This is a genomic window from Syntrophotalea sp. (assembly GCF_050253115.1).
In the GTDB taxonomy this organism is placed as follows: Bacteria; Desulfobacterota; Desulfuromonadia; order Desulfuromonadales; family Syntrophotaleaceae; genus Syntrophotalea; species Syntrophotalea acetylenica.
This window is the reverse complement of sequence record NZ_JBFWJQ010000008.1, coordinates 1-43,673: the sequence shown is the minus strand read 5'-3', so window position 1 is coordinate 43,673 and position 43,673 is coordinate 1. Positions and strand designations below refer to the sequence as shown.

43 protein-coding genes and 1 tRNA gene are annotated in these 43,673 nt (G+C 58.4%); 19 read left to right on the top strand and 25 right to left on the bottom strand.

The features are described from left to right. Positions 1-197: DnaJ C-terminal domain-containing protein (locus AB7E65_RS01925; protein ID WP_428745170.1), on the top strand; the 197-nt coding region annotated here is incomplete at its 5' end. Between the two features lie 21 nt (positions 198-218). Here the strand turns inward: AB7E65_RS01925 and hemH are convergent. The 4 genes from hemH to AB7E65_RS01905 form a co-directional block, all read right to left on the bottom strand. Next, positions 219-1,268, bottom strand: a complete 1,050-nt coding sequence (hemH, locus tag AB7E65_RS01920; RefSeq protein WP_428745169.1) for a ferrochelatase — start codon at positions 1,266-1,268, stop codon at positions 219-221. An 11-nt stretch (positions 1,269-1,279) separates the two neighbouring features. After that, the gene (gene hemE, locus AB7E65_RS01915; RefSeq protein WP_072285948.1) at positions 1,280-2,308 is read right to left on the bottom strand and encodes a uroporphyrinogen decarboxylase; all 1,029 of its coding nucleotides are present in this window, start codon (positions 2,306-2,308) and stop codon (positions 1,280-1,282) included. After that, positions 2,292-3,395, bottom strand: coding sequence for a radical SAM protein (locus AB7E65_RS01910; RefSeq protein WP_407703132.1), 1,104 nt, complete (start codon positions 3,393-3,395; stop codon positions 2,292-2,294). The genes hemE and AB7E65_RS01910 overlap by 17 nt, the downstream gene beginning before the upstream one ends. A gap of 156 nt (positions 3,396-3,551) precedes the next feature. Continuing rightward, the gene (locus AB7E65_RS01905; RefSeq protein WP_320361398.1) at positions 3,552-4,661 is read right to left on the bottom strand and encodes a nitronate monooxygenase family protein; all 1,110 of its coding nucleotides are present in this window, start codon (positions 4,659-4,661) and stop codon (positions 3,552-3,554) included. Between the two features lie 165 nt (positions 4,662-4,826). Here AB7E65_RS01905 and AB7E65_RS01900 point away from each other — a divergent pair, with 165 nt between their 5' ends. Both AB7E65_RS01900 and AB7E65_RS01895 read left to right on the top strand, forming a co-directional pair. Then, entirely contained in the window at positions 4,827-5,789 is a 963-nt protein-coding gene (locus tag AB7E65_RS01900) for a sensor histidine kinase (protein ID WP_072285951.1), read from the top strand. Continuing rightward, positions 5,786-6,508, top strand: coding sequence for a response regulator transcription factor (locus AB7E65_RS01895; RefSeq protein WP_072285952.1), 723 nt, complete (start codon positions 5,786-5,788; stop codon positions 6,506-6,508). The genes AB7E65_RS01900 and AB7E65_RS01895 overlap by 4 nt, the downstream gene beginning before the upstream one ends. A 56-nt stretch (positions 6,509-6,564) precedes the next feature. Here the strand turns inward: AB7E65_RS01895 and AB7E65_RS01890 are convergent, their stop codons facing one another. The 3 genes from AB7E65_RS01890 to priA form a co-directional block, all read right to left on the bottom strand. Then, positions 6,565-7,230, bottom strand: coding sequence for an NAD(P)/FAD-dependent oxidoreductase (locus tag AB7E65_RS01890; protein WP_072285953.1), 666 nt, complete (start codon positions 7,228-7,230; stop codon positions 6,565-6,567). Positions 7,231-7,289: 59 nt separating this feature from the next. Then, a complete protein-coding gene (locus tag AB7E65_RS01885; protein ID WP_072285954.1) occupies positions 7,290-7,655 on the bottom strand; it encodes a response regulator in 366 nt (121 codons plus the stop codon). A 201-nt stretch (positions 7,656-7,856) separates the two neighbouring features. Continuing rightward, a complete protein-coding gene (gene priA, locus AB7E65_RS01880) occupies positions 7,857-10,052 on the bottom strand; it encodes a replication restart helicase PriA (protein WP_428745168.1) in 2,196 nt (731 codons plus the stop codon). A gap of 152 nt (positions 10,053-10,204) precedes the next feature. On the opposite strand from priA, the gene AB7E65_RS01875 reads away from it, so the two are divergent. Next, positions 10,205-11,128 carry a metallophosphoesterase gene (locus tag AB7E65_RS01875; RefSeq protein ID WP_072285956.1) on the top strand — a complete coding sequence of 308 codons (924 nt, stop codon included), beginning with the start codon at positions 10,205-10,207 and terminating at the stop codon, positions 11,126-11,128. On the opposite strand, the gene aroF is transcribed toward AB7E65_RS01875, so the two are convergent. Further along, positions 11,031-12,071, bottom strand: a complete 1,041-nt coding sequence (aroF, locus tag AB7E65_RS01870; protein WP_320361400.1) for a 3-deoxy-7-phosphoheptulonate synthase — start codon at positions 12,069-12,071, stop codon at positions 11,031-11,033. The two genes, AB7E65_RS01875 and aroF, sit on opposite strands and share 98 nt — an antisense overlap. Before the next feature lie 426 nt (positions 12,072-12,497). Here aroF and trmB point away from each other — a divergent pair, with 426 nt between their 5' ends. From trmB to AB7E65_RS01850, 4 genes are all read left to right on the top strand, one after another. After that, positions 12,498-13,196 (top strand): tRNA (guanosine(46)-N7)-methyltransferase TrmB, encoded by a 699-nt coding sequence (gene trmB, locus AB7E65_RS01865; protein WP_072285957.1) that lies wholly within the window; start codon positions 12,498-12,500, stop codon positions 13,194-13,196. Continuing rightward, positions 13,189-14,400, top strand: a complete 1,212-nt coding sequence (gene truD / locus AB7E65_RS01860; protein WP_072285958.1) for a tRNA pseudouridine(13) synthase TruD — start codon at positions 13,189-13,191, stop codon at positions 14,398-14,400. Before trmB ends, truD begins: the two co-directional genes overlap by 8 nt. A gap of 292 nt (positions 14,401-14,692) precedes the next feature. Further along, positions 14,693-15,481, top strand: a complete 789-nt coding sequence (locus tag AB7E65_RS01855; RefSeq protein ID WP_072285959.1) for an IclR family transcriptional regulator — start codon at positions 14,693-14,695, stop codon at positions 15,479-15,481. 133 nt (positions 15,482-15,614) lie between these two features. After that, complete coding sequence (locus tag AB7E65_RS01850) at positions 15,615-16,421, top strand: alpha/beta hydrolase (RefSeq protein WP_428745167.1); 807 nt, start codon at positions 15,615-15,617, stop codon at positions 16,419-16,421. Here the strand turns inward: AB7E65_RS01850 and coaE are convergent. After that, the gene (gene coaE, locus AB7E65_RS01845; RefSeq protein WP_428745166.1) at positions 16,360-16,992 is read right to left on the bottom strand and encodes a dephospho-CoA kinase; all 633 of its coding nucleotides are present in this window, start codon (positions 16,990-16,992) and stop codon (positions 16,360-16,362) included. The genes AB7E65_RS01850 and coaE overlap by 62 nt on opposite strands. Positions 16,993-17,133: 141 nt before the next feature. Here coaE and AB7E65_RS01840 point away from each other — a divergent pair, with 141 nt between their 5' ends. Together AB7E65_RS01840 and AB7E65_RS01835 are read left to right on the top strand one after the other, a co-directional pair. Continuing rightward, a complete protein-coding gene (locus AB7E65_RS01840; RefSeq protein WP_428745165.1) occupies positions 17,134-18,771 on the top strand; it encodes a HEAT repeat domain-containing protein in 1,638 nt (545 codons plus the stop codon). Beyond that, positions 18,761-20,092, top strand: coding sequence for an HD-GYP domain-containing protein (locus AB7E65_RS01835; RefSeq protein ID WP_428745164.1), 1,332 nt, complete (start codon positions 18,761-18,763; stop codon positions 20,090-20,092). The genes AB7E65_RS01840 and AB7E65_RS01835 overlap by 11 nt, the downstream gene beginning before the upstream one ends. A gap of 29 nt (positions 20,093-20,121) precedes the next feature. On the opposite strand, the gene AB7E65_RS01830 is transcribed toward AB7E65_RS01835, so the two are convergent. Next, positions 20,122-20,718: a HEAT repeat domain-containing protein gene (locus AB7E65_RS01830; RefSeq protein WP_428745163.1), complete on the bottom strand. Its 597-nt coding sequence runs from the start codon at positions 20,716-20,718 to the stop codon at positions 20,122-20,124. A 455-nt stretch (positions 20,719-21,173) separates the two neighbouring features. On the opposite strand from AB7E65_RS01830, the gene AB7E65_RS01825 reads away from it, so the two are divergent. The 9 genes from AB7E65_RS01825 to AB7E65_RS01785 all read left to right on the top strand — a co-directional run bounded on the left by AB7E65_RS01825 (position 21,174) and on the right by AB7E65_RS01785 (position 29,120). Beyond that, entirely contained in the window at positions 21,174-22,031 is an 858-nt protein-coding gene (locus AB7E65_RS01825; RefSeq protein WP_072285965.1) for a sulfide/dihydroorotate dehydrogenase-like FAD/NAD-binding protein, read from the top strand. A gap of 6 nt (positions 22,032-22,037) precedes the next feature. After that, positions 22,038-23,450 (top strand): NADPH-dependent glutamate synthase, encoded by a 1,413-nt coding sequence (gene gltA, locus AB7E65_RS01820; RefSeq protein WP_072285966.1) that lies wholly within the window; start codon positions 22,038-22,040, stop codon positions 23,448-23,450. Positions 23,451-23,559: 109 nt separating this feature from the next. Next, positions 23,560-24,894, top strand: a complete 1,335-nt coding sequence (locus tag AB7E65_RS01815) for a sigma-54 interaction domain-containing protein (protein ID WP_072285967.1) — start codon at positions 23,560-23,562, stop codon at positions 24,892-24,894. A 220-nt stretch (positions 24,895-25,114) separates the two neighbouring features. Next, on the top strand, positions 25,115-25,564 hold the full coding sequence (locus AB7E65_RS01810; RefSeq protein WP_428745162.1) for a NifB/NifX family molybdenum-iron cluster-binding protein: 450 nt from the start codon (positions 25,115-25,117) through the stop codon (positions 25,562-25,564). After that, positions 25,561-25,920: a NifB/NifX family molybdenum-iron cluster-binding protein gene (locus AB7E65_RS01805; protein ID WP_072285969.1), complete on the top strand. Its 360-nt coding sequence runs from the start codon at positions 25,561-25,563 to the stop codon at positions 25,918-25,920. Before AB7E65_RS01810 ends, AB7E65_RS01805 begins: the two co-directional genes overlap by 4 nt. Positions 25,921-26,014: 94 nt before the next feature. Continuing rightward, positions 26,015-26,899 (top strand): P-loop NTPase, encoded by an 885-nt coding sequence (locus AB7E65_RS01800; protein ID WP_235605458.1) that lies wholly within the window; start codon positions 26,015-26,017, stop codon positions 26,897-26,899. Next, positions 26,896-27,774 carry an ATP-binding protein gene (locus AB7E65_RS01795; protein WP_428745161.1) on the top strand — a complete coding sequence of 293 codons (879 nt, stop codon included), beginning with the start codon at positions 26,896-26,898 and terminating at the stop codon, positions 27,772-27,774. Before AB7E65_RS01800 ends, AB7E65_RS01795 begins: the two co-directional genes overlap by 4 nt. 51 nt (positions 27,775-27,825) lie before the next feature. Beyond that, a complete protein-coding gene (locus tag AB7E65_RS01790) occupies positions 27,826-28,164 on the top strand; it encodes a NifB/NifX family molybdenum-iron cluster-binding protein (protein ID WP_072285971.1) in 339 nt (112 codons plus the stop codon). 98 nt (positions 28,165-28,262) lie between these two features. After that, a complete protein-coding gene (locus tag AB7E65_RS01785) occupies positions 28,263-29,120 on the top strand; it encodes an Mrp/NBP35 family ATP-binding protein (protein ID WP_083558464.1) in 858 nt (285 codons plus the stop codon). A gap of 251 nt (positions 29,121-29,371) precedes the next feature. Here the strand turns inward: AB7E65_RS01785 and AB7E65_RS01780 are convergent. The 15 genes from AB7E65_RS01780 to AB7E65_RS01710 all read right to left on the bottom strand — a co-directional run. Further along, positions 29,372-29,448: transfer RNA gene (locus AB7E65_RS01780), tRNA-Met, on the bottom strand. A 65-nt stretch (positions 29,449-29,513) separates the two neighbouring features. Beyond that, on the bottom strand, positions 29,514-30,260 hold the full coding sequence (locus AB7E65_RS01775) for an SPOR domain-containing protein (RefSeq protein ID WP_320360840.1): 747 nt from the start codon (positions 30,258-30,260) through the stop codon (positions 29,514-29,516). A 15-nt stretch (positions 30,261-30,275) separates the two neighbouring features. Next, positions 30,276-31,940 carry an arginine--tRNA ligase gene (gene argS / locus AB7E65_RS01770; protein WP_072285973.1) on the bottom strand — a complete coding sequence of 555 codons (1,665 nt, stop codon included), beginning with the start codon at positions 31,938-31,940 and terminating at the stop codon, positions 30,276-30,278. A gap of 231 nt (positions 31,941-32,171) precedes the next feature. Further along, positions 32,172-32,528, bottom strand: coding sequence for an FtsB family cell division protein (locus AB7E65_RS01765; protein ID WP_072285974.1), 357 nt, complete (start codon positions 32,526-32,528; stop codon positions 32,172-32,174). Between the two features lie 85 nt (positions 32,529-32,613). After that, positions 32,614-32,919, bottom strand: a complete 306-nt coding sequence (locus AB7E65_RS01760) for a ComEA family DNA-binding protein (protein ID WP_072285975.1) — start codon at positions 32,917-32,919, stop codon at positions 32,614-32,616. Between the two features lie 147 nt (positions 32,920-33,066). Beyond that, positions 33,067-35,166 (bottom strand): LPS-assembly protein LptD, encoded by a 2,100-nt coding sequence (locus AB7E65_RS01755; RefSeq protein WP_072285976.1) that lies wholly within the window; start codon positions 35,164-35,166, stop codon positions 33,067-33,069. Further along, positions 35,163-36,431 carry a bifunctional folylpolyglutamate synthase/dihydrofolate synthase gene (locus AB7E65_RS01750; protein ID WP_428745160.1) on the bottom strand — a complete coding sequence of 423 codons (1,269 nt, stop codon included), beginning with the start codon at positions 36,429-36,431 and terminating at the stop codon, positions 35,163-35,165. Before AB7E65_RS01750 ends, AB7E65_RS01755 begins: the two co-directional genes overlap by 4 nt. A gap of 3 nt (positions 36,432-36,434) precedes the next feature. Continuing rightward, complete coding sequence (gene accD / locus AB7E65_RS01745; protein WP_320360836.1) at positions 36,435-37,283, bottom strand: acetyl-CoA carboxylase, carboxyltransferase subunit beta; 849 nt, start codon at positions 37,281-37,283, stop codon at positions 36,435-36,437. Positions 37,284-37,458: 175 nt separating this feature from the next. After that, positions 37,459-38,133 (bottom strand): uracil-DNA glycosylase, encoded by a 675-nt coding sequence (locus AB7E65_RS01740; RefSeq protein WP_320360835.1) that lies wholly within the window; start codon positions 38,131-38,133, stop codon positions 37,459-37,461. Then, positions 38,130-39,425 carry a DEAD/DEAH box helicase gene (locus AB7E65_RS01735; protein ID WP_320360834.1) on the bottom strand — a complete coding sequence of 432 codons (1,296 nt, stop codon included), beginning with the start codon at positions 39,423-39,425 and terminating at the stop codon, positions 38,130-38,132. The genes AB7E65_RS01740 and AB7E65_RS01735 overlap by 4 nt, the downstream gene beginning before the upstream one ends. 178 nt (positions 39,426-39,603) lie before the next feature. After that, the gene (locus AB7E65_RS01730) at positions 39,604-40,245 is read right to left on the bottom strand and encodes a phosphoribosylanthranilate isomerase (protein ID WP_072285981.1); all 642 of its coding nucleotides are present in this window, start codon (positions 40,243-40,245) and stop codon (positions 39,604-39,606) included. Positions 40,246-40,335: 90 nt separating this feature from the next. Further along, entirely contained in the window at positions 40,336-41,127 is a 792-nt protein-coding gene (gene trpC / locus AB7E65_RS01725) for an indole-3-glycerol phosphate synthase TrpC (RefSeq protein ID WP_072285982.1), read from the bottom strand. Then, positions 41,124-42,182, bottom strand: a complete 1,059-nt coding sequence (trpD, locus tag AB7E65_RS01720; RefSeq protein ID WP_428745159.1) for an anthranilate phosphoribosyltransferase — start codon at positions 42,180-42,182, stop codon at positions 41,124-41,126. Before trpD ends, trpC begins: the two co-directional genes overlap by 4 nt. 24 nt (positions 42,183-42,206) lie before the next feature. Beyond that, on the bottom strand, positions 42,207-42,773 hold the full coding sequence (locus AB7E65_RS01715; RefSeq protein ID WP_072285984.1) for an anthranilate synthase component II: 567 nt from the start codon (positions 42,771-42,773) through the stop codon (positions 42,207-42,209). 1 nt (position 42,774) lies between these two features. After that, on the bottom strand, positions 42,775-43,673 hold an 899-nt coding region (locus AB7E65_RS01710), incomplete at its 5' end, for an anthranilate synthase component I family protein (protein WP_428745158.1).

Genomic DNA, 43,673 nt, shown 5'->3' with positions numbered 1-43,673 from the left:
TGGAAGGGGAAAAACGGGTAAAGGTGCCGGCCGGCATGGCCAGTGGCGGCAAAATCCGCCTGAAAGGCTACGGCGTGCCGACCCACGGCCGCAAAAAGGCCGGTGACCTGTTCGCCGTCATAGAAATCGCCATACCCCGCAAACCGACGGCGGAGCAGCGGCAACTCCTGCAAAAACTGGCCGAAGCCGGCCTGTGATCCACGAACGCGCCTGGCGAATCAAGGCGCATTCCGGCAGGGAGCTCCGATGGCCGTCGGCCGCTTGTGCCAGGAAGCGGGTACGCTGGATGCCACCAGCGCCGCCATGGCGCGCATAAAGCCGGCATCATCATTGAACGCAGCAATGCGTTCAAACCGCTCCAGGCCCTTTCCCAGGGCATACTTCTTGTAGCCATGGTCAATTTCATACAGGGTTTCGACGTGGTCGGACACGAAGGAAATCGGCACGATCAGCACCTGCCGGCACCCTTCGACCGCCAGGGCATCGAGGGTTTCGGCAACGCTCGGCCCGATCCATCGCACCGGTCCGCTACGGCTCTGGAAAGCCAGCCTGGAGGAACACTCCGGCAGCCGCTCCAGAACCCCCCGCATGGTGGCCCGCACCTGGTTCAGATAAGGATCCCCCCGCAGAATCAGGCTTTCCGGAACCGAATGGGCGCTGAACACCAGCACCACCTGGCGGCGCCGGTCGGCCTCAAATCGGCGTAATCCTTCCCGTACGGCATCGGCAAGGGCATCGAGATACGGCGGCCAATCGAACCATTCGGGAATCAGGCGATAATCAAGATCGGGGCAGAAACGCACGGCGTTGCGGCAGAAATCGTTAATGCTGCTGCCGCTTGTGGCCGTGGTGAAGTGAGGGTAAAGAGGCACAACCGCGGCACGCCGCACCCCCTCTTGCCGTAGCCGGTTGAGAACCTGCGGCGCGCGCGGCCCCCAGTAGCGCATGATGACCTCCGGCTGCCAGCCTTCGCCGAGCAGCCCGGCGATACCACGGGCCTGGTATTCCGTCCAGTGCCGCAAAGGTGAAGCCCCGCCGATCGCCTGATAGGCGCGCCGCGCCCGGGGCGCGCGCAGTCTCGCCAACAGCCGGGCAAAGGGACGCTGCAGCAGAGCCCCGCCAGGCAGTCGGATCAGTTCCCGGTCGGAGAAAAGATTCCGCAGAAACGGCTCCACGGCCAGAAGGGAATCCGGCCCTCCCATATTGAGCAGCACCAGGGCGGTCTTTTCGGCCATCCCGGCCTCGGTCCGCCATAGGGGGCGATTCATGCCAACCTCCCTCAACGCTGACTGAGGCGATGGACGCAATCGACAAGAAATGCAGCGTTTGCGGGCGGCACTTCGGGCACAATCCCATGGCCGAGATTGAAAACATGCCCGGGCCGGCCGCCATTTTCATCCAGAATGCGCCGTACTTCAGACTCGATGACGGCTTGCGTCCCCAGCAATACCGCGGGATCGAGATTTCCCTGCACCGCCACACCGTCACCGAGAATTTCCCGGGCCTGTCCCAGACCGATTCCCCAGTCAAGACCGACGACATGTCCACCGGCCGAGGCGACAAGATCGAGCATGGTGCCGGCGCCTTTGACAAAATGGATCAGAGGCACTTCCAGATCCTCGAGCGCGGACAGAAGCCGACGGCTGTAAGGCAGAACGTAACGTCGGTAATCGGTCGGAGCCAGAATCCCCCCCCAACTATCGAAAATCTGCAGGGCCTGGGCACCGGCGCTGACCTGGGCCCGCAGATAAACGATGCTGGCATCGGTTATTTTATCCATCAACCGCGCATAGATTTCGGGCATCCGGAACATGAGGCTTTTCAGAGCCAGAAAATGGCGGCTGCCGCAGCCTTCAACCATGTAGCAGGCCAGGGTAAAAGGAGCGCCGCCAAATCCGATCAGAGGCACGCGTCCCTCCAGTTCCCGTCGCAGCAAGCGGATGGTCTCCAGTACAAATGGCACATCTTGCTCCGGTTGCAGCAGGCGCAGGGATTCCACATCGGACGCCGTGCGCACCGGCGGATTCAACACGGGAGCCGGCTGGTAATGCAGATGCTGCCCCATGGCTTCCACCGGAATCAGAATATCGGAAAACAGGATGGCGGCATCGACACCCAGGGCGTCGACGGGTTGCAGCGTGACCTCGGCGGCCAGTTCCGGGGTCTTGCACAGGTCGAGAAACGCAACCCGCTCCCGGATCGTTCGATACTGGGGAAGATAACGCCCGGCCTGCCGCATCAGCCACACGGGAGTGCGGCTTACCGGTTTGCCGTAGCAGGCCCGTATGAAATCATGATTTTCTGCCATCGACCTGATCCTTCGGAATATTGCGCGCGCCCGGCTGATAACTGCAGAAGGGCTCCTCCGCAAGGTAATCGCCATAGACGGCATCGGCCCGCGCGCGGCAACCGCCGCAGACCCTCAAGTATTCGCAATTGCCGCATTTGCCGCGGTAAAGGCTGAAATCCCGCAACTGCCGCAGGATCGGCGCATCGAACCACAACCGGCGGAAAGGTGTATTTTTGATGTTGCCCGCCGAACGTGGAAAATAGGAGCAGGGTTTAACCTCGCCGAAGGCATCGATGAAGCAGATGCTCTGTCCGGCCAGACATCCCTTCCCGCCGCCGGTGGAAAACGACAGGCTGCGCCGCTCCAGAGAGCGCCCCTCGGCCTGCGCCAGTTGCGGTGCGATGCGGTAATAGTGGGGCGCGCAGGTCGGACGCATCAGAATATCCTTTTCGTCCCGTTCCTGGCGGTAGTGCCAGGCCAGTATCTCTTCGTAGTCTGGCCCGCTGATCAGTTCCTCCATGATGGACTCTCCCCGTCCGGTCGGAACGATCATGAACAGATACCAGGCCTGCGCCCCGAGCTTTTTGGCCAACTGGAAAGTGGCGGCGATATCGCTTTGGTTGCGCTTCGTAAAAGAGGAGTTTACCAGAAACGGTATGCCATTGCGGCGCAAAATGCCGGCGGCTTGCACCACCGCATCGAAAGCCCCGGGACAGCGCCGGAAATCGTCATGCACGGCGGCACTGGAACCGTCAAGAGACAAAGAAACCATGCGAATCCCCGTGGCCAGCATGTCCCTGCAGACACTGTCGGTTATCAGGGTGCCGTTGGTCGCCATGCACATGCGCAGGCCCTGGGCGGTTCCGTAGTCGGCAATCTCGAAAATATCCTTGCGCAACAGCGGTTCGCCACCGGACAAAACCATCACCGGGCGCGACACGGTGCAGATGTCATCGATCAGTGCAAACGCCTCCCGGGTCGAAAAATTGCCCTCGGAAGCGTGCGAATCGGAGGAGCAACGGCAGTGAATGCATTGCAGATTGCAACGCCGGGTTGTTTCCCAGGCAATCCACTTGGGCAGAAATTCTGTTACGAGATCACTCACTGGCATCCTCACCGGAAAAAAGGGGCCTGATCGCGCAATAGTACATCACAACCGGGGGGCGCGACAAGCGCTGCCGCCAGACTGGCACAAGGACCTATAAAAAAACGGGGTCCGCCATGGCTCGCCCCGTCGTTTTCGATTTGTATTTTCCGGCAATCAGGCATTGACCGCCAGGCTCTGTTTTTGCTGATGAGACAGCATAAACAGTTCGTCGAAAATGGCCTGCACCGTGGTAATGCGGTCGGCCTTCCAGGCGTTGGTTCCGCAAAACACCAGACCGGTGTCGACATCGCCGCGCTGAGCCCTGTCGAGAGCGCCGATAATACAGAAGCGTTCCCCGGTTTCCTTGAAAGTGCATTTTTTCAAACAGGCACAAGCACAATCGCAGCCGGCGTCGAGATCCCGCTGGCGGATGCGGTCGATATTGCCGACCAGCGCCCGCCCCGGCAGGCCGGCAGGACTCATAACCAGACCGATGTCCTCGGGGCGGCAGTCAAGATAGGCCTGTTTGAACGCCGGATCGGCATCGCACTCTTCGGTGCACACAAAGCGGCTGGCCATCTGTACCGCATCGGCCCCCTGCGCGAGAGCCTGCAGTATATCCTGCCGGTCCCAGATGCCTCCGGCGGCGATAACGGGCACATGACGCTGATGTACCTGCTGAAAGTAGGCCTTGACCTGGCGGACCGTTTCATACTGATCATAGCAACCGGTGCCGATATTTTCCGGCTTTTCCCCCAGATGTCCTCCGGCCGTATCGGGATCTTCGACCACAACCGCATCGGGAAGGCGATGGTGATTCTGCAGCCATTTGCGTGTGATAAGCTGAGCGGCACGCACCGAAGAGACAATCGGAATCAGCGCCACATCGGGATAATCAGCGGTCAAGGCCGGCAGGCTCATGGGCAGTCCGGCACCGCTGACAATATATTTGGCGCCGGCTTCGCAGGCGGCCCGAACCATAGCATCATAATTGGTCACGGCTACCATGCAGTTGACGCCAATGACGCCGTCAGGGGCAATCGCGTAGGCCTTGCGGATCTCATCCTTGAAGGCCTGTATATCGGCAGCGAAAAAATTGCGGCCGGTGTAGTAGGGACTGTTGACGCCGATTCCGGCGGCCGCAATCGTGCCGAAACCACCGCAGCGGGCGACGTGTCCGGCCAACCGCCCACCGGATATCCTCACCCCCATGCCGCCCAGAATCAGGGGAAACGGGGTGGAATATCGGCCGATGACCAGTTTTTTTACGGCGGTGTCTTTCATGATCGCATCTCCGGGTAAAAATCTCTCATATACTGTAACGTCCGTCATGGTACCAGAAAGTCGCGCCGCCAAATGTAATAGTTGTGTAAAACCCCGCACCGGCACAGGTGTTTCCACCCGCCTTTTCTCTTGTCCGGGACGGCCTGCGATGGTAAACAGGATGGCATGAAAACTTGGCGACGCATTTTCAATCCCCTCATGGCGCTGATCGGCATCCAGCTGGCCTGGGTGCTGGTGGTTGTTTCGTGGGTGACCTGGTTTTTGCAGAACCATCGCAAATTGCGCTCCCTGGCGGAAAAATACCACCCGGAGCTGCTGCTGGGTCGCTACGACTGGCTGCTGCTTGTCGAAGGGCTCGTGCTGCTGGTGGCGATTCTGGCCGGGGTCTATGTCATCTTTATCTACTGGCGCCGGCAGGTCTCGCTCTATCGTGCGCAAAAACAGTTCATATCCCAGGTCAGTCATGAACTGAAATCACCGCTGGCATCGCTGCAGCTGCACCTGGAAACCATCCGCATGCGGCAACCGGATCCGGACCGCCTGCAGGCGTTTCTCGACACCATGCTGGAGGATACGGTACGGCTCAACAATATGGTGGACAACATGCTGACCGCCAACCGCCTGGAACAACGCTGGCCGCGCCTCGACCTGCGTCTCGGCAACCTGTCTGCAGCCATCGAACAGTATCTTGAAGGGCAGTCGGCCACCCTGCCCGCCGACTGCCTGCTGGAAACAGCCATTGAACCGGAGCTGTTCTGCTATTTTGAACCTCTGGCAATTGAAACCATCCTGCGCAACCTGCTGGAAAACGCCATCCTCTACGCCAATGGCAAACCCCGCATCCGTGTCGAGCTGCACAAAACCGGGAACCGCTGCCACCTGACCGTAGCGGACCATGGGCGCGGCATCGACCCCAAGGAGCAGAAAAAGGTATTTCGGATGTTTTATCGAGGTTGGCACGATGGCGAAACCATTCGCGGTTCGGGGCTCGGCCTGTTCATCGTGCGCACCCTGGTATGGCGGCACCGGGGCAAGGTCTGGCTGGAAAGCAAGGGCAGGGACCAGGGCACCACCGTGCATATCCTGCTGCCCCGCAGCCTCCCCCCGGCGGGGGCGGGCACGCTATGAAAGAACCGTATATTCTGCTCGTGGAGGATGAACTCCACATCGCACGCGGACTTGTTTTCAATCTGGAACAGGAAGGCTACCGGGTTATACACGTCACCTCCGGGGAACAGGCCCTGGAACAGGCCCCGTGGCACCGCTGTCTGATGGTCATACTTGATTTGATGCTGCCGGGAATCGGCGGACTGGACGTCTGCCGCCGGATTCGCGACCTGGACCCCCGGCTGCCGGTTTTGATTCTGACCGCCATGGGCAAGGAGCAGAACCGCATCGCCGGTCTTGAAGCCGGGGCGGACGATTATCTGACCAAACCTTTCAGCCTGACCGAGTTTCTGCTGCGGGTGCGCGGCATGGTCAACCGCTCGAGGTGGTATCGCGACATCTCCGGGGACGCTCAGGGTTTCCGCTTCGGCGACAATTGTGTCTACCTGCACCAGCGGCGCGCCACCACCGCGCAGGGCAATCTGGATCTCACCGATCTGGAAGTGCGCATGCTGCGGATCTTTTTAGAAAATGAAGGTAAAATACTGTCACGCGAAGAGCTGCTGGCGTCGGTCTGGGGTCTGTCTCCGGACACCGAGACCCGCACCCTGGACAATTTCATTGTGCGGCTGCGCAAATACTTCGAAGCCACGCCCGGCCATCCGCGGCATTTTCTCACGATACGCGGCCGGGGCTATAAATTCTGCCGCAACGGCACCGCTGTATCCGGCGACGCATAAAAAAACGGGAGAGCTTTAAACTCTCCCGCGATCGATCCCGTCAACGCACGGCTGCATTATTCGCCAAGAACTTCCTTCCGGAACGCATCCAGCCCCATTTCCTGCACGAACTTGCCGATACGGCCCTTGCGGTTCTGGGACTTGAACCAGGCAACGACCTTGCCGACAATTTCGATAACCTCCTCGTCGGTAGGCACATGTTCCACGAGTTTCTGGGACAGCCGCGGCAAACCGCCGCCATTTCCGCCGACCATTACATTCCAGCCCTTGGGTGTGCCAATAAGCCCGACATCTTTGATGCAGGCTTCGCCGCAATCGTTGGCGCAACCGGAAACACCGATTTTGAATTTCCAGGGCAACTCCATGCCATGGTAGGCATTGTCCAGTTCCAGGCCGACACCGACCGAGTCCTGCTGACCACGCTTGCAGAAGGTGGTGCCCGGACAGATTTTCACGGAACGCACACACATGCCGATGGCCGCGCCCGGTTTTTCGCCAACAGCTTCCCAAACCGCGTCAAGCTGGTCTTCGGCAAGACCGACGATGGCAATGCGCTGGGCGCTGGTCAGTTTCAGGGCCTTGGCGTTGAACTGCTCGGCCACATCCGCGATTTTGCGCAGCGTGGCGGGCGAAGTGATGCCCCCGGGGATATGCGGAGCAACGGCGAAGGTTTCCTGGTCGCGCTGGACAATGGCGCCCTTTTCCAGCAGATCTTTTTTCATGATGGAATCTCCTCTTCATATAATGTGCATTGTGGAAACGGCAAAAAACCTGATCTTCTTCAGACGATAAGCCGATCAACCTGAGCCTGGAGTTCATCGAGATGAAACGGCTTGGACAAAAACCCCGCCACCTGCATTTCCTCCGCCCTGCTGCGTTCGGCTTTCTGGTCCTTGGCCGTCAGCACCAGGACCGGACATTTTTTCAAAAGGACATCGGCCCGCAGGCTGCGAATCGTTTCAAAACCGTCCATGCCCCCTGGCATCATGATATCCATGATAACGAGATCGGGCGATGTGCGTCGGGCTATCTCCAAGGCATGCTCACCGCTCTCGGCAAGCAACACCTCCCGGTCCGCGGTTTCCAGCGTGATCCTGAGCAATTGCCGGATGGTCGGCTGATCATCGACTACCAGAATTTTTTTCACGTCGCCACCCGTTGCATCGCTCCGATTGACTTGCCGTCGCCGCCTTGTCGCCCGGGCCATAATAAAGCAACTGCAATCGTGGGGCAAGACTCTCTTAACCTGAAACACCTAACCTTCCCCCTGCCCTTGTGTCCCTGAAGGGGTACCAGGCATGCCTTGCGCCAGAGACATGGGCCCGGATGTCACTGGTTTTTGCGATGCTCAGAGCATATCCAGCGGATCGACATCGACGGTCAGGATCACCGCGCGCGGCAGAGTGCGCCGCAGCCTGGCCAAATGCGCCAGAAGGTGCCGCAGAGGCGGGCGCAGAGGCGCCTTGAGCAGTATCTGATACCGGTTTTTACCGCGCAACCGCGCCAGCGGACAAGGAGCAGGACCGAGAATTTCAACCCCCAGGCCAATGGCCGCGTCCGCAAGCCCCTCTGCCAGACTTTCCGCGATCGACTCGACCTGCTGACGATCCGTGCCGGAAAAGACACAATGGGCAAGAAAACCGAAGGGCGGATACCCCAACTCCTGCCGCAGGCGCAGTTCCTCCCGGGCAAAGGCCAGATAATCGTGCCGAGCACAACAGGCCAGGGAAAAATGCTCCGGGGCATAGGTCTGCACATAGACGCGCCCGGGACGTTCGCCCCGGCCCGCCCGGCCCGCCACCTGGGTCAACAGCGTGAAGGTGCGTTCCGCGGCGCGAAAATCCGGCAGATTGAGAAGGTTATCGGTCTGCGCCACCCCCACCAGGGTTACGCCAGGGAAATCAAGCCCCTTGGCCACCATCTGGGTGCCGACCAGAACATCGATGGAGCGGTTTTCCATGGCTGTCACCAGGGACTGATGCGCCCCCTTGCGCCCGGTCGTGTCCCGATCCATGCGGGCAATCCGCGCCGTCGGCAGCAAATCGCGCAGCTCCTGCTCGAGACGTTCGGTGCCGGCCCCCTCCGGCAACAAAGCCGCCCCATGGCAGGTGGGACACTGTTCCGGCGGCGGCTGGCGATAATCGCAGTAGTTGCATCGCAGCACTTTCTGGGACAGGTAAAATGTCAGGGTAATGTCGCAATGGGGACAGCGCAAGGCATTGCCGCAATCGGCGCACAGAAGATACGGCGCAAAACCGCGCCGGTTCAAAAGCAGCAGAGACTGCTCACCGCGCTCCAGGTTGGCCAGCAGCGCCTGTTTGAGTGGTTGCGCAAGAATCCCCTCGGGGCGTTCCCGGCCCAGGTCGATCAATTCCACATCCGGGAGCGGCCGGTCAAGAACACGCTCCGGAAGCGACAGGTAGGCAAGCTTGCCCTGGCGGGCACGGTAAAAGGTGGTCAGTGCCGGCGTCGCGCTGCCCAGCAGCACCAACGCCCCCTCCATCTGCCCTCGCATCAAGGCCAGATCCCGGGCATGATACCGAAAACCGTCTCCCTGTTTGTAGCTCGATTCGTGCTCTTCATCGACTACGATCATTCCCAGTCGCCCGAGAGGCGCAAACACCGCCGAACGGGCGCCGATGACGATATCGACGTCACCGCGGGCCACGCTGCGCCAGGCATCGAATCGCTCCCCGGCGGAAAGTCCGGAGTGCAGCACCGCCAGGCAGACACGATCGCCGGCGAACCGGGATCGAAACCGGCTGACCAACTGCGGCGTAAGGGCAATTTCGGGTACCAGCACCAGAGCCTGGCGTCCTGCCTGCAGGACCTTTTCAATGGACCGCAGATAAATCTCGGTCTTGCCGCTGCCCGTCACCCCGTGCAGCAACATCGGCGCGAATCCCCCGGCATGCATCGCCTGTTCAACCTCCGCGAATACCTGCTTCTGGGCTTCGGTCATCGCCAGGCGGACATCGGCAACCGGCGGCAGGTCCGCAAAAGGGTCGCGCAAACGCTCCCGCTGCTCTTCCAGCACAAACCCTTGCCCGACGAGAGCCTTGAGGCTGGCGTGGCAGCCGGGGAACAACGCCAGCAGATCCGTGCGGGAGGCACAGGATACGCGGCGCAGATGCGCGAGCAAAGTACGCTGGCGGGGCCCGCGCGGTTCACCATCTTTTGGAGCAGGCTGATAATGGCTTTCCATCAGCACGCTGGCCTCGTTCCCCGTGGAGAGGCCGACAGGCAAGGCGGTGCGGATCACTTCTCCCAGAGGATACTGGTAATAATCCGCCGCCCGGCGAAGCAGCTCGACCATACCCGACGGAAACAAAGGTTCCTCACCAAGCACCTCAAGCAGCGGCTTCAGGCGATCCGTCTCACCCGACCTTATGGCAATGACATAGCCGATGGCGGTGCGCCGCCCCAGGGGAACTTTCACCCGCATGCCGATGCGCAACGAATCGGCCAGGGCCTTCTCGACCAGATAGGAAAGGGGTTTGTCCAAGGGGGCCGCTACCGCCACCTCTGCAACCAGTCCGCGCATCGGTTACTGCTCCTGATTCTTGTGTGACACCCCCTGTCGGAAACTTGGTCAGCAGGGGATTGGGGAGGGTTGGTCAGGTTCCGCGATCATGCTATAGTAGAGCGTCGATTTCACAGGTAACGGCAGAGCTGCCGTCAGGAGTAAAAACAACCATGCCTCGCACCCGGCTTTCCATAAAACCCCTGTCCCGGAGGCGCTTTTTGATCAGCGGGGCGACCTTGCTCGGCGGCCTGCTGGCGGCGGACGTCACCTTGCGCCAGCCACAGGCCCTGCGCGTGGAACGATACGCCTTCCACACCGCAAAGATGCCTGCGAACAAGGAATTGCGCATTGTGCAGCTGTCCGATCTGCACCTGCACAAGCCGGAAAAGTATCACGAACGCATCGCCGCGACGGTCGCGTCTCTACGCCCCGACATCATCCTGCTGACCGGAGATTTTTTTGAACAGAGCCGCAACCTGGAAGGGGTGCTCACATTTTTGAGAACCCTGAGGGCACCCTCCGGAATTTTTGCGGTACAGGGCAACTGGGAGTACTGGGCCCGCCTCGAAGGGGAAAACCTGAGACGGCAATTCACCAGAGCGAACGTCACCCTGCTGATCAACCGGCGCCGGGACATTCAGATACGCGGAGTGGCTTTGTCCATCCTGGGCCTTGACTATCCTTCCTCCGCGGATCAGGTTTCCGGCCTGGTCCATGCCAGCAGCCCCGACCGCTTCAACATCATGCTGTCCCACGTCCCGGCCTTCGACCATCAGCGGCTCGACGGGCGCATCGACCTGATTCTGGCCGGACACACCCATGGTGGGCAAATTCGGCTGCCCTGGTTGCCACCGCTGTATCTGCCACGGTTTTCCGGCGCCTTCGTCGCCGGTTTCTACAAAGTGGGCCGGAATGGCACCCCCCTGTACGTCAATCGCGGTCTGGGCACCAGTGCCTTGCCGGTTCGCTGCCTGTGCCCTCCGGAGATCACCCTGTTCAGGCTGATGGCCCCGCTACCGACGAAGCCATCCCCGCCAGGCATTCCTGCAAAAACCTCAGCTCATGCATCAACCGGCAAAACCCCTCGCCTGTAAGGCTTTGCGCACCATCGCACAAAGCCTTTTCGGGAGCAGGATGGACTTCGACCATAAGGCCATTCGCACCAGCCACCAGCGCGGCCCGTGCCATGACCGGTACCAGAAAACGACGTCCGGTAGCGTGACTGGGATCGACAATGATCGGCAGGTGGCTCAGGGACTGCACCAGCGGGATCACCGACAGATCGAGGGTGTTGCGGGTGGCGGTTTCAAATGTGCGGATCCCGCGCTCGCACAAAACAACCTGGTCGTTGCCCTCGGCCACAATGTACTCGGCCGCCGACAGAAACTCCTCTACGGTTGCGCTCAGCCCGCGCTTGAGCAGCACCGGAAATCGCAATCTTCCGATTTCCTTGAGCAAATCGAAATTCTGCATGTTGCGGGCACCGATCTGGAGCATATCGACATGACGGCAGGCCATCTCAAGCTGCTCGATACGCATCACCTCGGTCACCGCCGGCAACCCCACCTCCCGCGCCGCGACATGCAAAAACTCCAGCCCTTGCGCGCCCAGTCCCTGAAAGGTGTGAGGCCCGGTACGCGGCTTGAAGGCTCCTCCCCGCAGGATATGCGCTCCGGCCCCCTTGACCTGCCGGGCGGCTTCCAAAATCTGTTCCTGGCTCTCAATCGAGCAGGGCCCCGCCATCACCACCGGCGGGAAACCGTCACCAAGGTTTACCGAACCAACCCTGACTACCGTCGGCGCGGGATGAAAATCCCTGGATACCAGTTTGTAGGGCTTGCTGACATGGATAATCTCCATCACGCCGGGCAAATCACGGATTGTGGCATCATCCACATAACCCCGGTTGCCAAGCACACCAATGGCGATACGCTGGCCACCGGGAATCGGCTGGGCCGTCAATCCGAGAGCGGCCACAGCCTGCGCTACGCAACGAACCTGCTCTTCGGTCGCGCTGTGATGCATGACGATAAGCATAAAAAAACCTCCACGCCGGGAACGTAATATAAACAGGATGCCGCCGGACCAGAGCCGCGCAACCTTTTCCGGAAGGGCACAAGGCCCGTCCATGCTCCGAGGCTCCAGCCGCACACAAGACTGGCATAGATCCGAGCTCCGGATGGATACAGCGCAGCTTTCATATGGGAAACGAGCCATTTATTTCTTGTGGCAAGGGAATCAAGGGATTGCGCGGAACCGCACAAGCAAACCTGCGGATTGACGCCGCCACGGCGGGAAAGGGCCGTTCCCGGATGAAAACAAGACTAGCTCCGAAAGCAGTGAAACACAACTTTTTTCAGCCACGCGGACGAAGGGCCGCCTGGCTGTGGGTTGCAAAAACTTCTTGCCTTGAATAAAGTCTGCTTATATTCTACGGGCTTTTCCAAACGATCAGGATTAAACATGACACAGCGCATGATCGAAATCACATCGCCCTGGTTTCTCGCGGAGGAGACACTCGCCATCCCGACCGATTTCAGTGCGGTGTTCGGCAACAAGAATCCCCTGGCCCTCGAAATCGGCTGCGGAATCGGGGATTTCATCACGCAACTGGCAACCCGGCAGCCACAGCGAAACTTTATTGCCATCGACATCTACAACAAGGGCTGTCTAAAAACCTGCAACCGGCTCCAACAGAACGGCCTGAGCAATGTCCGCGTCATCCGCACGGAAGCACGCTATCTGCTGGCACAATTTCTGACGCCTGAAAGCCTGGCGGCGGTCTACATCAACTGTCCGGACCCCTGGCCCAAAAAGCGCCACCGCAAAAGACGCCTGGTCAATGGCGAATTCCTGCTGGCCCTGCTGCGCGCGATGCGCCCCGGCGCCGATTTGTTTTTCAGCAGCGACGTCGCCGATTATGCTCTGGACGTGGCTGACCAGCTACAGAACCTGCCCGGGTTTGAAAACCGAATGTCAGCCCCCGTTGCATTTGAACTGGCTGACTACCCCTTATCAAAATACATGCGCCGGTTTCTGGCCCAGGGTCAGCCGATCCATTTCATCCACCATCGGCGGCGGGTCGGCGACACCGGCCACGCCATGCCCCCGCAGCCGGTGAGCAGGGGATTTCGCAGTGCCTGGAGCGAACACCATGCCTAGATATCTGACGGCGAACTTTCCCGGCATCGGGGGAACCATTAAAACATCTCCCGAAGACTTTCTGGTGGAGGAACTGCCACTCTACCCTGCCTGCGGCGAGGGGGATCACCTTTATCTCGAGGTGGAAAAACGCGGCCTGACGACCTTTGAATTGCTCAAACGCCTCGCACGCGCGCTCCAGGTCAATGAAAGGGACATGGGCTACGCCGGGCTCAAGGATGCCCAGGCCACGACGCGGCAGTTCATCTCGGTGCCGGGATGCCCTGAAGAGCGCGCCCTGGCCCTCGATCTTGATGACATACGCATTCTTTCGGCCCGCCGGCACCGCAACAAGCTGCGCCTGGGGCATCTGGCCGGCAACCGCTTCACAATCACCGTGCGGCAGGTTGACCACCAGGCCCGGGAAAAGGCCCTCGACATACTGCATGTGCTGCAAATGGCGGGTGTACCCAACTTTTTTGGAGAACAGCGCTACGGCGTGCTGGGTAATTCGCACAGGATCGGCCAGGCCATCGTGCGCCAAAATTATGCAGAAGCCATCGCCCAGATCATCGGCGATCCGGAAAAAATCACCAACCCGGACTGGCAGCATGCCGCCCGACTGTTTTGCGCCGGCCGCCTGAGCGAAGCTGTGGCCGCCCTGCCCCGGCGGATGCGCCACGAGCGCGACCTCATAACATGCCTGCAACAGGGCGCCTGCGCTGAAAAAGCGCTTCGCCGCCTGCCCGCAAAGCTGTTGCGGCTGTATCTGTCCGCCTATCAGTCACACCTCTTTGACCGCCTGGTAACCATGCGGTTGGACAGCCTCGACACGCTCTGGCCCGGGGATCTTGCCTACAAGCACGACAACGGCGCCTGCTTTCTGGTAACAGACCCGGCCGCGGAACAACCCCGCGCCGACCGCCTGGAAATCAGCCCGTCGGCCCCCCTGTTCGGCTACAAGGTCAAATTGGCAGAGAGCCAGGCCGGCATTCTCGAGCAAGCACTTCTGAGCAAAGAAGCGATCGACCTGAAAGACTTTCGCATCGGCACCGGGCTGTCCATGCCCGGCGAACGCAGACCTTTGAGAATCCCCGTTGCCGAAATCGACGCGCGTCAGGAAAGCGACCAACTGATCTTGTCCTTCGTTCTGCCAAAAGGCTGTTTCGCCACCACCGTGCTACGGGAAATCATGAAAACGGAACAGCAGCATCAAGCCCCCTGAAACTGGCACGCCACTTGCTCACCCATCTTGGTTCCGCCTGCAAATCAAAAGTGGTTCCGCAAAAAAACGGTTAAAGCGCACCACAGAAAAAAGGTCAGGGAAATACCCATGGTTATTGTTGACATTTGTAAAACATGATTTTATATTCAAAAAAATATTCATTCGAGTATTCTTGCGAAAAGGCGGGGAAGATTTTAGAACAACCGGCTCCCCCCTCCCAGACAACACGCACCCCTAACATTACATTCATCCGGCATTGGCCGGCAATCTGCACCCAAGAGGGATCCGAAACATGGCAAAAAAAGAAAAATCCGAGTATATGATTCAAGCGGTATCGCATGCCCTCGACCTGCTTGAACAATTTCACGGCGACGATGTGGACGAATTGGGCGTTACGGAACTCAGCAAGCGCCTAAGATTACATAAAAACAATGTTTTTCGGCTTTTGGCGACGCTTGAATCCCGTGGATACATCGAGCAGAACAAAGTTACGGAGAACTATCGCCTGGGGCTTAAATCTCTTGAACTCGGCCAGACTTTCATCAAAAAGATGGGCCTGCTGCACCAGGCCAAGCCGGTACTCGACAGTATCGTGGAGGCGTGCAACGAAACCGCCTATCTGGCAATTTTCAAGGAAGGCCACATCGTCTACCTTGACGTGGTCGAAACACACCTTACGGTGCGCGTCGTCTCCCGCGTAGGCTCCCGCCTGCCGGCATATGCCACCGCCGCCGGCAAAGTGCACATGGCCTACATGTCGGAAGAAGAACTGGACAACCTGCTGCCCACGGAAGAACTAAAGGCCTATACCGAATACACCATCACCGACCGCGGCAAGCTCAAGGAAAACCTCAAGGAGGTCACGGAAAAAGGCTATGCTCTCGACAACGAGGAACTCGACCTCGGAGTCCGCTGCGTAGCCGCGCCCATTCGTGACTACACCCGCAGGATCATCGGTTCATTGAGCATTTCCGGACCGTCCATCCGGTTTACCGACGAACGTATCCAGGAAGAACTCATGCCTCTGGTGGTCAAGGCTGCTGACGAACTCTCCACCCGCCTGGGTTTTCATAAAAGCTGAAAACTACCGCCAACCGTACCACCGGAACATATGCCAGCAGCCCGAAAATGTTCCGGGCTGCACCATATAGAGCCGTTTTTCACGTTGCGTAATGTAACAGGGGAAACGGCTCATCGCTTTTTGCGGAGCAAGCATGACACGCGGGAAAAAAAATGCACCGGGTTGCCCCCAGCCCATCGCAGAAAACCAGGCATTTCAGCTGCGCCCGGCACAATCAGGCAAACCGGGCGTGCTGCTGATACACGGTTTTACCGCCTCCCCCTGGGAAATGCGCCCCCTGGCAGAGCATCTGTGCGGGTCCGGGTACCATGTCGCTGCCGTCCGCCTGCCGGGACATGGCACCAGCCCCGAAGACCTCTGCCGGCGCCGCTGTGAGGAATGGATCGCGGCAGCCCGCGAAACTCTCGACATCCTGGGCAGAGAAGTTGGTCAGGTCCACGCTATGGGTTTGAGCACCGGAGCCCTGGTTTGCCTGGCGCTGGCCGCCGAGAGGGAGCTATGCAGCATGGTCCTGCTGTCGCCTTTTCTGGCCATGCAGCACCGGCTTGCGCCTCTAACCGGCCTGCTGCGATATTTCCGCACTTACCAGCACCGCGAGCTGCCCGATCATCTCTCTCCATATTATTACGACCGCCGCCCCCTGAACGGCATCTATCAGATCTGCCGACTGATCGGCAAAATCAAACCGCTCCTGCCCCGCATAACCACGCCGACCCTGGCGATCAACGCCCTTGGCGACCGCACGGTCCGCGCTGAAAGTGGCTACGCCCTGTTTCAGCGACTGTCCAGCCCTTGCCGGGAATACCACATGTTCGGCCCCGGGACCGGGCATGGCCTGGCCGCCCCCGACCAGCCATCCTGGCAAGCCATGCTGGACCTCATTCTGCGTTTTCTGGCCGCACTGGACCCTCCCCGGCCATTGAAACCAGGCGCGCCATAAGTAGCACCACCTGGCGACGGGTTTGTGCCAGGGTGCCGTTGTTATCGATGACATAGTCAGCACGGCGAATCTTTTCCGGCAGGGGCATCTGGGAGGCGATGCGCGCGCGCGCGGCGGCTTCGTCCAGATGATCGCGGGCCATCAGGCGCCGCAACTGAATATCTTCCCTGACTGCGACGACCGCCACGGCGTCGACCTGTTTGTCGGCGCCAGCTTCAAACAACAACGGCGCATCATAGATGACAATCCGAGCGCCGTGTTCCGCCAGTTCGGCAAACCGCTGACGGGCCAGTTCGGCGATGGCGGGATGGGTTATGCGATCAAGGTCACGGCGCGCCCGGGAATCGGAAAAAATCGTTTGCGCCAGCCAGGACCGATTCAAGGACCCGTCCGCGCAAAGCACCGCGTCGCCGAAACGCTCAACAAGACAAACCAGAACAGGCGCACCGGGTGTCACAATCTCCCGAGCCAGGCCATCGGCACCGACCACGTCAGCCCCCAACTCCCGAAACATCTTTGCCACAACACTCTTGCCACTGCCAATGCCGCCTGTCAAACCCAGAATCATCATGGCAACTCCTTTCAGACCGCCTCTTGCCTACCGCTCGCCGATGGCCTATTTTGCCCGACACAAAAGCTATTTACAACCACCGCACGAAACGCTAAGGTAAAGATTCAATTAAAAAACACAAGTTTTTCTGGAAACGGCCCCGTGACCACAGAAAGCCCCCCCCAACAATCTCTGGACCTGGCGCTGGCAGCCCTGACCCGCTTGATCAAATTGATCAAGGCGGTACGTTTCTACCCACCCGAGCACCCGACCCTCAAACTGGTTGGAGACGAAACACTGGAAGCATTTCGGCCCTTGCTGCAAAACGGCAACCTTGCGGTAACGGTGCGAAAGGACGGGATTCTGCACCAGGGCGAAACAATCGGGCGCTCCCACGGGGGAATCCGTAGCCTGGCGCACTTTCTGTTTGCCAGGCGCATCCAACAACTGCTATTCCTGCCCGAACTGACGGTCAGGGACCTGATGGTGTTTTCCCGGAATGTGGTTCGCAAAACCTCTGACATTCAGCAGCAGGGCGGCCTGCAGGAAGCGCTGCTGGCGGAACAGGCCACAGGCATATGGATCAACGAGATCGACCTGTCCGTCATACGCGACGTCAAACAGCGGCTGCAACAGCGGGAAGAGGCCCTTTCGGCCGGCAGCGAAGAAACTTCCGAATCGGAGAACAAAAGCGACAACCCGATGCTGCATCAGGAAGGTATAGCAACTGAAGCATGCCAGGAAACTGCCTTCGACAAACACCTGCTCGACCAGTTATCTCTGGAACAGGTCCTCGTCCAGCTTCCCCGGGAAGCCTCGGAAAACCGTTTCCGGCAACTGCTCGGCGTGCTTCCGGACCTGGTGCGCCGGCAGCTTGTCAATAAGGATCTGACTCTGGTTCTGCAGACCTATCGAACACTTGCCGGACTACACGGCAACCGGCGAATCAACCAGTCCCGGCGAAGTGAAATCATCAAGTGTCTGGACCTGCTGACCCGACCCGACATCATCGCCTTTTTGATCGAAGCCCTGTGCAACCGTACCTCGGCAAAGAATCTGCGGTTGCAAACCATGCAAACGCTCATATTCTTGCGCTACAGAACCATCCTGCCACTCATCGAGCGACTGACAGAAGAAAATGATCCGCTGGCACGCAAATTCCTGTCGACAGCATTGGTGGAGATCGGCACTCCCGCCGTACCCGACCTGCTCAGGATCATGACGGACGAGCGCTGGTATGTGATCCGCAATATCGTCGCCATTCTGGGGCAGATCGGAAGTCAGCACGCCGTGCCCTATTTAAAGCCCCTGCTGTGGCACAAGGATCTGCGCATTGCTCGGGAATCGGTCCGGGCTCTTGCGCGAATCGGAGGCGCGCAGGCGCTCGAAGCCCTGCTGCAACTGATTGACAGCGGGCAGCAAGACCTTTATCCTCAAGCCATCATTGCCCTGGGCATCATGCGCGATCCGATGGCCGTATCAAAGCTGGTCGGGATCATGACATGCCGCGATCCATTTCGGAAAAAAACCGAAATGAAAATTGCAGCCATAAAAGCGCTGGGCCGCATCGGTTGCATCGATGCGGCCCCCGACCTGGAACGCATGGCGAAGCGCCGGTTTTTCTGGAGCGACAGACGGCGCGCCGCGCTGCGTATTCAGGCCATCGCTGCACTCGGCCAGATCCGCGCTCCTGCTTCACGTCCGGTATTGGAAACCATCAGCCAGGAGCGCGATCAGCGTATCGCCCAATGCGCGGCAAGAACACTGAAACTGTGGCCGGACCGATATCATGCATCTTGATCCCCTGAAACAACTTGCCAACAATCTGTCCGGCGCACTCAAAGGGCTGCGCCTTTACCCTGTCGAACATCCGATCATCCAGAAACAGCTGCGCGAAACAGCGCGCGCAGCGGGCACCCTTTTACAGGAACATGAACATCTGCGCATCGGCGTTCTGCAGGACACCCTGTTTATCAACGACCACCTGTTTGCCGATCCGCATCCTGCCGCGGAGAGCTTGTGCCGCCTGTTTCAGGAAAAGCAGATTGCCGGGCTGGAGTTTCTGAAGGGCATTCCAGAACTTGAGTTCCGGCATTTTCTGCAGTTCATGAACAGCCCGGCTCTGGGCCAGGAAGATTTTCAGGCACTGTTCGACAAACACCAGGTGCGCCATATCCGGTTTCTCCCGGATGAAGCCGAGGAGGACGATGACCGCCAATCCGCGCGCAAAATCTTCGGCCGGGCGCTGAAGGTGGTCAACACTATTTTCAAGGATGTGCGCATGGGCCGCATTCCGTCCTCGGCTGAAGCTCACAAAGTCGTCAAAGACATGGCCCGCATGACCCTGGCCGACCCCCATGCACTGCTGGCTTTGAGTCTTCTGAAAAATTACGATAATTATACCTTCACCCACTCTGTGAACGTGTCCGTCCTTGCTCTGGCCATCGGCAGGGCAGCCGGTTTACAGGAAGAACAACTGCGCATTCTTGGCATCGGCAGCCTGCTGCACGATATCGGCAAACTTAAAATCGATATATCGATCATCAATAAACCGGGCAGGCTTTCTGAAAGCGAATTTGCCGAAATCCGCAAACATCCACGCATCGGAGCCGATATAATTCAGCAAATGGGGGATGTGATCGAAGCGGCAATCGCCATTGTCCTTGGGCACCACCTGCACTTCGACCGCAAAGGCTATCCCGGCGATGTCACAATCAGCGGATCCTACGACCTGATCGACATGACCACCATCGCCGACAGCTATGACGCCATCACCACCCTGCGCCCCTATCAGCGTCCCACCACCCCGCGCGAAGCCATCAGGCATCTGATGAAAGAATCCGGAACCATGCTGCATCCGGACTATCTGAAAAAGTTCGTCGCCTCCCTCGGCACGTACCCGGTCGGAACCCTGGTGCGCCTCGACAGCAACGAAATCGGAGTCGTTGGCCGCGTCGGCATCGACAACCCCGATTGCGTCCAGGTGAAAATTCTGTTCGACGGCGCAGGTGCGCAGCTGAATCAACCGAGGTTGATCAACCTTGCCGCGGACGAAAAAAAACGGATCGTTTCCGAAGTCGATCCGTTCCTCAAGGGCGTCGATGTCGTCGACTACCTGTAGTGCGCAATGGCCAGATTCAAGGTCAAGGCTCAACCTTCAGCCGTAACCGGCGCCGCCCCCCCCAAACAGCCCAGAACCTTCATGGCAGTACATCTTACCCGGGTTCTGCTGTCGTCCGCCAGGCGCAGCACGGCGCCTTCGGCTTCGGCAAAACCGATTCGTGCCAGCGACTCCAGCGCCGCAACAACCAGTTCCTCGTCTTCATCCGCGAGCGCGGCCGACAGACAGGGCACAAGGCGGCGATCACAGAAATTTCCCAGAGCGGTTGCGGCATGCACCCTCACCGCCGGGTGTGGATCCTTGAGATGACGCACAAGAAATTCCAGCACCTTGATATGCCTTTTTTCACCAAGCACCTGAATAGCTGCGCAGCGCAGGTCGGCATCGGCGACCCTGAGCGCCGCCAGCAAAGGCGGAAAAACCTTCGGACTGTGGATTTTTTCAAGCGCGAAAATAGCCCGCACCTGCTGGCCACGATTCCCGGCCCTGAGAACCTGAAGGATATCATCCAGGCTCTGCACCGCTTCCAGGCGCTCCAATGCCTCGGCCGCCGCCACCCGGACCTCCTCATCCGTGTCGCGCAACGCTTCCTGCAAAACCTGTCGCCGGCGTTCCAGCATCACCATTCACCTTTTCTGGTTATCACGGCATGGTGCGAAACCGATCGGCCCCCTCCACCTGACGGCAGATAATCACGCATGCCCGAAATAGAGTCAGCATAAAACAATTCCGAAAAACGTAGCAGAAAAGCTCCCGGCAAACAACGCCCCAGAATAAAAACATCGTTTTATCTCTTCGGGAAGTCTGCCATAATGGCCGAAAAGCCAGGCCGCAGCACGGAAAAACCGCACACGAAAGAGAACCTTTCCTATTTCAGGGCGCACACCGTATACAATAAATTGTCCGCAACGCAACGTATTGGTTGAATTGCCCCTGCCAAACTGCTATGATCCGCACGTTTACTTTTCCGCTTGACTGCCTGTTTTTTGGGCTAAAACCCGCAAATCCGGCAAATTTTGATTATTTTTTAAACTTGAGTGCGGAAGTTTTAGCCGACCCTTCTCAACCTGCTGGAGAGAACATGTTCGAAGTTCTGCAAAACGACATATTGGCGCCCAACGTGCACCGCATGGTCATTCGCGCCCCGCGCATCGCCAAAGCCCGGCAACCGGGCCAGTTTGTCATTGTCCACCCTGAAGCGGGTGGTGAGCGCATCCCCCTGACCATTGGCGATGCCGATCCGCAGGCTGGCACCATCACCCTGTTTATTCAGGCGGTCGGAGCTTCGACCCTGAAGATCGTCAACACCCCCGTTGGGAGCTCCCTGCGCGACATCGCGGGCCCCTTGGGCAAAGCGACCGAAATAGAACAATGGGGACGGGTTGTCTGTGTCGGCGGTGGCCTTGGCACCGCGGTTCTGTATCCTCTGGCCAAAGCCCTTGCGGAAGCCGGCAACGAAGTTACCACCATTATCGGGGGGCGCTCCAAGCCATTCATCATTCTGGCCGATGAACTCGGTGCGTTTTCCAATGAAGTGCTCGTCGCTACCGAAGACGGCAGTCTCGGCCGGCAGGGCTTTGTCACTCACGTCCTGCAGGAACTGATCGATGCCCCGGACAGGCGTCCGGCCGCGGTGTTCGCCATCGGCCCGGTGCCGATGATGCGCGCCGTCGCCGAACTCACCCGCCCGTATGGCATCAAAACCATCGTCAGCCTCAACCCCATCATGATCGATGGCACCGGCATGTGCGGCGGATGCCGGGTAAAGGTCGGTGACGAAACCAAATTCGCCTGCGTCGACGGCCCGGAATTCGACGGCCATCTGGTCGACTTCGGACTGCTGATGGACCGACTGTCCATGTATCGGGACACCGAAGCCAAGATTCTGGCGGAACTGCCCGAGGAACTGCGTGAAAAAATCATCAAGGTGAAACGATAATCCATCATGACAAATGAGTTGAAACCCAAAGAACGCATGGCCATTGATCGGGTAAAAATGCCCGAACAATCCCCCCGGCGCCGCATCGGTAATTTTGAGGAAGTCAACCAGGGTCTCACCGAAGAGCAGGCCATTCAGGAAGCGAAACGCTGCCTGCTGTGTAAGTCCCGCCCTTGTGTGGCCGGCTGCCCGGTGCGCGTGCGCATCCCTGATTTCATTGCCGCCCTGGCCGAGGGCGACCTGCCCGAAGCGGCGCGCATCCTGTTGGCGGACAACACCCTGCCGGCCGTCTGCGGACGGGTCTGTCCACAGGAAACCCAGTGCGAACAGGTCTGCGTACGCGGAGCCAAGGGGGCGCCGGTGGCCATCGGCTACCTGGAAAGGTTTGTTGCCGATTGGGCGCTTGCCCATCCTGACAAGCTGCACAAGGAAATCCTGCCGGCACCCACGGGCAAAAAAGTCGCCATCGTCGGTTCTGGACCGGCCGGGCTCACCATGGCCGGCGAACTGGCGCGCAAAGGGCACGCCGTGACCTTGTTCGAGGCGCTGCACGATACCGGCGGAGTGCTGCGTTACGGCATTCCCGAGTTCCGCCTGCCCAAGCGCATCGTCGATATCGAGGTGAAACGCCTTCAAGACATTGGTGTGCAGATCGAGTGCAATGTGGTGGTCGGTAAAACCGTCACCCTCGATGAACTGCGTCAGGAATTCGATGCCGTGTTCATCGGCAACGGCGCCGGCCTGCCGGTAATGCTCAACATTGACGGCGAAAACCTCAAAGGGGTCTACTCCGCCAACGAATACCTGACTCGGGTAAACCTGATGGCGGCCTGGCGCGACGACGTCCCCACCCCGATCATTCGTGGCAAGCGGGTGGCGGTCATCGGCGGAGGCAATACCGCCATGGATGCGGTGCGCACATCCCGGCGCCTCGGCGCGGAGCGCTCGATCATCGTCTACCGGCGCACCGAGGTCGAAATGCCGGCCCGCGTCGAGGAAATCCACCATGCCAAGGAAGAAGGCATCGAATTCCTTCTGCTGGCGGCACCGCTTGAAATTCTCGGCGATGAAAAAGGCTGGGTCAAGGGACTGCTTTGCCAGCGCATGCAGCTGGGCGAACCCGACGCTTCCGGCCGGCGCCGCCCGGTGCCCATTGAAGGCGACACCTTCGTTCTGGATGTCGACGTGGTGGTCAACGCCGTCGGCACCCGTGCCAACCCGCTGCTGACAGCGACGGCACCCGATCTCAAACTGAACAAGTGGGGCAATATCGAAACCGACGAGCGGGGCGCCACCAGCCTGCCCGGCGTGTTTGCCGGCGGCGACATCGTGCGAGGCGGCGCCACCGTCATTCTGGCCATGGGCGACGGCAAAATGGCAGCCCAGGCCATCGACGAGTATCTGAAACAACAGAATTGATGCCACCCCAACAACCCGTATCGAAGCCCGTACCGTAAAGGTACGGGCTTTTTGCTATCCGGGATGCCCCACACTGGATCTTCACCGAAAAATTGGCTATGCTGGGCGTATGAGTGAACATACCTGCGATTTACAAGAGCACCTGTCCACAATTCTTGACAGCGTTGCCGACGGCGTTTTTACCGTCGATAGCGAAATGCGCATAACCTGGTTCAACCACGCTGCGGAACGCATTACCGGATTCAGCCGCGAAGAAGCCCTGGGGCAGCGCTGCTGTGAAATTTTCCGCAGCTCCATCTGTTTTTCCGAATGTCCTGTGCGCAAGGCCATGGCCACGGGCTCCAACGTGGAAAACCGGGAAATCGACATCCTCGATCGACACAATCGTGAAATCCCCATCTCCGTGTCGGCCTCGGTGCTGCGCAATACCCGGGGAGAGCCGGTTGGCGGCGTTGAAACCTTTCGCGACCTGAGCCGCATCCATGCTCTGCAGAAAGAGGTTTCGGAAAAGCATCGTTTCCAGGACATGGTCAGCCGCAACCCCGTCATGCGCAAGCTGTTCGATGTTCTGCCCGACATTGCGGCCAGCCAGGCCACTGTTTTGCTTCAGGGAGACAGCGGCACCGGCAAGGAACTGTTTGCCCGGGCTCTCCACAACCTCAGTCCCCGCCGTCACCACCCCTTGGTGATTCTCAACTGTGGCGCCCTGCCGGAGCAATTGCTCGAGGCTGAAATCTTCGGAGTCCGCAAGGGAGCCTACACCGGCGCCACCGAAGACAGGCCCGGGCGTCTGCAGCAAGCCGAAGGGGGCACCCTGTTTCTTGATGAGATCGGCGACCTGCCCCTGCCCCTGCAGGTAAAATTGTTACGCGTTCTTGAAAATCGGGAGTATCAGCCACTGGGCGCACGGCGCCCGCGCAAAGCCAATGTGCGGTTTCTGGCCGCCACGCACCAGGACCTGGAATCCATGGTGAGGCAGAAACTTTTCCGGCAGGATCTATACTTCCGCCTCAATGTGGTCCCGCTACGCATCCCTGCCCTGCGGGAGCGCAGCGAGGACATCCCGCTGCTCCTCGACATGGCCCTGGACCGGTTCAATGCCCTTTACGACAAAAAACTGCGCGGATTTAGCCCGGAAGCCCTGTCTGTGCTGATGGACCACGACTACCCCGGCAACATAAGGGAACTTCTCAACATCGTCGAACGTGCAGCCATACTGTGCCGTGGAGAATGGATCGAGCCTGAGCACCTGCCCACAGGGCTGCGCACCCCGCCTTTGACCCGCAAAAACGACGAGAACAGATCACCCGCAACCCCCTCCCGCTCCCAACTGCACGCATTGCTGGCGCAATGCAACGGCAATCGCGCCGCCGCCGCTCAAAAACTTGGAGTTAACCGCACCACGCTATGGCGCTGGCTCAAACGACTGGAAACAGGCGATTGACCGTTGCAAATATACGCAACAAGTGCAACACCCAATGCAACGCTAAAACCTATTGTTTTTAAACAACAAAGTTCTAAATGCTGCAGCATTGCAACGAACAGCACCCATGCATAATTCCGAAAGAATCCCTACCAACCATCCCAACATGCCGTTTTTACTCGTATTTTAAAATCTTCCGCTTTGATAAAACTTGGCATGATCATTGTTATAAAAGCAGGTCATGGACCCGCACTCCCCACAAACATTAACGTGCCGCATCGCCTTGCCCTGTTATGAAAACAGGGTCATGCCCCGTTTCGGCATGGCTCGAACCTTCATCTTTGCGGATATCAATCGCAGCAAAAAACAGATCACGGCCATTACCGAGAAGAACTGGGAGTCAAGCCAACCGATGGACCTGCCGGCATGGCTGCAACAGCAGCGCGTCGAAGGGGTATTGTGCGGCGGCATTCACCCCCGTTATCAAATCGCTCTCGAAGCCAAAGGCATGTGGGTGGCGTGGGGATTCCGCGGAGAAATAGAAGCGGTCCTGAACCAGTGGCTCGATGCCGAAAAGCACCCTGACAGTCTGGCCGATGGCTTTGGTTTCGTGAGTTGTTGCCGGATACAGCATGCAGCGGCATCAAACAAAATATCAAACACCCCCTGCCCAAGGAGAAAAAAACCATGAAGATTGCCATCACCGCCCAAGGCCAAACTCCCCAAAGCACCGTGGATCCGCGCTTCGGTCGCGCCGCCTGGTTGTTGATCCACGATGATTGCGACAACAGCTGGGAAAGCATCGACAATATCGCCGGGCGTGACACCGCCCATGGAGCCGGCATTCAAGCCGCGCAAAAGGTTGCGGACCATGGCGTGGAAGCGCTGATTACAGGAGCCATCGGACCCAAGGCCTTTACCTCCCTGACGGCCGGCCGCATACGTATCTATCATGGTGCGACCGGCACCGCGCAAGAGGCCCTTGCCGCCTTCAAGGCCGGCAAACTCAAAGAGGCCTCTGAACAGGATGCAACGGGCGGGGTTTGAGCGCACCCCCATCAAGCAGAGCGCCCGGGCACTGCAAGCTCACTTGCCGCGACCTGCGGACAGTCGCCCGCGCCCCTCGAACCATGGATTCGCCATGCCAATAAAAATCGCGATCGCCAGCGGCAAGGGCGGTACCGGCAAAACCACTGTCGCCACCAACCTGGTGCGGATGGCGGCCCAAAGGGGCTACCAGGCAGCCTATATTGACTGCGACGTCGAAGCTCCCAACGGCCACCTGTTTTTGCGTCCTGAAATAACCCAGCGGGAAGTAGTGCGTGTGCCGGTTCCGGCCGTGGATGAGAAACGTTGCGACCACTGCGGCGAATGCGCGCGCTTCTGCCAGTACCACGCGCTCCTGTGCCTGCCCGAGCAGACCCTGCTGTTTCCTGAACTCTGCCACGGTTGCGGGGGCTGCCGGCTGCTCTGTCCGAAAGACGCTATCCAGGAGACAACCAGGGACATCGGCTATTGCCAGTCAGGCCGTGCGGATCAGGCTGATTTTATATCCGGGTGTCTGAACATTGGAGAGGCAAAAAGCCCACCGTTGATTCGCGCCGTCAAAAGCCGGATGCCGACCACGGGCATGGCCTTCATCGACTCGCCTCCCGGCACATCCTGTCCGGTGGTAGAGAGCCTTCGCGACTGCAATTTCGTGGTTCTGGTGACCGAACCGACGCCCTTCGGCCTGCACGACCTCGGCCTGGCGTTCGACATGGTACGACTACTGGATATCCCCTGCGGGGTGGTGATCAACCGTGCCTCCGACAACGACCGGGAAACCCTGGCCTGGTGTGAAACGCGGCAGTTGCCGATACTGGCCAGCCTGCCCGACGACCGCAAAGCGGCCGAGGCCTACTCGCGCGGCAAACTTATCGCCGATGCCGTGTCCGGCTTTGCACAACCGTTTGCCGAACTGCTGGATACCCTGCTGTCATTACCGCAGGTTGCCTGCCACACCGTAAGCGGAGAGCGACCATGAAACAGCTGACGGTTATCAGCGGCAAAGGCGGTACTGGCAAAACATCGGTGACAGCCTCCCTGGCGGTGCTGACGGAGAAGGTGGTAATGGCCGATTGTGATGTGGACGCTGCCGACCTGCACCTGGTCCTGGCTCCGCGGATTTTGTCCCGGCAGCCCTTCAGCGGCGGCAAACAGGCCTGGATTGACGCATCCATCTGCGCAATGTGCCGGCACTGCGTGGAACTCTGCCGATTCGAAGCCGTGCATTGTTCAGGGGAGACCTGCAGCATCGACGGCACAGCCTGCGAGGGCTGTGGCGTTTGTGCCCGATTCTGTCCAACCGGAGCAATCCGTTTCGAGGATGCCCAAAACGGTGAGTGGTACCTTTCGGAAACGCGGGTCGGTCCCATGGTTCATGCACGGCTGGGAATTGCCGAGGAAAATTCCGGAAAACTGGTTTCGCTGGTAAGAGACGAAGCCCGCAAAATTGCCAACCGGCAACAACGCAATACCATTATTATCGATGGCTCGCCGGGCACCGGGTGTCCGGTTATCGCCTCCATCACCGGCACGGATCTCGCCTTGCTGGTAACGGAACCGACCCTGAGTGGTCTGCATGACATGGAACGTGTCGCCGATCTGACCGAGCACTTTCGGATTCCGACGATGATTGCCATCAACAAATGGGACATTAATCCGGAACTGACCTCGCGCATCGAGGCAACCGCTGCCCACCGCCATCTCATGGTGGGTGGAAGGATTCGATATGACCGATGCGTCACTGAAGCACAAATCCGGGGCCGGGCCGTGGTCGAGCTGGCCGAAGCACCAGCCGCAGCCGACCTCGAAAATCTGTGGCACTCGGTACAAAAAGTTTTGCACCCTGGAACGTAAAAATCCCGTACTGCGAACACCATGTTCCGCAACAACAAAGGAGAACCTATTATGAAAATCGCCATCCCCCTGGTCGGAGGAAAACTCAGTCAACATTTCGGTCACTGTGAGGAATTCGTCCTGCTCGAAATCTGCGCCGATGCCAAAACGATTACCGGAAAAAGCCTGCACCAACCGCCACCCCATGAACCGGGCATGCTGCCCCGCTGGCTCAATCAACTCGGCGCCGAGGTAATCATTGCTGGTGGCATGGGCCGGCGCGCCCAGGAACTTTTCACGGAAAACGGCATCAAGGTGGTCGTTGGCGCAGCAGCGGACGCCCCTGAAAAGCTTGTTAACGCCTATCTGCAGAACACTCTGGAAGTCGGAGAAAACTGCTGCGATCACTGACAGAAACCGGCCGCCAGATGGGCGGAACATTGTTGTCGCCGCCACGAAAATGCAACTTATTTCCCAATGGCGGTTCTGAGAAGAAGGAGAAAAGGATTATGGATTCATGCACCTCATCCGACCAATGCGCCTCCGGGCAACCATCCGCATGCGAACTGCAAGCCAAAATGAAGCAACGCCTTGGACGCATTAACCGCAAGATTCTTGTCATGTCAGGCAAAGGTGGCGTCGGCAAAAGTTCCACGGCCGTGAACCTCGCTCTGGCGCTGGCCCAGGAGGGTTATGCGGTGGGACTGCTTGATATCGACCTGCACGGCCCCAGTGTTCCAAAAATGCTCGGTTTGGAGGGGAAGCAGCTGAGAAACGGACCCGACGGACTTCTGCCCATCGAATATCTGCAAAACCTGAAAGTTATTTCGGTAGGATTTCTGCTCAGCAGCGACGATGAAGCCCTGGTTTGGAGAGGCCCGGCAAAAACAGGGCTCATCCAGCAGTTTCTGCGTGACGTGCAGTGGGGTGACCTGGATTTTCTAATTGTGGACTGTCCGCCCGGCACCGGCGACGAACCCTTGACCGCCGTCCAGACGCTGCTGGGAAATGATCAGAACAGCGGCGCGGTTATCGTCACCACGCCCCAGGAAGTCGCCCTGCTTGACGTGAGAAAATCAATCACCTTCTGCCGACGTCTGGAGATGCCGGTCCTCGGCGTCATCGAAAACATGAGCGGTTTTGTTTGCCCCAAATGCGGCGAAGTCATTGATATTTTCAAATCGGGCGGTGGCCTCCAGGTTGCGGAGAGCATGAAGGCTCCGTTTTTGGGCAAGATTCCCATGGACCCGGCCATGGTACAGGCCGGCGACAATGGCAAACCCTATCTTGCCCTGCGAGGGGAAACGGAAACCAGCAAAACCTATCGCCAGATTGCCGCCTCCCTTATGCAAAGTCCCGCCAATTAGTCTTCAGCCAGAAACGGCTCTTTTCCGCCGTGCGGTGTCATTCCGGAGTTTGCGGATGGCACCATTCGGCCGCAGCAGGCCCCGCCCCGGGCGAGCCAGCCCGGGGCGGGCTCGCCCGACCTGCCCATTCGCTCCTTATTTTGGAGGCTTCTGCACGGGCACCCTACTCTTTCTTCCATATACGCCGCCGGCAAAAGGTACGATGAGTCCTAAAAAAAGGACCTGCCGGTTGGCAGGTCCTTTGAATGTTTTGGTAGCGGGGGCAGGATTTGAACCTGCGACCTTCGGGTTATGAGCCCGACGAGCTACCGAACTGCTCCACCCCGCGTCAAGAAGATGAACTATACGCTTTTAGCTGGCACATGTCAACCCCTTGAGGATACTACTTTGCATCTAGCGTTTTTTCACCAGGGGGGCATTTGCCAGACGCGCCGCTTTCAAAGTGGAAGCAGCTCCGTCGGCAGCTGACCGAGAGGCAAATGGTCCAACATACACACGATACCAGATCCCCTTGGCTCCAAGATCGGTTTTTTCCACGTAGGCGGCGTAACCGCTTTTCGCTAAACGAGAACTGAGATCCTGGGCACTGGCCTGCTTCTGTACCGAAGCGACCTGAATGATGAACCCACCACCGGATGATGTCACCGGAGCGCTGGCCGTGACGGGCCTGGGTGACGGAGCCGTAACCGGCTCTACCTTGGGTGCGGAAACCTTGGGTCGGGCTTCCGCTACGACCGGCTTAGCCACTGCGGACGGCGGCTGGAGCGCGGAATCTCGCGACTTATCTACGCGAGCAGGAGTCACCTCGGCAGGCTGGGGCGGAAGGTTGATGCCACTGCCCATGGGAGGCTGCGTTCCTTCGGGAAGTGTTTCGTAGAAGGTCAACGCCGGATTCGCCGCTGGTTCTTCGGCAGGGGCTGTGGCCGCCCCGGTTTCGGTTCCGGCCTCCGGCACGGCTATGGCGATACGCCCGGAAGTCGTCAGATCCTCCTTCACGATGACATTATCCTCTCCGCTGCGACCAACCATCACGCCCAGCCCGTAGCTGACCAGGGAGATGATCAGTCCCAGAACGATCAGGACCATCGTCTGTTTTTTTTCAAGGCGCCTCTGTGAGCGGGATACGACCTGACGATTCATGACTTTTCCTCCTGTCTACATCCGCTCGGGAGCGGAAACTCCGAGCAAGAGCAACGCGTTACGCAGAACAATCCGCACACAATTGACCAGATAGAGCCGGGCACGGCTAACTTCGGGATCCTCGACCAGCACCCGGCCCTTATTGTAATAACTGTGAAAGCGCGCAGCCAGTTCCTGGAGATAGAAAACCACCCTGTGGGGTTCGAATTGTGCAGCGGCCCCATCGACGACTTCGGGGTAGCGAGACAGAAGCCTGGCCAGCGCCAGCTCATCCTCGAGAGCAAGAACCTCGAAATCAACCTTGCCCATCTCCGGAACAGCCAGACCCTGCTCCACGGCATTGCGGTTGATGCTGCAGACCCTGGCATGGGCGTACTGAACATAAAATACCGGATTTTCGTTGCTCTGTTTTTTTGCCAGTTCAAGATCGAAATCGAGCTGACTATCGGAACGGCGCATCAGGAAAAAGAACCGGCAGGCATCTCGGCCAACCTCGTCGATAACCTCGCGCAGCGTTACAAATTCACCGGAGCGGGTACTCATCGCGACCTGCTGGCCATCCCGCAACAGATTGACCAATTGTACCAGAATAATCTGCAGATCCTCCGGATTGCGTCCGAGGCCGGCAAGCACAGCCTTCATGCGGGGAACATAACCGTGGTGGTCAGCCCCCCAGACGTCGATAACCATATCAAAGCCGCGCTCGAATTTTTCCTTATGATAAGCCACATCCGAGGCGAAGTAGGTCATGACACCATTGGAACGCACCAGCACGCGGTCCTTGTCATCTCCGAAATCCGTGGTGCGAAACCAGATTGCCCCTTCCTTTTCGTAGGTCAGGCCACGCTCCCTGAGAAGGGCGATGCCTCGATCCACTGACTGCCGATCGTAGAGGCTCTGTTCACTGTACCAGTTGTCAAAGCGCACTCCGAAGGCCGCCAGGTCTTCCTCAATGCCTTCACGAATCTTTCCGCCGCCCTGTTCCGCGAAAAAACGCAGGGCTTCTTCCTCGGGCAAATGCTGTAGACGATCCCCTTCACGCTCCAGAATTTCCCGTGCAAGATCGATAACATAAACACCCTGGTAACAATCCGTCGGAAAATCGACCGTCTCACCGAGCAACTCCAGATATCGCAACATGAGGGATCGCCCCAACGTCAGCATCTGATTACCGGCATCGTTGATATAGTATTCGCGCTGCACCTCATAACCGGCGGCGGAGAGCACTGCGGCCACCGCATCGCCAGTAGCCGCACCCCGCCCGTGTCCGATATGCAGAGGCCCGGTTGGATTGGCACTGACAAATTCCACCTGGACCTTGCGCCCGGCGCCGGAATGAGTTCGGCCGTACTGCTCACCCTGGCGCACCACTTCGTCGAGGACCCCGAACCAGCATCGTGGCGAGAGATAAAAGTTGATGAATCCCGGGCCAGCGATGTCGACCCTGTTCCACATTCCAGCACCTTCTCCGAGTGCCGCCACGATGGCCTCGGCGACTTTGCGCGGAGCTTTTTTTTCCGCTTTTGCAAGGATCATGGCAACGTTGGTGGAAAAGTCGCCGTGCTCGGCATGGGCCGGCACTTCCAATCCGATCTCGGGGATCTGCCCGGAATGCAGCTGTTGCTGATCGAAGCAGGTTTGCAAGGCCTGACCAATGTACTGACGCAACCGTTCTTTCATGAAAGCTACTTTCTGTATGGGAATATTTACAGGCCGCGGAGATGCTGCCCCATTGTCCTCTCCGGCATGGGTAGAAACCCGCGGGAAAAGTCCTTGCGGCGCCCGCCGGGCCGCATTTTCAAACGTCGTATGTTAGCCTTGCGGCTACGCTCCTGTCAAGCCGGTGCTATGCCCATAAAAAAACCCGGCCGAGGCCGGGTGAAGCTTTTTCCTTTTCGCAGCAAGCCCATCTCAGGGTAAAGTTCCAGAGTTGCCTGCCGTACCGGAAGACGGGGGGGCCTCACCGGGAAACTGGTAAACGATCTCCCCGTCACCGACCATGCCCAACTCCTTGCGGGCCAGAGTTTCAATATATATGCGGTCTGTCTTGAGTTTGCTGATTTCGGTCTTCAGGTCGCTGATTGTCTTCTGTTTTTCGGCAACCTGCTGCTCCAGGTCGACTTTCTGTCGACGCGACTGCAACATGCGCAGAACACCCTTTTCGCCAAACAGCGCAGCCGCCAGAATAAAGAGAATGATGGACACAGGCAGCCATGGGATCCGACGGCCCGAACCACTTTCGCTGGATGTATTTTTAGTGGCTGCCATGCGCGTGCTCCTGCCAAGGCTCGCACCAGAGTTTACCAGATAAAAGCCGGATCGGCATCCATGGATGCCGGCATTTGGAAAACAATCAGTTCAGGGAAATCCGCCCGCGAATCTTTTCAAGGGTCTGTTTTCCGACGCCTTTGACTTTAAGCAGATCTTCCACCCTGGTGAAAGGGCCGTGCGCCTGACGGTAATCCACAATACGCTGAGCCGTCACCGCGCCAATACCGGGCAGGGCCCGCAGTTGCTTAACGCCGGCATTGTTGACGGCGACCATGGATACAGCCGCCGACGGCGCTTTCTCGGATGCGGCCGGAGCTGAAAAAGCGGCCCCGGGTGCAACAATGAGAAAACATACCACCACCAACAGCCAGTTTACCAGTACTTTCATCGTGCCTCCTTACGGTTGATAGATGCCGACAGCCCGCATGCCCGTCAGAAATATAAACGGGCACATTGTTGTTAACATCTTTTCATATTATCCGTCAATGAAATTTTACACATCTTCTGCAAGGAGAAGGCACGCTACAGGCACCGATTACAAGGTTTCATCCAGCCGGCTGCCTGGATGCGAAGTCTTGCCGATGCCGGTCAGAGCAAAGCTGAATGATATTTCCTGCTCATCGCGGCGGTCCCGCCAGGATAGAAACAGACTCCAGCATTGGGCACGGTATTCCAGATTGAGAACATTTTCCAGGGTTACGCTCGAGTCGAGCGAATAACGTTGTTCGTAGTTGATATAAACAGGTTTAAGCCAGGCCAAATCCAGGTTGGCGCTCAGATACTCCTGCTCGTCACGCCAGTATCGATACCGCAGCGCCAGGCCATTGCCCCGGCCGTCCTCCAGTCCACCCTCGGCATGAAAGGTTGCCAGACCGCCGCCGCTGGTGGCAAGACGCGAATCGATATCCAGGTAACTGTGCCGCGTCGGGCGGACGACAAGTTCGGTACGCAGAGCACTCCAGCGCTCGGCTTCATCCCGCTGCGGCGCCAGCAGATCGCTGTGATCGGATCGGGAAATATCGTACTCCTGGGCCAGGCGCAGATAGAGGTATTCATGATAGTCAACCTGGCCCTGTTCCGATTCCTGTCGTGCGATAAGGCGGTTAACCAGGCCGTAACTGACAGTATTGCGCCGGCCGATGAAATCCTCAAACTCAAGTCGAGGCAGATCCTCCTGATCGACGCCGGGCACATATTCGTAGATAATTTCGGGTTGCAGCACGTGCTGAAGCTTACGGACGACTTCACCATCGACAGCATAAACCCGGCTCAGGCGGGTTCCGAGGCGCAGGCTCGCATCCGGCACACCTTTGTGTTCCTGCTCGCCATCCCAGGCATAAACTCTCTCGAGATAGCCCATGGAGGCCCCGATTTCCAGCCAGCCGCCCGGATTGAATTGCGCGGATATTTCCGGGCGCAAGCCGATGCGACCGACCTTCTCTCCCTGTTTTTTCCAAAGATACGCAGCTGAAGAATCGAGTCGAAAATAAAACGGTGTGTAGCCAAACCGGCGGCGCAAGATATCGAAGCGCACCTCTGGCAGGCGCTGTAAAGTCAGATCGTCATCAACCGGCAGTTCCTCGTCGTCCTCATTCAACTGACGCAGATAGCGGAACTGGCCGGCAAGATTGGCATTGCCCCAATGCCGGCTGGCGGCGATCACCGATTCGGCACGAGCGCGATTATATTCACCGGCCACCTCACCGAAATCGGAAAAATAGCGGCGGCTGCTGACATACTGGGCATCCGCGGTCAGCCATATCTGCCCCGGCAAGGTCCCCATATGCTGCCAGGCAAGAGCAACCTGATCGCTGTTCCCGTCCAGACCGGACACATGGTACAACTTGGCCTGGCCATCGTTGTCGTGTCCCAGGAAATATCGGTACTCTACCCCTTTACCCACACCGAGCCGCGAATAATAATCGAGAAAAAAGGTCGCATCCATGTGGCGGTCGAGGACCTGATAATAGACCAGGGAAAGCTCCGTGCCACGTTTGTCCGACAGGCCGAAGCGCGGAGTCAGAAAGCCGGATTCCCGCTCGACCTTGACCGGGTAGCCCATGACCGGAAGATATAATACGGGCACATCGTAAATATGGAAAAATACGTGCCTGGCCCAGGCATAACCACCGACAGTCACATCCAGCTGCCGGGCACTGAATTTCCAGGAAGGACGTTCGCCATCGCAGGTGGTAAAAGTGCCATCGGCGATGCGGTACTGATATTTTCCGAGCTTTTCGATCTCGCTGCCCGCCACGTGAAAATTCGGTTTCGGCAGGAAAATACGCCCATTGCGAACCGAACCGACATCGCTGTCAATATTGAGGGTCAGAGCCTCGCCGCTAACCACGGCTTCCGGATCCAGCAACCGCACATTGCCAAAGGCCTGGGCATCGCCGGTTTCTTCATTGAATTGCATGCGGTCCGCGGCAAGGGTTGCTTCCCCCCGGCGCAGATGAACATCTCCCTGGGCCTGATAAACCCCTTCCTTCTGATCGAAAACCAGTTCATCGGCTTCAAGCGCAATAGGCAGGGGAGCTTGTTTTTCCTCGACGGCACAGGCAGGGCCACTGCCGCACAGGATACTTGCCAGTAGCAGCACCGCCACTTTCATAACAGGGAAAAAGTCTTTCACCGGGTCCTCTCCATATTCATCAAAAAATCCCGCACTTCGCCAACCAGAAACAGGGAGCCCGCCACCAGCACAACTTCCCCCTTTTCACAATCGGCCAGAGCCGCTGCCACAGCCTCGGCAGAAGATTCATGGACAGCGGCAGGAACCCCTGCGCGACGCGCTATTTGAACCAGTTTATCGGGTTCGACCGAGGGGGCAACCGGCGGCACGGTCGCATACAAGCGAAGCGTATGGGGAAGCAACGGGGCAAGAAGCTCATCGGGGTTTCTCGGCGCTTTGATCCCCGCCACCCAACGCACTTTGCCAAGGCCCAGATCCTCAAGATAACGCGCCAGCGCCAGGGCCCCGCCCTGGTTGTGCGCACCGTCGAGCAACACATCCGTATCTCCACGCCACCATTCGAGCCGGCCCGGCCAACGCACGTTTTCCACCCCGTCGCGCAAAGCCTTTACCGGCAAGGGCAGGCCGTGATCGCGCAACACTGTGGCGACAGCCAGCGCGACCGCAAGATTCTGGCGCTGATGGCCCCCTTCAAGACCGGGACGCAGATTCTCGACAAACAGGTCGGCATGATGAAAATCGAAGCACGGCGGATGCTCGACAATCCGATAATCACGATTCCAAAGACAGACCGGAGCATTGCTTTGCTCGGCCCGTGCCAACAGGACACGTTTGGCTTCAGGTTGCTGAGGGCCTATGACCACCGGCACCTGCGGCTTGATGATGCCGGCTTTCTCCCCGGCGACAGCGGCCAGGTCCGGGCCAAGATGTTCAGCGTGATCCATACACACGGGAGTTATGACGCTGACTTCGGGCATTACAGCATTGGTGGCGTCGAGGCGTCCCCCCATGCCGACTTCCAGCACCGCAAAGTCGACCCTTTCACGGTGAAAATGCAGCAGCGCCATGGCAGTTGTAAATTCAAAAAAGGTAACCGGCAGGGTACCAACCACGGCGCGCACCAGATCGACAAGCGCCACCATATCGGGTTCGGGGATCGCCCGACCGTCGATCCGTATGCGTTCAGTAAAGGAATGCAGATGGGGGGAGGTATACAATCCGGTGCGCAACCCGGCCGACTGCAGCATCAAGGCCGTGGCCACCGATACGGAACCCTTGCCATTGGTGCCGGCCACATGGACGATGCGCATCGTCCGCTCCGGGTGCCCCAGGCGGGTCAGCAGGGTCTGGATATTGCTCAGTCCCAGCTTGATGCCGAAGCGTTGCAGACCATACAGGTAATCCAGACTCTGTTGATAATCCATAGGTTATTGCTTCATGAAAATATGCAGTATCTGCGACAGGCGCGCCTTCATTTCGGGACGGCGCACGATCATATCCACCATGCCGTGCTCCAGCAGGTATTCGGATCGCTGAAAACCTTCGGGCAGTTTCTGCCGAATGGTCTGCTCGATAACACGCGGGCCGGCAAACCCGATCAGGGCGCGGGGTTCGGCCATGTTGATATCGCCGAGCATGGCGAAACTCGCCGTGACGCCGCCGGTGGTCGGGTCGGTCAAAACCGAAACGAAAGGCAGGCCGGCTTCCTTGAGCCGGGCCAGAGCCGCACTGGTCTTGGCCATCTGCATAAGCGACATGATGCTTTCCTGCATGCGCGCGCCACCGGAAGATGAAAAAACCAGGCAGGGACAACGGTTTTCAAGGGCTTTCTCCGCCGCCCGTGTGACTTTTTCACCGACCACGGATCCCATGCTGCCACCCATGAAGGAAAAGTCGAATACGGCGACCACCACCGGCAGGGAGTCGATCGTTCCCTCGCCCCAGATCACGGCGTCATTCAGGCCGCTGTTGTTGATGGCCGAACCGATGCGATCCCGATAACGCTTGCCATCCTTAAAGTCGAGAAAATCGACGGAACGCATGGCGGCATCGCGTTCGGCAAAGGAACCATCGTCCAATACCAGGGCAATACGCTCACGCGCCGAAATCCGAAAATGGTAATCGCATTTGGGACAGACGTTCTGATTGCGTTCGATCTCCTTGGCATAAATAATTTCATTGCAATGGGGACATTTTCGCCAGACCCCCTCAGGCATTTTTACCTTTTTGCTTTCGACAGGCACAATTGGCGCCTTTGATTTTTTAAACCAGGCCATCTCTCACCTCGTTGTCGTCTCCATCCAGGTGTCCGGATGCGAAACGATGAGTTTCGGAATCGGCAGACAGCGCCCCGGATCCCGCATCGGGCCACCGAGGGAGCCCTCCGGTCGAATGGCAACTCCCGCACTGATCAGTCAAAAAACGTAACTTTATGAAAGACTCAAAGCGATTTCAACCGTTTTCTGCCAGAATACGTACCTGCCGAAGCAAATCCATAAACATCTTTGCATTGATCCGCCCCGTATTCACATTGTAGCGGCTGGTATGGTAGCAGGCGACGACCCAAAGCCCGGTCGGCAACTGGTAGCATGCTGCATGCGCAAAGGGATAATCGGCAGCTCGCTCAACAATTCCGGACTCCTGGCACAGACGCAGGTAACTGTCAAAAGCCCCACGGCCCAGAGCCATTACCACCTTCAGATTCTTCAGGCGCTTCTGTTCCGCGGCCAGAAAGGGCCGGCATTGTCTGAATTCGATATGCTGCGGTTTGTTTTGTGGCGGCACACATTTAACCGCATTGCTGATATAAAGATCCTGCAGCGTCAGTCCGTCTCCAGAGTGTTCGGCTTGCGGCTGGCTGGCAAAACCTGCGGCATGCAACAACGGATACATGAAATCTCCCGCGCCATCCCCGGTAAACGGCCGGCCGGTACGGTTGGCGCCATGCGCACCCGGCGCCAGGCCCAGCAGAAAAACCCGCGCGGCGGGATCACCGAACCCGGGCACCGGCCGATTCCAGTATTCCACGCGCTGCCGCCCCTTCGCCGGCTCAAGTTCGCTCATATAACCAGCCAGCCTGGGACAACGGTTACAATCCGAAAGTTTTTCCAGATCGTAACCGCTCACGGCTTGTCTTTTTCCGAAGCCTGCGATGAGGTCTTCCTGGTTCGCCCTGACGGGCGCCGCCGCCGTGGCCTGTCCTTGCCGGCGCCTGTGGCAGGGGCCCCTCCGCGGGGCCGGACGGGCTTTTTGGCCGCAGGTGTGTAGGATTTGAAATCATGGCAGAAATCGCTGTCTTCGGGGAACACGGAGGGAACCCGATGGCCAATATAGTCTTCGATGTCGGCCAGGTAAAAAACGGTATCCTCATCGGCAAAACTGATGGCCTTGCCGGCAGCACCCGCGCGCGCCGTGCGCCCGACGCGATGCACGTAGTCTTCACGGTCCTGGGGCAGATCGTAATTGATGACATGGGTAACGCCGTCGACATGGATCCCCCGGGACGCCACATCGGTGCCGACGAGGAAATGAATGCGGCCTTCCTTGAAATCGTCCAGGATGCGCATCCGCTTTTTCTGGGGGATGTCACCGGAGATGAGGGCAGCCTTGAAGCCGTTGGCCCGCAAACGACCGGACAGACGTTCGGCTTCCCGTTTTGTATTGACAAACAGCATCACGCAGGTTGCCGGTTCCTTTTTCAGCAGCCCCATCAACAGGGCAAACTTTTCACGGCGCGCAACATGGTAGAGCACCTCTTCAATCTGTTCGGCCGTAACCATTTCCGGCGCCACTTTGACTTTTTCGGCAAGGTTCATGAACTCATAGGCAAGTTCCATCACCCGCTGGGACAAAGTGGCTGAAAAAAGCATGGTCTGTCGACGTTCGAAGGGCGGCAATTTACGCAAAATATACCTTAGATCCCGAATAAATCCCATATCGAACATGCGATCCGCTTCGTCTATGACGAGAGTCTGAATACTGCCCAGAGAAACGGCGCCTTGCTTGGCATAATCGATAAGACGGCCAGGCGTTGCGATGATGATATCCACGCCGCCGTGCAGGGCCTGTCGCTGCTTTTCATAATCGACACCGCCGAAAATCGGTTGAATGGTAAAATTACTGAAGCGCCCAAGTCCGGTGGCATCTTCGGCAATCTGCACAACCAATTCCCGGGTAGGAGCAAGAATCAGCGCTCGCGGCGCCGTTGGTTTCGGACAGGGCTCGGCAATCAACCGGGCAAACAGGGAAATCAGAAATGCGGCGGTTTTGCCGGTGCCGGTCTGCGCCTGCGCGGCCACATCCTTGCCATCGAGCGCCAGAGGGATGGATTGTTCCTGCACTGGAGTCAGGACGGTAAAACCCATGGCATCGATGCCCTGTTGCACCTGCTGGGGAAGATCGAGTTCGGTAAACTGCATAAAATTTTCCTATGGCTGGCCTCCGCCCGAAATGGACGGAAAAGCTTCCTGTGTTTGAGATATGAAGGATTAGAAAAGAGAACCCATTGGACAGCCGATCATCGCCCCGGGTGGAAAAATTATTCGGCGGGAAGTGATCGCAGCCCGATTTCCGGTGGGTACAGACCGGGCGTTCACCCTATGCTGATGCGCCGCAATTGCGAACGCTTTTAACTTTATGAATGAAGGCCGCCACTTTGTGCGGATCCTTGATGCCGGGTGCCTGCTCCACCCCGCTGGAGACATCAACGCCATACGGCCGTACCCTGGCTACCGCTTCGGCCACGCAATCTGAATCGAGGCCACCAGCCAGGATAACGGGATACTCCCGAGCGACCCGTGCCGCAAGCTGCCAATCGCAGCGATGCCCGGTACCGCCGAACTGGTCCGGAACGTATGCATCGAGAAGAATCGCCCTCGCGGGATAGCTGTCCAGCCGGTCCAGGATTTTTTCATCGCGCAAGCGCAACGCCTTGATTACCCGATAGGGAGCCAGCTGACGACAGATGGCAGGGGACTCGTCACCGTGCAACTGAATGACATCCAGCCCGCAGAAATCGGCAATTTGCCGCACCTGCCCGACCTCCCGATTCACGAAAAGCCCGACAGTTGTCACGAAAGGCGGCAGTGCTTCGACAATTTCCCGCACCCGCGCCGGTTCAACATGGCGTGGGCTGCGTTCATAAAACACGAATCCGAGCGCATCGGCACCACAACGCGCGGCATGTATTGCGTCATCGATGCGGGTTATGCCGCATATTTTAATCCTGGTCGGATTCACGTTTTTTCACCTTCAGAGGCCCGAAGCGACAGGCGGTGTCGATCGCGACGCCCGAACCGGCCTCCCTTACAAATCTGTGCCGGGCAGTTCTCAAGCAAGAGAATCGCCCAGCAACATAGCCAGCTTGCCTTCAATATCCTGTTCGCGCACCAGACTTTCGCCGATCAAAAATGCATCGGCACCAGCACGTTGCAAACGACAGATGTCTTCACGACAATGTATACCGCTCTCGGAGACCACCAGCCGGTCGGCCGGGACGCTCGGCAAAAGTCGCTCCGTCACCGCCAGGTCGGTATGAAAGGTTTTCAGATTCCGGTTGTTGATGCCGAGCATCGGCGTCGGCACCCGCAACGCACGCTCCAGCTCCGCCTGGTCATGCACCTCCAGCAGCACGTCCATTTTCAGCTCCGCGGCCAGACCGGCCAGATCGGCCAGGGCCCCATCGTCCAGCGCGGCGGCGATCAGCAAAATGGCATCGGCACCACATATCCGAGCCTCATAAACCTGGTAAGGATCGATGATAAAGTCCTTGCGCAGCAAGGGCAGTCGGACCGCATGCCGGATAGCGGCCAGATAATCGATCCTCCCGAAAAAAAACCTCGCATCGGTGAGCACGGACAGGCAGGCAGCCCCCGCGCGCTGATAACGGCATGCGATATCCACGGGGTCGAAATCAGCGCGGATCACGCCCTTGGAAGGTGACCCTTTTTTAACCTCGGCAATTACCGCCGTGCCATTCTGAGCCCGCCTTCGCAAAGCTTCTGAAAAAGGTCGAATCGCGTCGCATTCCTGCAGCCGGGCCTGCAAATCCGCCAGCGGCAGCACCTGCCGGGCCGCCTGAACCTCCCCGGCCTTATGCGTCAGTATCTTGTCGAGTATCACGTCTGCGTCATCCTGATCAATGCGTTGAGTTTTTCCATTGCCCGGCCCTCGTCGATGGCGGCGGCGGCCATACACAGGCCTTTCCCGATGGAATCGGCCATGCCGGCGGCAACCAGCGCGAAAGCACCGTTCAACAGGACAATGTCGCGCCGGGGACCTTTGTCGCCACGCAGTATCGCACGCACGAGCTCGGCGTTGCACCGGGCATCGCCTCCGGTCAGATCTTCAAGGCGGCAGCGCTTCAGGCCAAAGTCTTCAGGGGTGATCGTTTTCAGCTGAAAAACGCCATCGTCAATATCGGCAACACGCGTCCCAGCGGTGAGGGTCACCTCATCCATGCCATCCAGCCCGTGGACGACAAATCCCCGTCGGCAGCCCAGCCGACACAACACCTCCGCAAGCGTGGGCACCAGGTCGTCCTTGTAAACTCCAAGCACCTGGCGGTCGGCACCAGCCGGATTGGTCAGAGGGCCGAGAATATTGAAAATCGTACGGATGCCGATTTCCCGCCGCGGGCCTATGGCGTAACGCATGGCCCCGTGCAAAGCCGGCGCGAATAGAAAACCGATGCCGGTCTCGGCGATACAATGTTCCACCGTTTGCGCACTGACATCCAGGCTGACGCCAAGGGCCTCCAGCACATCGGCGCTGCCACACAGCGAAGAAACGCTGCGGTTGCCATGTTTGGCGACTTTCACGCCGCAGGCGGCCACGACAAACGCAACCGTCGTTGAAATATTGAAGGATTTCGTACCACTGCCGCCGGTACCGCAGGTATCGAGAACAGCTGACATGGTCTCCTGATCAAGATTGATCTCTTCGCGGTCGATGTCCAGTACCTTGCCGACCCTTACCGGCGTCGCATGGTCACGCATGACCCGGGCCGCACCGGTAATCTCATCGACCGTCTCCCCCTTCATGCGCAGTGCCACGATAAAAGCCCCGATTTGGGCGGAGGTGGCCTCCCCTCCCATGATCAGGTTCATGACTTCAATCATGTCCGCTTCGCTGAGATTCTCCCCTTCAACGACACGGGCGATAGCCTGTTTGATCATAGCAGCGAGCCTCGGAATACAGCATCATCCAAGATGCAGAAAGTTTTGCAGCAGATCCTTTCCCGCCACGGTAAGGATGGACTCGGGGTGGAACTGAACGCCCCACAGGGGCAACTGGCGATGGCGCAACCCCATGATTTCTCCGTCCTCGGTCCATGCCGTGATCTCAAGACAATCGGGGAAGGTGGCACGCTCGATGACCAGGGAATGGTAGCGGGTCGCGTCAAACGGATTAGGCAAACCGGCAAACAGTTCCCGACCATCGTGATGGATGGGGCTGGTCTTGCCGTGCATGAGGCATCCGGCCCGAATGATGTTTCCACCGAAGGCATAGCCGATGGACTGGTGACCGAGACAAACTCCCAGAATCGGTAGTTTGCCGGCAAGTTGCTGGATAACTTCAACCGAAATGCCGGCTTCCCTGGGAGAACATGGCCCCGGAGAAACCACCAACCGGTCGGGCCGCCGCCGAATAATCCCTGCAATATCAATCTGATCGTTGCGGTACACCTCAACCTCCTCGCCAAGTTCAGCGAAGTACTGCACGAGATTGTAGGTGAAGGAATCGTAGTTATCGATCATCAACAACATGTCAATCGAGCCCCCTGCAAGCCATTTCAACAGCCTTCATGGCACCTCGTGCCTTGTTCAGCGTTTCCAGATATTCGGACTCGGGATCGGAATCGGCTACAATACCGGCGCCGGCCTGCAGATGAATTTTTCCATCATGAACCACCAGCGTACGGATGGCGATGGCCATGTCCATATTGCCGGAAAAGGAAAAATACCCTACCGCACCACCGTATATCTCGCGACGGCAAGGCTCGAGTTCCTCAATGATCTCCATGGCACGAATTTTGGGCGCGCCACTCAAAGTTCCAGCGGGAAAAGTCGCCGACAACACATCAAAGGCGTTCAGACCCTGGGCAAGCCTGCCACGGACATTGGATACAATATGCATGACATGGGAGTAGCGCTCAATGACTTTCAATTCGCTGACCTCCACCGACCCGGGGCAACAGACACGACCGAGATCATTACGACCCAGATCAACCAGCATAATATGTTCGGCCAGTTCTTTCGGATCCTCGAGCAGTTCCTGTTCCAGCGACAGATCTTCTGCCGGGGTGCGCCCGCGCGGGCGGGTCCCGGCAATGGGCCGAACTTCGGCCATGTCGCCTTCCTTGCGGACAAGCACTTCGGGAGAGGCACCAATCACCAGGGTTTCCCCAAAGCGCAGAAAAAACATGTAGGGAGAGGGATTCAGCGTGCGCAAGGCCCTGTATATATCCAAAGGCTCGCAGTCACCTATTTTTCCGGAAAACCGCTGGGACAGGACCACCTGAATGATATCGCCGGCCCGGACATACTCTTTGCATCGTTCCACAGCCTGGACGAATTGCTTGCGGGTAAAGTTGGATGTAAACTCGACAGGTTGCATGCTGCCACCCGGGACAGTGGCAGGCAAGGTCCGGCGCAATTTTCCCACAA

Excerpts from the sequence above, each read along its gene's own strand:
- AB7E65_RS01795 (WP_428745161.1), top strand. The coding sequence starts at position 26,896 with ATGAAACAGCTGACGGTTATCAGCGGCAAAGGCGGTACTGGCAAAACA.
- AB7E65_RS01715 (WP_072285984.1), bottom strand. The coding sequence starts at position 42,773 with ATGTTGTTGATGATCGATAACTACGATTCCTTCACCTACAATCTCGTG.
- AB7E65_RS01775 (WP_320360840.1), bottom strand. The coding sequence starts at position 30,260 with ATGAATCGTCAGGTCGTATCCCGCTCACAGAGGCGCCTTGAAAAAAAA.
- AB7E65_RS01875 (WP_072285956.1), top strand. The coding sequence starts at position 10,205 with ATGCCTCGCACCCGGCTTTCCATAAAACCCCTGTCCCGGAGGCGCTTT.
- AB7E65_RS01905 (WP_320361398.1), bottom strand. The coding sequence starts at position 4,661 with ATGAAAGACACCGCCGTAAAAAAACTGGTCATCGGCCGATATTCCACC.
- AB7E65_RS01900 (WP_072285951.1), top strand. The coding sequence starts at position 4,827 with ATGAAAACTTGGCGACGCATTTTCAATCCCCTCATGGCGCTGATCGGC.
- coaE (WP_428745166.1), bottom strand. The coding sequence starts at position 16,992 with ATGATGATTCTGGGTTTGACAGGCGGCATTGGCAGTGGCAAGAGTGTT.
- hemE (WP_072285948.1), bottom strand. The coding sequence starts at position 2,308 with ATGGCAGAAAATCATGATTTCATACGGGCCTGCTACGGCAAACCGGTA.
- trpD (WP_428745159.1), bottom strand. The coding sequence starts at position 42,182 with ATGATCAAACAGGCTATCGCCCGTGTCGTTGAAGGGGAGAATCTCAGC.
- AB7E65_RS01825 (WP_072285965.1), top strand. The coding sequence starts at position 21,174 with ATGTTCGAAGTTCTGCAAAACGACATATTGGCGCCCAACGTGCACCGC.
- gltA (WP_072285966.1), top strand. The coding sequence starts at position 22,038 with ATGACAAATGAGTTGAAACCCAAAGAACGCATGGCCATTGATCGGGTA.
- AB7E65_RS01810 (WP_428745162.1), top strand. The coding sequence starts at position 25,115 with ATGGACCCGCACTCCCCACAAACATTAACGTGCCGCATCGCCTTGCCC.
- trmB (WP_072285957.1), top strand. The coding sequence starts at position 12,498 with ATGACACAGCGCATGATCGAAATCACATCGCCCTGGTTTCTCGCGGAG.
- AB7E65_RS01765 (WP_072285974.1), bottom strand. The coding sequence starts at position 32,528 with ATGGCAGCCACTAAAAATACATCCAGCGAAAGTGGTTCGGGCCGTCGG.
- AB7E65_RS01735 (WP_320360834.1), bottom strand. The coding sequence starts at position 39,425 with ATGCAGTTTACCGAACTCGATCTTCCCCAGCAGGTGCAACAGGGCATC.
- hemH (WP_428745169.1), bottom strand. The coding sequence starts at position 1,268 with ATGAATCGCCCCCTATGGCGGACCGAGGCCGGGATGGCCGAAAAGACC.
- argS (WP_072285973.1), bottom strand. The coding sequence starts at position 31,940 with ATGAAAGAACGGTTGCGTCAGTACATTGGTCAGGCCTTGCAAACCTGC.
- priA (WP_428745168.1), bottom strand. The coding sequence starts at position 10,052 with ATGCGCGGACTGGTTGCAGAGGTGGCGGTAGCGGCCCCCTTGGACAAA.
- accD (WP_320360836.1), bottom strand. The coding sequence starts at position 37,283 with ATGGCCTGGTTTAAAAAATCAAAGGCGCCAATTGTGCCTGTCGAAAGC.
- AB7E65_RS01800 (WP_235605458.1), top strand. The coding sequence starts at position 26,015 with ATGCCAATAAAAATCGCGATCGCCAGCGGCAAGGGCGGTACCGGCAAA.
- AB7E65_RS01850 (WP_428745167.1), top strand. The coding sequence starts at position 15,615 with ATGACACGCGGGAAAAAAAATGCACCGGGTTGCCCCCAGCCCATCGCA.
- AB7E65_RS01760 (WP_072285975.1), bottom strand. The coding sequence starts at position 32,919 with ATGAAAGTACTGGTAAACTGGCTGTTGGTGGTGGTATGTTTTCTCATT.
- AB7E65_RS01785 (WP_083558464.1), top strand. The coding sequence starts at position 28,263 with ATGGATTCATGCACCTCATCCGACCAATGCGCCTCCGGGCAACCATCC.
- AB7E65_RS01895 (WP_072285952.1), top strand. The coding sequence starts at position 5,786 with ATGAAAGAACCGTATATTCTGCTCGTGGAGGATGAACTCCACATCGCA.
- AB7E65_RS01790 (WP_072285971.1), top strand. The coding sequence starts at position 27,826 with ATGAAAATCGCCATCCCCCTGGTCGGAGGAAAACTCAGTCAACATTTC.
- AB7E65_RS01835 (WP_428745164.1), top strand. The coding sequence starts at position 18,761 with ATGCATCTTGATCCCCTGAAACAACTTGCCAACAATCTGTCCGGCGCA.
- truD (WP_072285958.1), top strand. The coding sequence starts at position 13,189 with ATGCCTAGATATCTGACGGCGAACTTTCCCGGCATCGGGGGAACCATT.
- AB7E65_RS01805 (WP_072285969.1), top strand. The coding sequence starts at position 25,561 with ATGAAGATTGCCATCACCGCCCAAGGCCAAACTCCCCAAAGCACCGTG.
- AB7E65_RS01750 (WP_428745160.1), bottom strand. The coding sequence starts at position 36,431 with ATGGATTATCAACAGAGTCTGGATTACCTGTATGGTCTGCAACGCTTC.
- AB7E65_RS01830 (WP_428745163.1), bottom strand. The coding sequence starts at position 20,718 with ATGGTGATGCTGGAACGCCGGCGACAGGTTTTGCAGGAAGCGTTGCGC.
- aroF (WP_320361400.1), bottom strand. The coding sequence starts at position 12,071 with ATGCTTATCGTCATGCATCACAGCGCGACCGAAGAGCAGGTTCGTTGC.
- AB7E65_RS01815 (WP_072285967.1), top strand. The coding sequence starts at position 23,560 with ATGAGTGAACATACCTGCGATTTACAAGAGCACCTGTCCACAATTCTT.
- AB7E65_RS01890 (WP_072285953.1), bottom strand. The coding sequence starts at position 7,230 with ATGAAAAAAGATCTGCTGGAAAAGGGCGCCATTGTCCAGCGCGACCAG.
- AB7E65_RS01855 (WP_072285959.1), top strand. The coding sequence starts at position 14,693 with ATGGCAAAAAAAGAAAAATCCGAGTATATGATTCAAGCGGTATCGCAT.